The sequence below is a fragment of the Streptomyces mayonensis genome (assembly GCF_018982965.1).
Classification (GTDB): Bacteria; Actinomycetota; Actinomycetes; order Streptomycetales; family Streptomycetaceae; genus Streptomyces; species Streptomyces mayonensis.
In genome coordinates this window covers 1-53,651 of record NZ_JACBYP010000052.1, presented here as the reverse complement: position 1 = coordinate 53,651, position 53,651 = coordinate 1, and the positions used below count along the sequence as shown (strand labels likewise).

At 72.9% G+C, this 53,651-nt stretch carries 22 protein-coding genes; 11 read left to right on the top strand and 11 right to left on the bottom strand.

The window, feature by feature from the left end:
* The first annotated feature begins 627 nt into the window (after positions 1 to 627).
* Positions 628 to 5,268 carry an FtsK/SpoIIIE domain-containing protein gene (locus HZS56_RS20405; protein WP_216722176.1) on the top strand — a complete coding sequence of 1,547 codons (4,641 nt, stop codon included), beginning with the start codon at positions 628 to 630 and terminating at the stop codon, positions 5,266 to 5,268.
* Between the two features lie 26 nt (positions 5,269 to 5,294).
* On the opposite strand, the gene HZS56_RS20400 is transcribed toward HZS56_RS20405, so the two are convergent.
* The 3 genes from HZS56_RS20400 to HZS56_RS20390 are packed head-to-tail and all read right to left on the bottom strand — an operon-like array spanning position 5,295 to position 7,333.
* The gene (locus HZS56_RS20400) at positions 5,295 to 5,747 is read right to left on the bottom strand and encodes a hypothetical protein (RefSeq protein ID WP_216722175.1); all 453 of its coding nucleotides are present in this window, start codon (positions 5,745 to 5,747) and stop codon (positions 5,295 to 5,297) included.
* 42 nt (positions 5,748 to 5,789) lie between these two features.
* Entirely contained in the window at positions 5,790 to 6,113 is a 324-nt protein-coding gene (locus HZS56_RS20395; RefSeq protein ID WP_216722174.1) for a hypothetical protein, read from the bottom strand.
* 59 nt (positions 6,114 to 6,172) lie between these two features.
* Positions 6,173 to 7,333, bottom strand: coding sequence for a hypothetical protein (locus tag HZS56_RS20390; RefSeq protein WP_216722173.1), 1,161 nt, complete (start codon positions 7,331 to 7,333; stop codon positions 6,173 to 6,175).
* 157 nt (positions 7,334 to 7,490) lie between these two features.
* On the opposite strand from HZS56_RS20390, the gene HZS56_RS20385 reads away from it, so the two are divergent.
* From HZS56_RS20385 to HZS56_RS20375, 3 genes are all read left to right on the top strand, one after another.
* Entirely contained in the window at positions 7,491 to 33,032 is a 25,542-nt protein-coding gene (locus tag HZS56_RS20385) for a toxin glutamine deamidase domain-containing protein (protein WP_216722172.1), read from the top strand.
* Positions 33,033 to 33,171: 139 nt separating this feature from the next.
* Complete coding sequence (locus HZS56_RS20380; protein ID WP_216722171.1) at positions 33,172 to 35,475, top strand: right-handed parallel beta-helix repeat-containing protein; 2,304 nt, start codon at positions 33,172 to 33,174, stop codon at positions 35,473 to 35,475.
* Positions 35,476 to 35,547: 72 nt separating this feature from the next.
* Complete coding sequence (locus tag HZS56_RS20375) at positions 35,548 to 36,426, top strand: RICIN domain-containing protein (RefSeq protein ID WP_216722170.1); 879 nt, start codon at positions 35,548 to 35,550, stop codon at positions 36,424 to 36,426.
* Between the two features lie 66 nt (positions 36,427 to 36,492).
* Here HZS56_RS20375 and HZS56_RS20370 read toward each other — a convergent pair whose 3' ends face one another.
* Positions 36,493 to 37,527: a LacI family DNA-binding transcriptional regulator gene (locus HZS56_RS20370; RefSeq protein WP_216722169.1), complete on the bottom strand. Its 1,035-nt coding sequence runs from the start codon at positions 37,525 to 37,527 to the stop codon at positions 36,493 to 36,495.
* 443 nt (positions 37,528 to 37,970) lie between these two features.
* On the opposite strand from HZS56_RS20370, the gene HZS56_RS20365 reads away from it, so the two are divergent.
* From HZS56_RS20365 to HZS56_RS20340, 6 genes are all read left to right on the top strand, one after another.
* Positions 37,971 to 39,242: an extracellular solute-binding protein gene (locus HZS56_RS20365; protein WP_216722168.1), complete on the top strand. Its 1,272-nt coding sequence runs from the start codon at positions 37,971 to 37,973 to the stop codon at positions 39,240 to 39,242.
* A 128-nt stretch (positions 39,243 to 39,370) separates the two neighbouring features.
* The gene (locus HZS56_RS20360) at positions 39,371 to 40,375 is read left to right on the top strand and encodes a carbohydrate ABC transporter permease (protein WP_216722167.1); all 1,005 of its coding nucleotides are present in this window, start codon (positions 39,371 to 39,373) and stop codon (positions 40,373 to 40,375) included.
* 13 nt (positions 40,376 to 40,388) lie between these two features.
* A complete protein-coding gene (locus HZS56_RS20355) occupies positions 40,389 to 41,306 on the top strand; it encodes a sugar ABC transporter permease (RefSeq protein ID WP_216722166.1) in 918 nt (305 codons plus the stop codon).
* A gap of 168 nt (positions 41,307 to 41,474) precedes the next feature.
* Entirely contained in the window at positions 41,475 to 43,166 is a 1,692-nt protein-coding gene (locus HZS56_RS20350; RefSeq protein ID WP_216722165.1) for a glycoside hydrolase family 13 protein, read from the top strand.
* A 175-nt stretch (positions 43,167 to 43,341) separates the two neighbouring features.
* The gene (locus tag HZS56_RS20345) at positions 43,342 to 44,724 is read left to right on the top strand and encodes an alpha-amylase (RefSeq protein ID WP_216722164.1); all 1,383 of its coding nucleotides are present in this window, start codon (positions 43,342 to 43,344) and stop codon (positions 44,722 to 44,724) included.
* A 99-nt stretch (positions 44,725 to 44,823) separates the two neighbouring features.
* Positions 44,824 to 45,180 (top strand): 5-carboxymethyl-2-hydroxymuconate Delta-isomerase, encoded by a 357-nt coding sequence (locus HZS56_RS20340; RefSeq protein ID WP_216722163.1) that lies wholly within the window; start codon positions 44,824 to 44,826, stop codon positions 45,178 to 45,180.
* On the opposite strand, the gene HZS56_RS20335 is transcribed toward HZS56_RS20340, so the two are convergent.
* From HZS56_RS20335 to HZS56_RS20325, 3 genes are all read right to left on the bottom strand, one after another.
* Entirely contained in the window at positions 45,159 to 45,866 is a 708-nt protein-coding gene (locus HZS56_RS20335; RefSeq protein WP_216722162.1) for a TetR/AcrR family transcriptional regulator, read from the bottom strand. The genes HZS56_RS20340 and HZS56_RS20335 overlap by 22 nt on opposite strands.
* A 76-nt stretch (positions 45,867 to 45,942) precedes the next feature.
* The gene (locus HZS56_RS20330) at positions 45,943 to 47,874 is read right to left on the bottom strand and encodes a hypothetical protein (protein WP_216722161.1); all 1,932 of its coding nucleotides are present in this window, start codon (positions 47,872 to 47,874) and stop codon (positions 45,943 to 45,945) included.
* 92 nt (positions 47,875 to 47,966) lie between these two features.
* Positions 47,967 to 48,476: a tetratricopeptide repeat protein gene (locus HZS56_RS20325; RefSeq protein WP_216722160.1), complete on the bottom strand. Its 510-nt coding sequence runs from the start codon at positions 48,474 to 48,476 to the stop codon at positions 47,967 to 47,969.
* Positions 48,477 to 48,604: 128 nt separating this feature from the next.
* Between HZS56_RS20325 and HZS56_RS20320 the strand changes: the two genes are divergently transcribed.
* Entirely contained in the window at positions 48,605 to 49,045 is a 441-nt protein-coding gene (locus HZS56_RS20320; RefSeq protein ID WP_216722159.1) for a hypothetical protein, read from the top strand.
* A 117-nt stretch (positions 49,046 to 49,162) separates the two neighbouring features.
* On the opposite strand, the gene HZS56_RS20315 is transcribed toward HZS56_RS20320, so the two are convergent.
* The 4 genes from HZS56_RS20315 to HZS56_RS20300 all read right to left on the bottom strand — a co-directional run.
* The gene (locus tag HZS56_RS20315) at positions 49,163 to 50,698 is read right to left on the bottom strand and encodes a DUF1996 domain-containing protein (protein WP_216722158.1); all 1,536 of its coding nucleotides are present in this window, start codon (positions 50,696 to 50,698) and stop codon (positions 49,163 to 49,165) included.
* A 296-nt stretch (positions 50,699 to 50,994) separates the two neighbouring features.
* Positions 50,995 to 51,648 (bottom strand): LuxR C-terminal-related transcriptional regulator, encoded by a 654-nt coding sequence (locus HZS56_RS20310; RefSeq protein WP_216722157.1) that lies wholly within the window; start codon positions 51,646 to 51,648, stop codon positions 50,995 to 50,997.
* Complete coding sequence (locus tag HZS56_RS20305) at positions 51,633 to 52,904, bottom strand: sensor histidine kinase (RefSeq protein ID WP_216722156.1); 1,272 nt, start codon at positions 52,902 to 52,904, stop codon at positions 51,633 to 51,635. The genes HZS56_RS20310 and HZS56_RS20305 overlap by 16 nt, the downstream gene beginning before the upstream one ends.
* A 113-nt stretch (positions 52,905 to 53,017) precedes the next feature.
* A partial coding sequence (locus tag HZS56_RS20300; RefSeq protein WP_216722155.1) for a winged helix-turn-helix domain-containing protein occupies positions 53,018 to 53,651 on the bottom strand: 634 nt, incomplete at its 5' end.

Here is a 53,651-nt window from a genome sequence, read left to right as displayed (position 1 = left end):
GGGTGGGCCGGCCCGCCCACCGCACCGGCCGGCCCACCCTGCCCCCGCGCGTACGGCAGCACCGGCCCACCGCCCGCGCAGACCACCGATGCCGGGTGCAGGCCGGGAGCGCGGGGCCGCACCGCCGTACGCACGAACCGGCGCCCGCATGCCTCAGCGCCCTGCCCGACCGATCCCAAGGGCCGGCGCCCCGTTCCGAACGGCAGCTCGGTCCCGTCGGCCGTGCGGGCCGCTCGGGGGCGGGGTCCGTGCGGGCCGGTCGTCCGTTCCCGCTGTGCGGGTGGCGTCGGCTCGGCTGTTCTGGCCGGGACGGCGTCCGCTTCGGTGCCGGCGACCGGGGCTCCGCGCCGAACGGCGGTGCCGGCCCGTCGGCCGTGCGGGCCGCTGGGCGGGGTCCGTGCGGGCCGGTTGTCCGTTCCCGCCGTGCGGGCGGTGTCGGCTCGGCCGTCCCGGCCGGGACGGCGCCGGTTCCGTACCGCCGGTTCCGTACCGCGCCGTCTCCGTACCGCCGTCCCCGTCCCCGCTCCCGTCCCCGCGCCGCCGTTCCCGCCGCCTCCGGGCGGGTCCGGGAGGCGGCCGCCATGTCCGTATCCGACCGATGCCACCGACCCCCGGCTTGGACCCCCAGTGAAACTCACGATCACCACCGCGGACGCGCAAGGCAGCCGCACCGACCACATACTCGACCTGCCCCCCGAAACCACCACGGACGAACTCGCGGTGGCGCTCTCCACGCCCCGGCTCTACCTCGACGGAGAGCCGCTGGAACCCGGTACGCCGCTCGGCAGGGCCGGGGTGCGCGACGGCGCGCTGCTCGGGCTCGGCGCGCCCGTCCCGCCGGCCGCCGAGGACCGGGAGGCCCGGCGCCCGTCCGCCACCGAACCGGCCCTGCTGGAGCTGCGGCACGTGGCCGGTCCCGGCGCCGGGCAGGTGTGGCGGCTCGGCCCCGGCCTCTACGAGGTGGGCACCGACCGCGGCTGCCTCGTACGGCTGCCGGACATCGCACCCGAGGACGCCGCCGAGGGGCACGACGACGGGACGCCGGCGGCCGGCACCTGGATCACCGTGCACGCCGACGGCACCGCGAGCTACCTGCTGCCCGAGGACGCCGACCCGGAGCGGTGCGGGCTGCGCAGTCTCACCCCGCCGCCGCCCGTCGACCCGGAGACCGGCACCCCGCTGACCGACGAGGAGCCGGCCGGCCGCGAGGACGGCGGCCCCGGCGGCCACAGCGCCGAACCGGCGCCGCCCGGCCCGGACGGACTCCCGGCGGAGCCCGAGCCGCTCCCGCCCGGCCAGGTGCCCCCGCCTCAGGACGGCAGCGAGGAGTGGCCGCTCTGGGCCGACCTGGCCCTCGGCGACCACCTGCTGCGCCTCGCCCCGCCCTACGCGCCCGACGCCGCCGTCAAGCTGTCCGCCGACGGACTCACCGTCGAGTACAACCGGCCGCCCCGCATCACCCCCCACCTGGACGCCGAGAACCTCAGCCTGCCGGGGCCTCCCACGCCCGCCGGACCCCGCCCGTTCCCGTTCATGATGATGATGTCGCCGCTGCTCATGGGCCTCGTCATGATGTTCCTGATCCGGTCGTTCTACTTCATCGCGCTGATCGTCTTCACCCCGATCATGGCGATGGGCAACTGGCTGACCGGCCGCCGCGCCAACCGCAAGCGCCACGAGGAGGAACTCCGCCGGTACCGGCTGCGCCGGGCGGCCCTGGAGCGGGAGATGCGCCGGGCCACCGTCGACGAACGCGAGCAGCGGAGTATCGCCTCCCCCGACCCGGCGACGGTCCGCCTCACCGCGCGCGGCCCCGGGCACCAGCTGTGGGAACGCCGCAGGCACCACGGCGACTACCTCACCCTGCGGCTGGGCACCGTCGCCCGCGCCTCACTGAAACGCATCACCGACTCGGTGCGGGAGAGCAACCACCGGCAGGTCAACTGGCGGCTCGCCGACGTGCCGATCGGCGTGGACCTGCCGCAGCTCGGCGCCATCGGCATCACCGGCGCCCCGCGCGCCGCCCTCGCCCTGGCCCGCTGGCACGTGGCCCAGGCGGCGGTCCTGCACAGCCCCCGCGACCTCAGGATCGTCGTACTGACCGAAGAGGACCGCGCCGCCGACTGGGCCTGGGTACGCTGGCTGCCGCACCTGCGGCCGGGCCGCCTCGGCCCGGACAAGGCCCCCGTCATCGCCATCGGCAACGACCCGGAGTCCACCGCGCAGCGGATCAGTGAGCTGTACGCGGAGATCCAGATCCGGACGGAGGCCGGAGCCGCGGGAAACGGTGAGCCGGACATCCTGGTGGTCATGGACGGCGCCTGGAGACTGCGGGACGTGCCCGGTACGGTGCCGATCCTCACCGAGGGCCCGGCGGTCCGCGTCTACAGCATCTGCCTGGACGAACGCGAGCGCGTGCTGCCCGAGGAGTGCGCCGCGGTGATCACCGCGACCGGCAACCGGCTGACCCTGCGCAGCTCCAACGTCCGTGCCGTCTCCGAGATCCGTGCCGACCTGGTCACACCCGAGTGGTGCGAGGAGGTCGCCCGCGCCCTGGCACCGGTCCGCGACGTCACCGTGGAGGGCGACGCGGGCATGCCCGCCGAGGTGGAACTGCTGCCGCTGATCGGGCAGGACCCGCCGGACCCGGCCGCCCTGCTGGTCCGCTGGCTCAAGCGCCCCGCCTCCACGGTGTTCGCCATCGGTGTGGGCCACGAGGGCACCGTCGCCCTCGACCTCGCGCAGGACGGCCCGCACGGCCTGATCGGCGGCACCACGGGATCGGGCAAGTCCGAGCTGCTCCAGACCCTGATCGCCTCCCTGGCCGTGGAGAACCGGCCGGACGAACTCGTCTTCGTCCTCGTCGACTACAAGGGCGGCAGCGCCTTCCGGGAGTGCGCGGAACTGCCGCACACCCTCGGCATGATCACCGACCTCGACGGCCACCTGGTGCAGCGCGCCCTCGCCTCGCTCGACGCCGAACTGCGCCGCCGCGAGGAGGTCCTCGCCGAGGTCGGCGTCAAGGACCACCGCGAGTACCGTGCCAAGCGCGCCCGCGACCCGGAACTGGCCGCGCTGCCCCGGCTGTTGCTCGTCATCGACGAGTTCGCCACCCTCGTGCGCGAACTGCCCGAGTTCGTCCCCGGCCTGATCAGCCTGGCCCAGCGGGGCCGTTCCCTGGGCCTGCACCTGCTGCTGGCCACCCAGCGTCCGGCCGGCTCGGTCAGCAACGAGATCCGCGCCAACACCAACCTGCGCATCGCGCTGCGCGTCACCGATCGCCACGAGAGCCAGGACATCATCAACGCCGGCGGCGCCGCGGGCATCTCGCCGGCCACGCCCGGCCGGGCCCTGATCCGGCGCGGCGACGGGCCGCCCGTGCCGTTCCAGACCGCCTACGTCGGCACCGAGCGCCCGCTGCCCCAGGACGACGAGGAGCACGGGGCCGAGGCCGTACGTCCGGCCGCACCGCACGTCGTGCGCCGGGCGGAGATGGACTGGCGGACGCTGGGCCGCCCCGCGGCGCTGCCCGCCGCCGGCCCCGAGGCGGAGGAGGAGGCGCCGTCCGGGGCGGGGACCGAGGACCCGCCCACCGACCTCAGCCTCCTGGTGGAGGCCCTGCGCGCGGCCACCGACTCGCTGGACGACTTCTCGCCGCAGCCCCGTCCCTGGCTGCCGCCGCTCGACGAGCGGCTCGTCATGCCCGAGCCGTCCAGGGACCCCGAGCCGGGCGGTGCCCTGCTGCCCGAGATCCCGCTCGCCCGCTACGACCTGCCGAGCCGTCAGGCCCAGGTGCCGGGCACCGTGGACCTGGCCCGCTTCGGGCACCTCTACGTCATCGGAGCGCCCCGTTCCGGCCGTACGCAGGTACTGCGCACCCTGGCCGGCGGCGCGGCCCTGTACCTGGCCAGCGACCAGGTGCACCTCTACGGTCTCGACGCCGCCGGCGGCGGCCTGGCGGTGCTGGAGGAACTGCCGCACTGCGGTGCCGTCGTCCCGCGCCAGGACCCGGAGCGGATGGACCGGCTCATCCGCCGCCTGGTGACAGAGCTGACGGAGCGTCAGGCGCTGATCGCGGAGCACGACGTCGCCTCCGTCGCCGAACTGCGCACCCGGCTGCCCCGGGACCAGCGGCCGCCGCACCTCGTGCTGCTGATCGACGGCTGGGACGCGCTGACCGACCTGCTGGAGAAGTACGACGGCGGGCGGCTCAACGAGGAGCTGTTCCGGCTGCTGCGCGAGGGCGTCACCGCGGGCATCCACGTCGTCGCCACCTCCGAACGGCAGCTCCTGGGCAGCCGGGCCGGGCAGCACAACGACAAGCGGCTGCTGCTGCGGCAGACCGACCGTACGGACTTCGCGGCGGCCGGTATCGACCGCAAGCACGTGCCCGAGAACGTCCCGCCGGGCCGCGGCTGGTTCGCTCCCGGCGCCGTCGAGGGGCAGATCCTGCTGCTGCCCGCACCGGGATCCGCCGAGACGGGGGACCAGGCGGACGCGCTGCGGTCCATCGGCCGCCGGGCCACCGTCCGCGACAGCGGGGTCGACGGGGCGCGGCGTCCGTTCCGGGTCAACGCCCTGCCGGGGCAGGTCGCCTTCCAGGAGATCGTGGACGGCATGCCGCAGGAGGAGTGGCGGCCCATGCGGGCGCTGGTCGGGGTGGGCGGCGACGACACCACCGCGATGTGCCACGACTTCGTACGCGACTCGCCCACCTACCTGGTGGTCGGACCGCCGCGCAGCGGACGGTCCACGGCACTGGCCGGGATGTGCGTCTCGCTGCTGATGAGCGGCACGGCGCTGCTCGTCGTCACCCCGCGCGACTCGCCCCTGCGGCAGCTCGCCGCGCACGGCCTGGCCGTGGTCGTCAGCGGCCCCGACCCGTCCGGTGAGGAGATCGAGTCGGCCCTGGAGAAACTGGCCGGACAGCAGGTCGTCGTGGTCGTGGACGACGCCGACCTGCTGGCGACGGGCCAGGCCGACCGGGCGCTGCGGCGGCTGGCCACGTCCGGGCAGGAACGCGGACAGGCCCTGCTCGCGGCCGTTCCCGCCGAGGGACTGACCTCGATGGGATGGCTGGGCGTCGCCCGCAGGGGCCGCGCCGGACTGCTGCTGGGGCCGCGCAGCCTCACCGAGGGCGAGATCGTCGGGGCCCGGCTGGGCGCCCAGCACATGCGGCCGACCATCGTCGCCGGGCGCGGCTGGACCGGTGACGGGACGGGCCGCGCCCTGGCGGTGCAGGTGCCGCTGACGGTGCTCCAGCAGTAACGGCCGCCCGGCACGGCCGATGCGCGCTACTTGTCCACGCTGGTGACCTGGGTGTGGTCTGCGTTCCAGTTCACGTTGGCGCCGATGTTGCCGCCGGTCGGGGCCCACGCGCGCGGGTCCTTCTCGCTCATCGGGTTCTCGGTCGCCTCGGGCGCGTAGCCGCCGTCGCCGTCCAGGCCGCCGAGCGCGCCGACCATCGCGGCGTTGTCGTTGTTCTCGAAGGCGGTCTTGATGTTGCTGAACATCTGCGCGTACATCTCCAGGCTGGCGCCGGCGCTCTGCAGGGTGCGGCTGAACTGCTCGTAGGCCGTCTTGAGCGCCGGGGAGGCCTGTTCGAGGTAGAGGCCGTGGTCGAGCAGGGTGTCGACCTTCTGCATCAGCGAGTACACCTCGGGGATGATGATGTCGGTCTGCGCGACCAGCACGCTGCAGCAGTCCGCTATGTCGTCGTAGACAAGAGCGATGTCGTCGTTCGCCATGGGGTCTCCGTGTGGGTGTGGGGTGAGCCGGGGCGGCTGCCGCTACTGCTGCGGCGGATTGAGGATGGCCTGGGCGTACTTGTGGTCCATCTCCAGCAACCCCTCCTTGATCTGGTCGAACTGGTGCGCGTACTTGGACACCGTGTTGACCAGATCGTTGAGCTGCCCGATGAACGCGGTGAACTTGTCGTCCAGTACCACCCCCGTCTCCGGCAGGACGAGAGAGGTGCCCAGGGTCTCGGCCACCTTCGTCTTGGCCTTGACGACGGCGGGCGTCAGCACCTCCTCATTACTGAGCCGCATTGCGGCGGTGGCCTCGTCGACCTCACTGCTGATCATCTGGATGTTCGCGCCGGGCGTGCTCATGGGAAACGTTCCTCCTGGTGTGGGGGAGTGGGTGTGGTCAAAAAGGGGTGTGATGGTGATCAGACCTTGTAATGGCTGTTGCCGGGGATCGAGTTCTGGCCCGTCGGGTCGAGGTCGGTGACGGGCTCGTCGTCCCCGCCGCCGCTGTCGCCTCCGCTGTCGTTCTCGTCCTCGACCTTCACCCACTCGCCGTAGGGGCCGTCGCGGGTGTACTCGGTGACGGTCACGGTCTCCTCGCCGTCCTCCTCGCTGGTCGTGGTGACCGTCCTCTGGCCCGAGCCCGGCCGCTCGGAGCCGGAGTCGTCGATCCTGACCTCCTCCACCGTGACGCTCCCGTCGGGGGACGTGCTCGTGCTGGTGTAGTCCTGGGTGCTGTAGGCGGGCTTCGTGTCCCAGGTCCACCGGTCGTTCTCGTCGTCGTACACGGGCTCGGGGTTGTCCGGCTGGATGAGCGTGGGCTTGCCGTGGTACTCCGTGCGCGTGGTGTACTCCTCGCCGTTCTCCAGGCGGACGACGGACTCCTCGGTGGTCACGTTGTAGTCGTCGTCGTAGGTGACGTCCGAGGAGATCACGTTGCCCCGGCCGTCCTTGATGGTGGCGCTGCTGGGCGGCTCGTCGGCCGGCTTGTCGGGTTCCTCGCCCGGCTGGGGCGGCACCCGGTCGCTGATCCCGTCGACCTCGTAGATGTCGTCCGACATGTTCTGGCGGTAGGTGTCGCACCACGCGGGCCGGCCGGGTCCCTCGGCCTGGCAGGCGGTGTCGATGTCGGTGTCGGGGTGCTCACGGAGGTAGTCGGCGGCGCCGATCTTCTCCACGTAGGCGTTCCAGGCGTCGGTCTTCTGCTCCCACTCGTCGTGGGCCGCCTTCTCGCTCTTCCACCGGTTCAGCTGCATCGACGTCGCGGACGTGGTGGCACTGGACGCGATCACCCCGTCCTGCTCGAACGCCACGTGCGCGAAGCCCTCGAAGGTGTTGCCGAACCTGCGCAGTCCGTCGGCGCCGTCCTTCACCCGCTTCGCGGAGAGCCGGTAGAAAAGGCCGAACTTCGAGGCGACGTACTGGCTGCCGAACACGTCCTTGTTGTCGGAGGACGACTGCTTGCCCAGCTCCTCGAACACGCCGCCACCGCCGCCGCTCTCGGCGTCGTCGGCCAACCGGTGCATCTGACGCTTGAGTTCGTACAGCGTCTCGTAGCTGACCGCGAATCTGTCGGGTGCCATCCGCGCCCTCCCATTCCTCCCGCTGCGGCCGTCGCACAGGCCCCTTCAGTTCTTCTACGCTCGACCCGCCGCAGGGGTTCAGCTGAACCATTCGTCCCCGGCCGGCGTGAAAGGAACGAGTGATCACGCCGGAGCGACGAGGAGAGGTGCGTCAGTCATGGCCCGCCCCACGGACTGGAGTCCCCTGGGACTGGACGGCGACCCCACGCCCGGCGACCCCGACCGGTTGCAACAGCTCATCGAATCGCACCAGGTGCTCGTCGATCTGGCCCAGACCGTCGACGACGATCTCAGCGACCTGATGGCCAAGGACAGCGAGAACTTCGTCGGGGAGACGGCCGACGCGCTCCGCAAGGAGATGGACCAGCGGCTGCGCGGATTCGTGCAGACCTTCCGTGACGCCCACGCGGACGTGAAGGCGGCGCTGGCGACCTACCACACCGCCATGGTGAGCGAGCAGGCGAACGTCGCCGCCGCGCTCGCCGCCGTGGAGGGCCTGGAGGAGGACGACGAGGAGGTCAAGAACCAGAAGGCCAAGGCGGAGGCGGCGCAGGGCGCGCTGCAGGACGCGGCACAGGCCGCCGGGGACGCCCTGGAGGCCGCCGCCTACGCGATCCAGTCGCCCGTCGACGAGTGCGCCGAGTTCTGGAAGATCTTCACCTACTTCGCCATCGCGCTGTTCGCCGTCGGCATGCTCGTCGGCGGCCCGGTCGCCATCGCGGCGCTCATGGCCAACGCGGCGCTGCTCATCCACACGGCGATCGAGTTCGCCGGCGGGAAGGCGGGAGCCGCCGACCTGGCCCTGGCCATCCTCGGTGTCCTGGTCCCGACCACGCGCGGCGTCCCGTTCAGCAAGATCGGCTCCTCGATGAAGGGCTGGGTCTCCCAGGGCAGCGGAGCCGTCACGAAGCTGACCGCCGCCGACCTCACCAGCCTCAGCAAGGTCGCCTCCGCCGTCGGCACCGACAGTGCCGCCCTGGCGACCAGCGCGGGCAAAGGCCTCGGCAACTTCCTGACGACCACCGTCAAGGCCATGCCCGCCTACATCGCCAAGCACTTCAGGGGCTACGGTCCCGCCGCGCTCTTCCTCCCGGTCAACGTGGACGAGATCCTCGTCCTGACGTCGTTCCGCAGCACCATGAGCGCCCTCAAGATCGGGGTCTGGAACCGCGGTGTGCTGGGCCAGTTCCGGGCCGGCGCCGCCAACGTCAACGGCACCCTGGTCGACGTCCGCGCCTTCACCTCGCTCACCGGCGGCGCCATCAACGCGTCCGACTTCGCGAAGTACCAGCCCGCCGCCTGGGCGACCCCCGCCCACCGGGAGCTGCTCGGCCTGCCCACGACCGCGCCCCGGCTGGTCGTGACGGGCAACCCGTCCCGCGGACTGACCGGCACCGTCCCGACGGCGCCGGGCGCGGCCCACACCGCCGCGGGCCCCGTCTCCGGTACGTCGTTCGCCGGCGGCGCCGGGACACACATCGCCGCGCTGGACCCGGTCGTCCTCCCCTCGTCCCCCTCGCTCAGCCTCTCCTTCGCCGACAGAGGGCTCAGCCTCGGCATCACCGACACCTCGGCCAGCGCCGCCGGAGCGCTCACCAACCTGGTGGACATGGGGAACATCGGCACGCACGGGCTCGTCGGGGCCGCCGCGCCGCCCCTGGCCGTCGTCCACATGCCGGGAGCGGGCGGAAACCCGGTCGCCGTCGCCGTACCGGTGCTCCCGGCCGCGGGGGACGCGCGCGCGGCCGTCACCGGCCAGCAGATCACCGTGAACGTCGACTTCGACTCGATGACGCCGATCTCGGTCTCCTACGGCGCGAACGGCGTGCACATCGCCCCGTCCGGGGGCGGCAGCCTGCCCGAGATCATGGTGGCGAACATGCCGCAGCTCGGCGCGGTCACCGCCGTACCGCCCACCGGCATGACCGTCCCGGCCTCCGAACTGGCCGCCCTCTCCTCTCCGTCGGGTGCCGTGGCGGCCGTCCACGCCCCGGGCCTCGCCGCCGACGCCCCGGCCCTCACCGGGCAGGCCGGCGAAGGGCTGCTGCGGATGGACCTCTCCCTGCCCGACGCGCCCCCGCTCCAGCTCTCCTTCTCCGACCGCGGCATGACCCTGGGCGTGCCCGACGTGTCCGAGGCGAGCCGCGCCCTGGTGACCGGCGTGGACCTGTCGGTGCCGGGGACGGCCATGCCGGGCTCCGCGTTCACCTCGCAGGGCACGGCCGTGACGCACGGCGTGACCAACCAGGCACCGGCGCTCTCCCACGGCACCCCCACGGACACCGTCGCCGTCAACGGCGCCGACCCCGGCCGGCTGGAGATCAGCACCGGCCCCTCCTCCCTCACCGTCCACCTCGGCGAGGGCTACACGCACAGCACGGACCTGGCGGCGGCGGCGCACACGCCGGGCGTCTGGGTGCAGTCCGTCCCGCCGGCCGCCGTGTCCTCTCTGGCCACACCGCCGTCCCCGGGCGCCGGCGTCCGGCCGGGCACCACCGGCGCCGACATCACCGTGCAGGTGCCGTCCCTGCCGCCGGTGAGGATCAGTTCGATCGAGAGCAAGCTCGTCGCGCCCTCGACCGGTCACGACGCCTTCGCCACCGCCGCCCGGTCCAACGAACTGAACGCCGTCTCGGCGCCGTCGGTCCAGACGCCCCCGGCGGTACGGCCCACCACGGGCACCCACCTGGCCGAGGTCAACGCGGCGGAGGTGCCGCTGCCGCGGACCTTCGGGAGCGAGGCCGGCCAGAGCGCCGTACCGGTTCCGGTCAAGGCGGCAGCCGTGCAGGCGTCGCCGTCGCCGTCCCCGTCCCTGTCCCCGTCCGGCGTGGAGGGCCTGCGGGCGTCCACGGCTCCGGCTCCGGGTGCGGGCGTGGGTGCGGCTTCGTCCGGGGTTCCGGCTCCGGGTGCTTCGACCGGGATCCCGGCTCCGGGTGCGGCTTCGACGGGGGACGTCCTGCGTGGCCCCGCGCCGGCCGGGCCGGGACGGGAAGGGATCGCCGAGTCCGCCGAGTCCGTGTCCGCCGTCCCGCACACGACCGGCTCCCGTCCCCCGGCCCAGGAGACCGTCCCTTCCCTCACGGCGCCGGGCGGGGAAGGGCTCGCCGGCCCGACGCCCTCCGTGCCGCACACCCCGGAGCAGGGCCCGCGGGAGCAGGGTCCGCCGGAGCCGGCCGCCACCACCGCGCCGCAGTCGCACGCGTCCCTCCCGTCCGGTGCCCGGTCCCACGACGTACCGGGTCTCGACGGCGTCCAGTTGCACGTCGTGCGCGGCGCCGACGGCACGCCGGACACCGTCCAGGCCGTCTCCGCGACCGGCCGCCCGATCACCGCGAACGTGGCCCAGGACACCGTCCGCCTCACCGAGCCGGTCGACGAGATCACCACCCGTACCTGGACGTTCGACCTGTCCGGCGACGGCCTGCGGCCGCTGGGCGCGGAGCGCGAGGTGCTCCTCGGCGGCCCCGGTTTCGAGGGGACGCGCCTGCGCTTCGACGAGACCGCCGCGGACGCCCCGCCCATCCTCCTGCGCGGCGACGACACCGTCCCCGGCGGCGTCGTCCCGCTCTTGGGGCCGGGCGGCGCCAGGACCGACGCCCATCTCGTCGCCTCGGGCGCCGACACCGCCTGGGTCCTGCGGAACGGCCTGCCCGCCTCCGACTCCGTGATCATGGGTGACGGTCTCGTCCTCGTGCACCGGGACCACACGCTCTTCACCCACGCCTCGGACGGCACGCTGCTCAGCCGGACGTTCCGCTTCGACGAGGGCCCGCTCAACGGCCGTACGCTGCTGGCCCCCGAGGGCGGCGGACGCATCAGGGTGCCCGGCCACGGCGCCCTGCCCGCGCCCGGCACCTCCGTGGCGCCGCTGGAGGGCGGCGGCCTTCTGGTCAGCGTTCCCGGCGGCCGCGGGGTGGTCGCCGGGAACGGCACAATGACGCACACCGCCGTGGACCTGCTCGACACGGCCGGTGCGCGCACCGGCCGGATCGTCACCGTCCCGGTGGGCGGCGCGGGCACGGCGGCCGTCCACGACCTGGCCACCGGCGCGCGGCTCTCCGACCCGGTGGAGGTGCTGCCCGACGGCAGGCTGCTGGTCGGCGAGGGGGACGCGGCCGTCCGGTACGCGGACGACGGCACGCGTACGGCGACGGAACCGGCCTCCGCCCTGGAGGTCACCCGCGCGGACGGCGACACGGCCGGCGATACGGCCGCCTCCTCGGCCTCCGACACCGACTCCGTGTTCAGCCACTCCAGCGGCCACTCCACCGCTCACACCTCCACCGCGTCGCCGCACTCCTCGCCCGACCTCGGCCTCGACCTCGCCCCCGGCCTCGACGCCCCGGCACCGCACCTCGCCGAGACGGCCCCGCCCGCGGTCGCGCCGTACACCAACCTCAGGGGACGCGACGCCGGACTGGACGACCTGTGGCGTGCGGCGGAGGACCGGATCTCCCAGGCGACCGCCACGGAACTGAAGGCGGCCGAGTGGGAGAAGGCGTACCTCTACCAGGTCGACCACATACTCGACGCGCTTCCCAAGCGGCACACGCCGTACGACGTGCCGTCGAGCAGCCCCGGGCAGATGGCGAGGGCGGCGGGCGTCCCGGAGCCCGAGGTCTTCGAGGTCGCGGACGTGATCCGCGCGGCGGGGGCCGAGCACGCCGCGAACCTGGCCCGCAGGGCGGACCTCGACGGCGCCACGGCCCCGGGCCGCCGGGCGGACGCCGGTCACTCCGCCGACGCCGACGCCGGCCTCTCGGCGGGCGAACTCCTCGCCAGGAAGCTGAAGGACGTCTACGGCGACCAGCCGTTCGGCATGGCGCCCGAGGTGCTGGCGCTCAAGCTGATGAGCCGGGAGGGCGGACCGGGCCCGGACGACTGGGCGCGCGCCTTCGGCGTACCGGAGGACAAGGTCGACGGGGTGCTCAACGCCTTCCGCGAGGCCCGGCTGGAGCACTCGGCCCTCGGGCCGAAACAGGGCGAGACCGTCGTCCACGAGGGCGGCCCGGAGCACGCGTTCGACTCCCGCTTCCTCAAGCACGTCCCCATGGACGAGGAGTTCCACGCCAAGCTGACCGCCGGACTGCGCGGCGTGCTGCCCGACAGCGGGCCGGTCTCGGCGACCGCGGTCGCCGACCACCTGGTCTGGCAGCAGGCACGGCTGGAATCGGTCCGCCTCGGCCCGCCGCATGAGATCGTCAGGCGGGAGGTCCTGGACGAGTTCCAGAGCGCGGTCGGACGGGTCCACGCCGGAGAGATCGACCGGCTAGACCTGGAGCACATCGCCGACGACCTGCTGGAGAGCCTGCCGGGACGGCTGGAGACGATGAGCCGGCTCCGGTTGACGAGTGACCACACACTCCCCGACTTCGCCCGCGCGGTGAACGACAAGTCGGTCCCCGGGCTCGACTGGACACCGTGGGAGGCCGCCAAGTACGAGGGCGAGTGGGCGGACGACCTGTTCACCGGGCTGCGTTCCTTCGCCGAGAAGAACGGGCTGCTCCCGGGGAAGGACCTGAAACCGGACGACGTCTGGGAGCCCTCCGACCTCCCCGCCCCGAAGGAGATGGACCGCGTCCCCGACAGCGCCGCCGACCGGATCAAGGACATCGTGCACGCGCGCGAGGCCTTCGACCGGACGCTGGCGGCCGTCGACGGGAAGTCCCTCACCGCGCTGGAACCCGCGCGGACCGAGAGGCTGTGGGACGACTTCCGCACCGCACACGTGAACGCCGCGAGGAACGGCAAGGACCCGTCCGCCCTGGTGGACGACCTGGCGGGACGCATCCGCTTCGAGGCGCACCGCAGGGACTTCCACACCGAGGCGCTGGACCGCTTCGACAACGCCCTGGACGAGCTGTTCTCCTTCGACGCCGCCGCCTCGGTGAAGTTCGCCGAGCAGTACACGTCCGACCTCGTCACCCAGGCGATGAGCAGGGCCGGCGGCAGGAAGGCCGCCGACCTGACCGCCGGCGACTGGACGGCGGTCAACGCCGAACTGAAGCTCCGGCACGCCCAGCGGGCCGAGCACATCCCGGCCACGGCCGAGCGGCAGGTGGATCTCGACATCATGCTGCGCCAGGCCGACGAGCGCTTCGACGAGGTCCTTGGCGCGCCCGACAAGGCCCTCGGCGAGAGCGCCGCGGCCCAGAGCGCGCACGGCAGGCTCCGCGAGGACATGCACCGGAACCTGACCGAGGCGTTCCGGGCGCACATGGCCACCCCCGACGGCGCGCACCTGCCTCCGCAGGACTTCCGGGAGGCCGCACGCCGCTTCGACGAGCACTACTTCGAGCCGTACCTCGCCTCTCTCTCCCAGCGGTTCGACTACGTCAGGTCCTTCGAGTCGGCGCTGTGGACGGCGGGTTCCAAGTACACGCACATGACCACCGAGGTCAGTCCGCTGCACGGCCGCGCCGTGCACACGTACGACGTCGGCGAGGTGACGCTGCACCGGATCGCCGGGGAGTACCGCGAGCGGATCGGCGACACCTTCCACGACATCTACGGGCCGCGCAACCAGCGGGCGAGCGACCTGCTGGCGACCGAGAAGAACACCTCCGACTCCTTCGCCCACGCCATGACGACGGCGCGGGACGAGCTGGACTCCGCCGTCCGGCCGTCGTCGGAGGGGTCGCGGGCGGGGTCGCGGGCGGGGTCGCGGGCGGGGGAGGTGCCGCAGCAGACCGGTACGCCCGGGACCGGTACGCCCGGAACCGGTACGCCGGGGACCAGTACGTCCGGAGCCAGTACGCCCGACGGGGTCCTGAACGCCGGGTCCGAGGGTCCCGTGGCGTCCTCGGTCGCCCAGTCCGAGGTGTCGGTTCCGCGGCGCGAGTTCGGCGGCCAGGAGACGAGCGGCCCCGCACCGCGCGAGGAGACGACCACCGTCGGCGGCGGCCGGCAGCAGGAGGCCGCGCCCCACCCGGTCACCGGCCTCACCACCACGCAGCACCTGGACGTCCCGCCCCCGCACCCGGCCGGGACCACCTCCGCGGCGGGGCAGCACCAGCAGCCCGTGCACTTCCCGGCCGACGACCACGTGCGGCAGCGGGCGGCCGTGAGCGAGCTGGCCGGCCAGCAGTGGCAGAAGCTGGAAACGGTCCAGGACGCCCGGCTGCGCCCCCTCTACCAGGAGCAGGCGCAGCAGCTGGAGCAGACCCTGAAGTCCGCGCTCAGCACGGTCCGTTTCATGGCCGGCCTCGGAGCGGCCGAACGGCAGGAGATGCTGTCCGACCCGGAGTACGCCCCGCTGGCCGGTGTCCGGCACATGGCCGCCCAGCCGCAGGTGACGTACGAGACGGTGCTCGACGCCCAGGCGGCCCAGCTCGAACAGACCGAGCGGCAGTGGTCCGCGCTCAACGAGCGGCTGCGGGCGGGCGACACCGCCTACCAGGAGTGGAAGGCGAACCCGCAGTGGTCGGTGGACCTCCAGACCTTCGAGACCACCTCGCACCTTCCCGCCCCGGACCTCTCCGTCTCGGAGGTGTCCGCGGGCACCGCCGGCCGGCACGGGTACGTGCCTCCGTCGGTGGAGGAGACGGCCGAGGACGCCCCGCTCCAGAACGCCCCGCTCCAGGACGCACTGCTCTCGGAGGCATCGCTCCCGGACGCCCCGCTGCCGAACACACTGCTCCCTGACGCGCGGTTCTCGGCCGTCCGGAACGACACCGCGGCCTTCCTGTCGGACCTGGGCGACCGCGTCGGCCGGCGCGACGCCGCGTACCGGGCGTTCGACACCGCGCTGGGCGACTACCCGGAGCTGAAGGGCGCCCTGCCCTGGAAGTTCCCCCAACGAGACTCGTTCCAGGCGCAGTTCGCCGACGCGTGGGAGCGGGCCGCGCACAGCGGGTCCGACACGGCCGTGGTCGAGACCCAACTGCACGCCGAACTCACACACGCCCGCGACACACTGGCCGAGCGGGGCGTCGCGGAGATCGATCAGGCGGCTCTGCCCGCCAAGTACCCGGGCCACTGGGGCGAAGCCGTCCACCGCAGCTCCCACGGCTCCCGTTTCGCCCCGGCCGCCCCGGTGATCCAGGGGGTCGAGCAGCCCGCCGCCTCGGACGCGTGGCACGAGGACGTACAGCTCTGGTTCGCCAGGGAGCGGCACGTCCTGGCGGCGGAGTACCAGAACGCCCTGGACCAGCAGGGCGCGGGCGCCCACGACCGGCTCGCCCGGGACCTCTCCTTCTCGCTCGGCGCCCTGCACCGGGAGGCCGCCGACCGGGACCTCGCCTACCAGGACTTCAGCAGCCTCCGGACGACGGCGCCGGAGCCCGGTCAGACGACCGTCACCCGGGTCGAGACCCTCTCCTGGCTGTCCAGGGAGCTGGAGACCGCGCGTGCCCAGTACGCGGACGCCTACCTGACGCGGCTCGCGGCCGTCCGGCTGGACGACTGGCAGGCCGGTGCCGCCCAGGAGCAGACCCTCGCCGGGCAGCCGCCCGCTCCGGTGCCGGCGCCCGCCCTCGCGCAGGAGGGCGGCTGGCGCGCCCGGGCCTGGCAGGCCGCCCAGATCCAGCTGTTCGAGGACTACCGGACCCGGTTCGACCAGGCGGCCGAGGTGGGCGAGGCGACCGAGGTGGGCGACGCGGCCGGGATGGCCGAGGCCCCGCCGCGGACCTCACCGACCGCCGGCCGCACGCTCACCGCCGGACAGCAGCAGGTCTTCGACGAGGCGTTCGACGCCTGGCACCGTGAGTCCGGGCACGGGCTGCCCGCGGCGCGCACCGAGGAGATCCGCGAACGGGTCCGCACGGACCACGTCGGGCGCCTGTCCGCCCAGGCCGAGGAGGCCGGGGAACTGCAGGCCGGGCTCGGCCACGAGTTCGCCGCCGAGGCGACGCGCCTGACCGTCCTGGACCGCGCCCGTACCGCGTTCGAACGGTTCGCCGACGCATGGCGACGAGACCTCCTCGACGGGGGAACCCCCGCCCACGGACCGGCCGCCGAGGCGGCGCTCGACTCCCTGCGCCCGGTGTTCGACGAGCGGCTGGCCCAGGCCGTCGACAACGAGCTGACCACCACGGCCCTGCGCCACGACCCCGAGGGCGCCCTGCGGCGCGGACTGGCGAAGTGGCACGAGCTGCTCGGGACGGTGCGCCACGAACTCGATCTGCGCGTCGTCCACGCACAGGCGCGGGAACGCCTGGCCCGGCACGCCGCCGAGATGGCGGCCCGGCAGCCGGTCCGCCCGGACGGCCCCGAGCAGGCCCTTCTCGACCTGTTCCGCGCCGGCCCGCTGCGGGGGAACGCCACACAGGACACCGCGCTGGCCCAGGCGCCCGGCACCCACGACCCCCTGCCGGCCGCGCTGCGGATGGTTCCCCTGCACCAGGAGGCGCAGGCACGGCTCGACGCGTACTTCGACCAGGCCTTCGCGGGCATCAGGCCGCACGACAGCGCCGCGCGGCGCGCGGAGCGGGCCGAGAACCTGGGCCGTCGCGAAGACGCCGTCCTCGCCGGTCTGACGGGGCAGTTCGGCCGGGAGAGTGTCCGGGAGACACTCGCCGAGGACGTCCGGTCGCTGGCCAGGGCCGCCCTGGACGCCTGGCAGGAACAGCCCGGCACGCTGGACCCGGCCCTCACCCGGCACTTCGGCGGCCCGTCCGCCCTGCCGCTCACGGACGGCGTCCGGACCCGCGTCGAGGCGCTCGCCGTCCATGCGTTCACCGGGCTGTTCGACCGCCACACCGCCGACCCCGCGGTCCGCTCCTCCGGTCTGCCCGACGAGCGGGGACAGCAGGCGTCGCTGACCGGTTCGCTGGACGCGATCGCCGGCCCGCGGGCGCTCACCGACTCGATCCGCCGGGAACTGGTCCGCGACGCCGCCCTGCGGCAGGGCGCCGGGCTCTACGAGGAGACGTTCGCCGCCTGGCAGTCCGCCCACCCCGACGGCACCCTCGCCGAGGGCCGGGCCGACCAGGTGCGTCAGGACCACGAGCACCGCGTCCGGGAAGTCGCTCACACGCTCTTCGCCCCCTCGGCGGCCGGCCTCACGGACGCGGTGCGGCGGTGGGACCGGGCGAGGACCGGCCTGGCCCGTGATCTCCTCGACCGCATCACCTTCGAGGCCGGGGCGGCGACCGCGCTGCGCGGCGCGGGCCGGGCCTTCGAGGCGCTGCACGCGGGGCGTGCGCTCCCGGCCCACCGGGTGGAGGCCCTGGCCGAGGAGTTCCGCGACGACTGGCTCGCGGCCTACCGCCCGCTCTTCGCCCCCGCCTCCCTGCCCGGGTCGTGGGCGCGGCAGGAGACCGCCACGTCGGGCTCCTTCGACGCGGGCCGGGACGACGCCCCGGGCGTCACCGGGGGCCTGACACGGGAGCGGCTCCAGGCGCTGCGGGCCGATGTCGTCTCGCAGTTGAGGCGCTGGGGCCTGAACCCCGTCCGTGAACCCGTGGGCGACGAGCACATCGTCGTGACGGAGACGATGGTCGCGGACCAGTACGAGCTGCTCGCCTCGTGGCGGAAGCGGGCGCCGTCCAAGGCGATCGGCGCCGCCATCGCGCAGCGGATCGTCACCGGCGAGGTCACCGGGCTGCGAGGAGGCGCGCCGGGCGGCACGACGCGGGCAGTGCCGGACGCCCTGGTCGAGGCGTTCGGCGCGGGCGTGGCCGCCCACCAGCACTACCAGGGGCTGCTGTCGGGACTCACCATCCTGGAACGGGCGAGGTACGGTCATCCCGTCTTCGGGCAGGGCGACATCGACCTGGGCGGCGTCACTCGCTGGCTGATGGGCCTGGACTCGGGGGAGGCCGTCGGCGCCCCGCACTACGGTTACGCGCTGTCGCTGGCCCAGCGGGCCGACCTGGCGGGCGACGCCCGCGCCGACAGCCTCTACGGGATCAAGGCCCACGGCCTCGAACGCAAGGGTGCTCTGCACGACGCCACCCGGATGACCGGTGCGGACGGCCGGTTCACCGGACGGGACCTCACAGGGCAGGCCGGCGTCAGGGTCGACGTACGCCAGGTCACGGAGCGGTGGAACGACGGGAGTTACAGCGATTCGCGGCCGGCTCCGTGGGGTGAGCGCGCGTATGTGCTGCGCGCGGACGAAGACGCGTACGAGCCCGCCGTGCTGGCCGAACTCGTCCGCCTCGACCCGCAGCGCGACCCGGACCTCCCCGTCCTGCTGCTGATCCCCAGGATCGGTGCCGGGACCGCCCAGGCGGCCAGGATCATGGCCGACCGAGTCGGCGCCGTGGTGTGGTCCTCCTACGGCACGTACGGGCTGCACGCCCTGAGCGGGGCCGGGCTGGTCCCCGTCCTGGAGCAGCCCGCGGACGGTGGGGCCTCCCCGGGGACGTGGATACCCAGCCCGCCCGGCCTGGTGCAGGACAACCCCGTCGTCCTGGGGGGCTCCCACGGCGCGTACTCGGAACTCCAGGTGACGTCCTTCACCCTGACCACGCGCGACGGCCGGCACCTGTACGGGCGCTCGTACTTCAACGAGCTGGACATGCTGCGGTGGCTTCCCCTCCTGATGAACACCGCCCAGACCGAGTACTACGCCAGTGTCACGGAGGCCGAGTTCAGGGCCGGGACGGTCGGCAGCACTCCGTCCCGCCTGCGTTTCAGCCTGGCGCAGGGCTACCTGTCGATCGGACACAACAACCCCGTGACCGCCGTACTGTCGCGGAACACCCCCGGGCACACCGGCTACGCCCCCGTCCACGCCGACGACATCGCCGAGCTCCACGCCCGCAGCAAGAGCCTGGAGCGCATGCCCGCGCACTGGCCGATCATCTTCCTGTGGTGCTACGCCGGTGCACTGCCGCAGGGCGTGGACCCCCTCGAACGAGTGCCCCTCGCCCAGACGACGGCGACCCGCACCGGTCGGACGGTGATCGCCGCCGACACGGCCACCGGGTTCAGTTACGGCCACGGTGCCCCCCAGGTACTCATCAAGGTGGAGGACGACCCGGCCGACCCGCGCTTCGACTTCCGGGAGTTCGAGCCGGAGCCCGACCCCGACGCGCTCGCGCGCCTGGCCGACATCGCCGCCCTGCCCGTGCAGGAGAACAGGCGGGAATGGGCGCTGCGGTGGGTGCGCGCCCTGCGGAAGGTCTACGGTCCGCCCTTCGACACCGATCACCTCAACAAGGACGCCTTCGAACAGGCCGTCGCGGGCTTCGGGGCACTGGAGCGGCAGCGGCTGCGCACCGACCCGAACGCCGGGCCGCTGACCTGGAGGGTGCTGCAACCCGCGCTCCAGTCCTTTGCCCTGCAGAAGGGCACGCCCCTGGAGCGGGCCGACTCCGAGCTGATCCATCTGCTCAGGCACGCCTGGCTCGGGGGCCCCGTACCGTTGCTCTCCGGACTCCCGCCGCTCCGGCACGGTGGCCTGGGCGGCGGTTCGCGGGACACCGGTCTGGATCCGCTCGCCGAGCGGTGGCCGCTGGGCCGTCCGGTGACCCTGGAAGGGCCGCGCCTCTCGGACGCCCCGCACGGGGCCCCGCTGACCGTGCCGGTGCGTGACGTTCTCGCGCCTGCGGGCAAGGGGAAGGCCGCGGTCACGGCGGAGTCCGCGTCGTGGTTCACTTACCGGCGCGTCCATCCCTCCGCGTCGGGGGCGCTCACCTACCGGGTCAGCGACGCGGGTGTGATCAGGGTTGCCGGTACGGAGCTGGCGGCTCACGGCTGGACCAGGTTCGGTGACGACTTCGTGCACGAGGACGGTTTCGTCCTGCGTGGGGACAGCGGTTGGATCGGCCGGGTCAAGAACATGCCCGAGCTGGTCCGGCACCCCGACTACGCCCTCCCCGGCTCCGCCCACACGGTCGTCGCCGACGCGCCACACCTGCACCTGCTGCCGGCGCACTCCGACGGAACGGTCAGGGAGACCCCCGGTGACCGGGCCGTCCGCATCCCCCTGGACGACGGGGCGCAGGTACCGCGGTCCGTCACTACGTCGGTGCCGTTGACGGCGGACGAACTGCTGCACACTGTCGGCTCCGTGGTCGATGCGGCGCGGGCCCGGGGGCCTGAGGCGCTCGACTGCGTGCCGCTGCTGCATTCCCTGCGCGATGCCCTCTTCCTCCAGGGCGTACGGCCGGCCCGCGGCCTCGACGACTCCGTGCTCACTCGGAACCCGGCGGAGACCCGCCTGGCGCCGGGGTCGGACTGGCAGCGCGCCGGGTCCTGGAGCCGGGTGCTGGAGACGGTCCGGCGGCAGGGTCCCGGCACGCTCGCCCTCGTCCTTGCCCGCCGTCCCGGCGACCAGGTGGGGCACGCCTTCGCCGCCTACCAGCCGCAGGACTCCGGGTGGCCGGTCTGGGTGGACCTCCAGGCAGCGGACGGCAGGTGGCTTACGACGCCGCCGGGGCTCTCCGCCGCCGACGCGCGGATGACGGTGATCGACGTGACCGGGCGGGTCGTCGCCGACCCGCAGCCGTCCTTCACGGAGTCCGCCTCCACCGCCCACGCCCTGGTGGACCGTGCCACCGGCCCCGACCAGGGCTACGGCGCCATCGGCCTGGAGGTGGAGGACCGCCACGTCGTCCTCGCGCACAGCGGGATGCCCGAGCTGGTGGCCAAGGTGGAACTGGCGAGCGCGCCCGGCATCAAGGTGGTCACGGACGCGGCCCACTTCCAACAGGGGCCCGACGGCCTCTGGTACCCGTACCAACAGGTCCCTCGGGGCCGCCCCGCCCCGCCCGAGGAGGTCTTCCCCGTCCTCGAGTTCGTACTCGACCCGGCGGGCGTGCTGCCCGGGGAACGGCGTCCGGCCCCGGAGGCCCTGCTGGCACAGCTCGCGCGCGGACAGGCGGCAGTCGTCGAGGCGCACGGCCAGAACGCGCACCGCACGATCGCGGACATCTTCGCCTCCATCGGCTGGGCCACGACGGAGCACGCGGCCCTCTACTGGCTTCCTCCGCACACCTCGGGAGGCGCCCACCAGACCTATTCCCAGGCCACGGTCGGCGTCCCGGCGGCCGGTCTGCGGGCCGTGCAGGACCTGATGATCAGCAAGCTCGCTCCCCAGCAGGGCGCCCTCGAGGCCGTCGGCCGGCACTTCGGCCAGGTGGTGGCCGCCGACTTCGTATGGCGGGTCACGGGCCACGACGGAGTGCGCGCCGAGCACGTCCCCTTCCTGTCGTCGCTGGTGGACGTCGACGAGGTCTGGGGGTACACCTGGCTGACGTTCCTCAGCGTCGCCGCGCGCCCCGTGGCCGCGGTCAGACGCGACATGCTGCTCAAGAACATGGCGGCGTTCGCCGTGCGGACGTTCCTGACCGGCGACCCCGACCGGCTGGACCGCCCCGGCGTACTGCAGATGCTGCAGCCGCGGACCCGTCAGTACCTCGCCGCCGCACACGACTTCATCAAGGACCACTTCGACCAGGTCATGCAGCCCCTCCTGGCCCAGATGCAGCGGGCGTTCGGCCGAGGCGCCGCGGACTGGCGCGGCTTCATGGACGTTCCCGCGCCGGTGCTCACCACGGGCGAACACCTCACGGCCGCCCTGCGCGGTCTGGACGGGCTGCGTCGGCGGGTCCCCGCGGACCAGGACCTGGCGACCGTGGTCCACCAGACGACCACCGGCATGGAGGGCCTCCACGATCCGGACACCGGCGGGAACCGGCTCCTGCTCCCGCTGGTCCTGCTGGAACTGCGGCGGAACCTGACCGGCCAGGCGATGGCGACCGACGACGGGCTCCGTCGTACGGTCGACCAGCTGTCGGACCTGACGTACCGGGCCTACCAACGGGCAACGCACTCGCAGCCCCTGAGCGACAGGCGCCTGCGGGACTCCGTCCGCCACATCGTCGACCATCCCGTGGTCCAGGGGTTCGCCCCGTTCCTGCTGGAGGCGACCCGGAGGGGTGTTCCGACCACGGACGGAGGCAGCAGGAATCTGCTGCGACCGCACCAGGCGCAGGAGATCGCCGAGGCGTTGGTCCGCTTCACGCAGGGCGTCGAACTGACGCCGCAGAGCCTCGAACGCATCGAGCGGCTGCTGGCGGTCGCCTCGGCTGCCGTGCGCGTCCGCCCGCCGCACCCGCAGGCGATGCCGGCGGAGGCCCGCGACGCCATGCGCGACGCCGTCTCGGCGGCCGAGTACGCGCTTCCCCTCCTCGTCCCGCCGGACGACGTCCCGCGCCGCGGGGCGGGACGCCGCGGCCGGGGCCGGGGCGGTTCGCCGGACACCGGTCTGGACCCGCTCACGGAACTGTGGCCGCTGGGCCGTCCGGTGACCCTGGAAGGGCCGCGCCTCTCGGACGCCCCGCACGGCCACCCGCTGACCGTGCCGGTGCGCGACGTCCTCGCGACCGCGGGCAAGGGGAAGGCCGCGGCCACGGCGGAGTCCGCGTCGTGGTTCACTTACCGGCGCGTCCATCCCTCCGCGTCGGGGGCGCTCACCTACCGGGTCAGCGACGCGGGTGTGATCAGGGTGTCCGGTGCGGAGCTGGCGGCTCACGGCTGGACCAGGTTCGGTGACGACTTCGTGCACGAGGACGGTTTCGTCCTGCGTGGGGACAGCGGTTGGATCGGCCGGGTCAAGAACATGCCCGAGCTGGTCCGGCACCCCGACTACGCCCTCCCCGGCTCCGCCCACACGGTCGTCGCCGACGCGTCACACCTGCACCTGCTGCCGGCGCACTCCGACGGAACGGTCAGGGAGGCCCCCGACGACCGGGCCGTCCGCATCCCCCTGGACGGCACCGTCATCCCGCTGGACGACGCCGTCATTCCGCTGGACGACACCGTCACCGCACCGCCCCCGGCCCGCACCGCTTCCGCCCACTCCGCGGTGGACGACCCGGACGCCATCACCGTCGTCGACGGGTCCACGGCGGTGGAGCGGTACGCGGACCGGAGCGGCCCCTGGCAGCACCCCAACCTGCGCGCGTCGCTGGAGTCGACGCTCCGCGGCGACCAGGTGCGGCGGCCCGACCTGGCGGACCTCGTCCGGGCGGACGGCGACGAGGCGGTGGTCCGGGTGGCGGAGGCGTACGGCCGGCTCAGCGCGGCCCAGCGCGCCCTGTCGCCGACCCAGCAGGGACAGGCCCTGGCATTCGTCCTCGTCGGGCGCAGGGCCCCGGGCCTGCTCGGCGGCGGATCCAGCCTGGAGGTGGAGTACCTCCACCCCATGGAGCACGCCGACGCCGACATCGACCTCGACGCGTTCAACGGCGTGGCGATCGCGACCGGGCCCGACGGCGCGCTGCTGATCATCGAGATCAAGACGTTCTACGAGGGTCCCGGCGGCCTGCTCCACACGGGGCGGGACGCGGCCGTGCAGGCGGGCGGTACGGGCGCCGAGGTACGCAGGGCCATCCCCGAACTCATTCCGGCGATCATGGCCAACGACCCGGTCGAGGCGGCGCAACGCCCGCACCCGGACGACGCGTTCGCCATCTACCGGGCCACCGAACAGGCCCTGGAGAGCATTCCGGGCGAGCCGGGCACGGGGGCGTCCGTGCCGATCGAGCAGGTCCTGACCGAGAGCGCCGGGTGGACCCTCGACGAGGAGGAGGCGCTCGGCTGGAGCATCGGCCCCCGGGCGGTGGGAGCCGCACCCGGCGGGCAGGGGCAGCACAACATCGGCGTACCGCCCGCCGTGGTGCACCAGTTCCTGCGCCACGTGGGATCTGGCACCTGGCGCGGCCTGGAGCAGGGCTACCTCAACCGGGAGCACCTGGCCGACGCGCTGAACTTCGGGGACCTCGTCGCGAGCCTGTACATCGCCCACCGCTACCTGGGGCGCATCCCCAGCGACCTGAACGCCGTACGACCGCTGCTCGACATGCCCGACCTGGGCGTACAGCAGCTTCGGGGCCATGCCGCCCTCCTGTACGTCACCGCAGCGATGTCGGTGAGCGGCCGGCTGGCCCGCCCCGGCGAGGACGAGGAGCCGCGCACCACTCTGGACAAGGCGTACGCGGCGGTCCTGCCGCGGCACGAGCCGGACGCGATGCTGGCTGCCCTCCCCGCTCCCGTCCGGGAGTTCCTGGCGGACAGGGCCCACACGCGCGTCGTCTTCGGCCTCATGGACCGCCAACTCCGGGCCAGGATCCCGGGTCTCGGGACGGTCAAGCCGCTGGACCTGATGCCGCAGGAGCACCGGATCGGGGACTTCGTCCTCACCGGGCTCATACCGGGGCACTCCGGCCGGACCGCGCTGGGCGACCTCACCGAGATGAACGTGCTCGACGAGTTCGACACGACGGGCCGTTTCCCGAAGCTCGTCCTCGAAGTGCGCTACTTCGGCCGGCGGGCCGCCACCGTGTCGGACATGCGGGAGATCCACCAGTCGCTCGTCGACGAGGTCGGCCGGCTGACTCCACTGGTGGAGCGGCTGTACCAGCCGGGGCCGGCGGAAGCCGCGTGGACACAGCAGGCGATGTCGTACCTGCAGGACCAGTACGCGGGCCTGCCGGGCGGTGCGCCGGGGTCGGCGGAGGACCCGCTGACGGCCGGGTGGGAGCTGGGCCGGCGGGTGCCGCTCCGGGGAACCCGGGACGGCGCGGCCGTGGTGGAGGTGGCGGCGACGGACGTGCCCGCCAGCCTGCGGAACGCGCTGCCGTCGGACGAGTACGGCTACCGGCTGCCCTCGCGCAGCGCCACGGAGACCGGCTACCTGGTCAGCGGCGCGGGTGAGGTCATGCTGCCGGCCGGTGTGCTCTCGCCCCGGGGCTGGGGGCGGCTGGCCGACGCCGCCGGGCGCGGCGCCGACTTCGTGCACCTGCCGACGGGCAGCGTGCTGCACGGGGACAGCGGGTGGATCGGACGGGTGGACGACCCGAAGGCCCTGGACGAGGCGATCGACGCCGGCCGGGTGACGTTCGAACCGCACCGGATCGTGCCGCACGCGTCCGGCCTGTACCTGGTGCCGGACGACACGGAGCGGTCCGGCACGGAGCGGTCCGGTGCGAAGGCGACGGCCGTCCACATCCCGCTGGAGACCGTGTCCCAACCGGAGCCGGAACCGGTCGTACAGCCCGAGCCCGAGCCCGAGCCGGTCGTACAGCCGGAGCCGGAGCCGGTGCAACAGCCCGTGCCGGAGCCGGAGCCGGTGGTACAGCCGGAGCCGGGGCCGGTCCAGCAGCCCGAGCCCGAGCCGCAGCCGGTTCAACAACCTGAGCCGCAGCCGCAGCCGCAGTCCGCGGACCGTACGCCCTGGTACATGGCGTACGGCGCGACGGGACAGGTCGTCGTCCGCGACTCGGTGAAGGACATCCCGTTCTCCGCCGCGCAGGCCACGAGGGCGGCGCGGGCGACCGAGGCGCGGCTGACGTCGCTGCCGGACGCTCTGCGCCCCGGTGTCCGCGACGCCGTCCGCGACCTGCTGCTGGAGCGGGAGGCGCACACCTGGGACGACCTGCTGACCGCGGGGCGCACCCTGGTCGTCGGCGGCCGGCTGGTCTGGCTGCTGCCGGTGCTGCGCGACCTGTCCCACGTGCCGCCCAAGGGCGGCGTCGCCAACGAGTACCAGGTCGGCTTCGGTTCGACCCAGACCGGTGGCGGGACGGACCACGAGAAGAGCCACGGCCTGGACTCGATGCTGTTCACCGTGGTGGGCCTGGGTGCCGCCGCAGCCGCCACCGCGACCATCCTTCCCCTGCCGCAGTTGCACATCGGTTCCTCGCGCACGAAGGACACCAGCTTCGGCCGTACGCTCCTGTCGGGCCGGAAGCCGTTCGTCAACAGCTTCAGCAACTTCACCGCGGGTCTGTCGGTACGTGTCTTCCTGGACGGCGCCGAGGTCGTCCCGCCGGCCGCCGGCCCGCCCGTCGTGCCCGGCCGACTGTCCGTGGACCTCCCCGAGCCCTACGCCGGCGAGAACGGACTGGCGCCCGGGAAGGACGTCCCCGACGCCGTGCGTCCGCGGGAGCCGCGCACCGGCGAGCCGTCCCAGGCGCGGGAGCTGCTGAACGCGGTGAACATGGTGCCGGTGATCACCGGGCTGCAGCGCAACCTGCTGGCGGCGGGGCTGCCCGCGCCGGTGGTGAAGGACGTGCTGGCCGCGCTCGACATGGACTCCGGCAAGGGCATCCTGAGCGAGCGCACCGCCCGCAGCCGCTACCTGTGGTGGTCGAGCGGTGACGTGTCCGCCCCCGTCAAGGTGAGCGGATCGCTGCTGGCGCGGACCTTCCGCGGGCACGTCCGGCTCACGGCCGAGGTGGACAGCCTGGAGTACCTGGGCGACACGAACGTCGGCACCCGGGACGACATCGGCGCGGGCACCACCCACACCATGGCGAGCCAGGGCGCGTCGGCCGTCTCCGGCGGCGGCGGCCTCAACATCGCCGGTATCGGCACCGAGACCGGCGCCGGTTCCGCGACCGGCGAGCACGGGCCGGAGCTGAAGGGCACCCTCCCGGCGTTCAGCGCCTCCCTCGCCGGCAACCGCGACGCGGGGTACTCGCTGCAAGCCGGACACCTCAGCCACACGGTGCTGAACCTCTACGGCGACCAGTCGCGCTACCGCGCCGGGCTGCGTCTGACGGTGACGGTGGAGTCCCCCACGCACCGGGTGGCGACGGTGGTGGAGACCACGGACGCGGAGCTGAGCGTGGCGCGGCGCGAGGCGGCGGCCTTCGTGGCCCAGACGGTCGGCGAGGGCTGGACGTCCGACCTGCGGCCGGTGGCCGGCGGCCCGGACGCCCAACGGCACCGGGTGTTCACCGCGCCCGCGCCCCGCGCGGTGCACAGGCTGCCCACCGCGCGGTCGCCGTACCGCTTCGACCTCGCCAACCCCGGTATGGGGGTGGCACTCACCGTGCACCCGCGGGAACCGGCCGTCATGGCCGCCCGGCGGGGCCTCGGTTTCGGCGTCGCGGTGCGGCTGGCCGGCTCGGACGTGCTCGCGTCGGAGCTGCGGAAGGCCATCGGTCAGCACGAGGTGCGGGCCGTCGGCGCGCGGAGGGCGTCGCTCGCCGACTGGTCGCAGGCCGACCGTGACCTGGCCACGTTCTACGGGCAGCCCGCCCTGGAGGGCGACCCGCACCAGGCCCTGCTCGGTATCCACCGGACCATCACCGTGGGCGGCCGCCGCTACACGGTCTCGGCGAAACTGGTCTGGGGCGGACGGATCGGCGGCCGCAATCCGCTCACCGGCCCGGTCTCCGGCCAGAACGCGCCGGACGAGAGCTACACGATGCAGGTCAACACCCGTGCCGCGTACGGCGCGACGGCCGCGGGGAACCGGGGTACGAGGATCACGGGCACCCTGACCGGTGGTGGCGGCGCCCGGCTGTCCGTCCCCGGGTCGGACCACCAGCTCGGCCCGCTGCGCTTCACCACCCCGCCCGTCCGGCTCGATCTGGGCGCGTTCCAGGGGGTGTTCCGACGCTCGTGGGACAAGGGGCAGAAGTTCGGCGGCGCCGCCGAGCACTACCGGCGCAGCGAGACCACCGGCAAGGTCGACGAACACCGCTACCGGATGCGGATCAGGTACACCGTCACGCCCGAGGGCGACAAGCCGTCGTACCTCAGCGGCGGTGTCCCGGTGGTCGGCCGGCTCGTCGTGGCGCACGAGCACGTGCCGCAGCAGCCCATGACCGCCCGGCAGGCGCAGCAGACGGGCCTGGCGCGGACCACGCTGAAGGCACCGCCCCTGCACGGGGGGCTGGACTTCAGCACGGGCACCACCGGGCTGTACCCGGTGTTCCACCTGATGCCGGAGCTGGCGCAGCTCGCCGCGCGGCTGTACTCGGAGGCGCACGACCTGCCGGACGACTGGCTGCGCAACCCGGCGGGCTGGCCGGAGGAACTGCGCGACCTGGCCCATCCGGGCATCCTCAGTTCCCACTTCGAGGAACTGACCGGCTCGCAGGGCTTCGAGACCGAGCTGCCCCGCGGTGGCCACCGGTACAAGCACGCGGTCCGCGTCAAGCTGCACACCCACGCCCCGGTGCGTCTCGCGTCGAGCGAGACGACGGAGTCGGAGTACTACCACAAGGCCGCCTCCGAGTACGAGCGGAAGAGTGCCAAGGAGACCGCCGCGGGGTTCACGGGCACGGTCGGCCCGCAGTTCCGCTTCGGCGCCGCCGCGCACCGGGCCGACCCCACGAGCGGGGCGGAGCAGTCCGGCGGGAGCGGACAGCACGAGTCGGGCACCGGCGGGCGGCTGACGATCCTGGCCAAGGCCGAGGCCGCCGCGAAGCGGGGGCACGGCGAGGCCACCACCGCCGGACACATCGACATCAGCCGGGTGACGTACAACGGCACGGTCCACAAGCTGCGCATGTCGACGGTCTTCGAGGTCACCTACCTGCGGTGGCGGGGCAAGAAGGTCACCGCGACGACACAGTTCCTGACCGTCGACGGCGCGCTGGACCTGCTCGTCCCGGACCGGCGGCTGAGGGACGTCCAGCCGCCCCCCGGCCGGCAGACGCAGCCGATGGGACCGCGCACCTATCTGGCCCCGGACCTGCTGCCCGGGATCGGCCACGCGGAGGTACTGCGGGCCGACGACGTACTGGAGACGATCGTCCGGCGGCTGACGCGGCAGGGCGTGCTGGTCCCCGAGCGCGACGAGAGCACCGGGCAGCGGCCGAACCTGTCGAAGCGGTCGCTGTACGCCTCGTTCTCCTCGAACGCGCTCAAGACCGCCGCGCCCGCGCTGATCTCCGGCGACGGCGTCAGCCGCTGGTACCCGTTCTCCCGGGGGGCGGGCACCACCCGCTACCTCTGGGTCAGGGTCACCGCCACCCGGATGGAGGCCCCGCACGCCCAGCTTCCCCGGGACGACGCCAAGTCGACCCTGCGCGGCGAGGCGTTGACGGCCGACGCCGTCAGCGACACCGCCGGGGTCGAAGGGAAAGCCGGTGTCGAGGGCCGGGGCCGGATCGACGGGCCGAGCGTCCACGGCGGCGTCGAGGCCGGTGCCGTGCACAACACCTCGCACAGCACCACGGACGAGGAGACGCGGAAGACGGTCAGCATCTACCGGGCCACCCCGAAGGAGAAGTCGGAGGAGTTCGAGCACCGCATCACCTTCAAGGTGGAGCTGGGTACGACGGTCGAACTGCCGGAGTTCCTGAACGCGCCCGCCCGGATCGGCGCGGAGATCCTCAAGCTCTACCGCGGGCTGCCGACCCGGCCCACGTCCCTGTTCACGTGGTACGACTCCGGCGACGGCGTCACCGGCGGCCCGCTGGTCACGGGGGGCGTCGTCCGGTGGCTGGTGCCGCGGTCCATGACCGTGGAGAGCGGCGGACCGCCGCGCGCCCTCGACCTCACCGTACGGCGCGAGACCGAAGTGACCTGGCGCACGGAGACGTTCCGCGACGGCAAGGGCAGGGTGCCCGCCGAGGTGTCCTCCCCCGAGTGGAGGGCGCTGCTGACCCATCTCCACCCGTGGGTGCTCCCCGCCGCCGCCCCGATCGCACGCTGGGCCGCGCTGACCGCCGTCCGCCACAGCACCCCGCCCGCGGTGGACCTGGACCGGCCGCCGCGGGTGCCGGGACTGGACTTCACCTCCACGGCCGGTCTGGCCTTCCGGCAGCACACCGCCGAGCAGATGATGCGGCCGCGCATCAAGGAGCTGCTCGGCTGGTCGTACACCGTCGCGGTCGGCGACCAGGTGGTGCGGGTCGGCCTGGAGATCGACGGCTTCGAGCCCCTGAAGGGGGCCGACATGCCGACGAAACAGCGCAACTACCAGCAGAACGACGCCGACAAGAAGCACGAGTCGGGACAGGACCGCGGCTGGGACATCGAGTTCGGCCCGGAGCTGGGCGGGCACGCCGGCGACGAGAACATGTTCGCGCGGCTGCCCATCACCCTCAAGAGCTGGAGCAAGGGCCAGGACCGCTCGGCCGCGCTGGGCGACACCGACGAACGCAACGTCGAAGGCACGCGCGGCTACCGGACCTACCGGTTCGACGTCACCGCCGTCGTCCAGGGCCCGCACGGCACGGTCCGGGTGAAGGTCCCGGACGGCCTGTACGGCATGCTGCCGGTCGACAAGAACACCCACCAGCTCGACGAGGGCCTGGATACGGCCCTGCAGACCCTGCTCGACCGGCGCCGCCCCCGCACGACGACCACCGTCACGGGCACCGACACGACCACCGCCACGACGACCACCACCAACCCCGTCACCACGACCGTCACAGGTACCGAGGACACCACCGCCACCGGCATCACCACCGGCACCGTAACCAGCACGGGCACCACGGGCACCACGGGCACCACCACCGCCCCCCAGCCGGTCGACGACCCCGACGCCATCACCGTCGTGGACGAGACCTCGCGGCCGGCGCCGTACGCGGACCGCGACGGCCCCTGGTGGGACAGCGACGTGCTCGACGCGCTGAAGTCGGCGCTGCGCGGCGCCGAGCTGGGGCGGCCGGACCTGGCCGACCTGGTGAGGGCCGGCGACGACGCCACGGTGGTCCGCGTCCAGGAGGCGTACGGCCGGCTGAACCCGGCCCAGCGCACCTTCAAGCCGCTCCAGCGGGGCCAGGCACTGGCGTACGTCCTCGCCGGTGTGGAGGCCCCCGCGCTGCTGGGCGCGGGATCGAGCATGGAGGTCGAGTACCTCCATCCCATATGGCCCCGGGTGGAGAGGGACCCCGACGACTGGCACCGCGTGGTGCTCGCCGAGGGACCCGACGGTGCCAGGGTGCTCGTCGAGACGAAGACGTTCTACAAGGGCGTCAGGGGCGCCCTGTACAAGGAGCGCGAGACGGCCGTCGCGTCGGGAGGCACCGGCGCCGAGGTGAAGCATGCGATCCCGGAGTTCGTCCCCGGGGTCATGGGCAACGAGCCGTCCGAGGAACGGCCCCACATCGCCGGCATGTTCGACCTGCACGCGGCGACCGAGCGGGCCCTGCGCATGGTCCCCGGCACCCAGGGCGGCGGTCCCTCCGCCCGGCTCGCGGACGTCCTCACCGAGGACATCGGCTGGACGCTCACCGCGGCGGGCGCGGGCTGGCGGATCGGTCCGGCGGTCCGCGGTGCCTCGTCCGGCGGACAGGCGCAGCACAACATCGGCGTACCGCCCGCCGCCCTGCACGCCTTCCTGCAGCACGTGGCCAGGCACACCTGGCGCGACCGGAGCCACGGCTTCGCCGCACGCGAGCACCTGTCCCACGCCCTGGTCTTCGCCGACGAGATCGCGGCCCGCTACCTCGCGGCCCGGTACCTGGACAGCGCGAACCGCGACGACGTGCGGGCGGCCCACGACCTGCTCGACATGCCGGACCTGGCGCTGCAGCAGCTGCGCGGCCACGCCGCCTGGCTCTACGCCCACGCCGCCATGCTGGCCGACGGCGAGCTCAGCGTGCGGGAGGTCGACGGCGAACTCGTGGGCCAGGTGAACAAGAGCTTCGCCGCGGTCCTGGTGCGCCAGGAACCGCACGTGATGCTGGCCGCGCTCCCCGCCGAGGTCCAGCGGTTCCTCAACGCCTTCCAGCGGACGTTCATGAGGCGCCTCAAGGAGACGCTCCGCGCACACGACCCGGCCCTGCACGACACCAACCCGCTGGATCTGGTGCCCAGGAGCCAGGGGCGGATCAAGGACTTCGTCCTCACCGGGCTGGTGCCCGACTACGACCGGCGCACCCTGCACAACGACGTCACCGAGATCACCACGTTGCCGGGACTCGACACGACGGGCCGGTTCCCGAAGGCCGTGCTCGAAGTGCGCTACTACGGCCGGCGGGCGGCGATGGCCCCGCTGGCGCGTGAGTTCCACGAAGCCCTCGTCGGCGAGGTCGCCCGCCTGACTCCGTGGGTGGAGCGGCTGCACGAGGCGAGCCCCGAGGACCACGCGCGGCTGCAGCGGGCGGTGCGGATCCTGAGGGAGCGGACCGGTCCCGGCACCCTCACGCCGCGCGCGACGGGCGGCGAGGGACAGCCGGAGGCGCGGGTGACGCCGCTGCAGGGCCTCGGCTCCCTGGTGCAGGTGCCCGGCCGGTCCCCCGCAGCTGTGGTGGACGGCTCCGGTGCCCACACCCATGACGCCATCGCCCTCGACGGGCCGGACGGCCTGGTGGTCACCGTGCCGGTGGGCGGTTCGGGCCCCGCCACCCTGTACCGGGACGGCACACCGGTGCCGGGTGCCCATGTGGCGGTCACGACGGACGGCGACCGGATCGCGTCCCTGATGGTGCGGTGGGAGCGCGGCACGTTCTTCCACGGCCCGGACGGCGCCTCACGCCTCGCCTTCCCGAGTCCTGGGACGTCATCCGGTACGACGGCCACCACGACGCGCACCGGCTCCGCCACCACGACGCGGACCGGCTCCGCCACCACGGCGGGTGCGGAGCACGCCACGGGTTCCGCGGATCTCACTGACCGTGCTGGTCCCGCAGGGCTCACCAACGAGTCCGCCGGGTCCGTTCTCGACGGCGGCCCGGTCCGGCGGCTGCCGATCGAGCCGGTCCTCGAAGACCTGTGGGTCACCGTGGAGGAGGTCGTGCCGGGTGCCGAACTCGACCGGCTGCACACCGCGTTGGCCACGTCCGACACCGCGGCCGCGGCGGCGGCCGAGCGTGCTGCGCTCGCCGGACTGCGGGCGCACATCGAGGGGGAACTGGCCCGGCGGGACCTGCCGTTGGGACGTACCCGGCTGCGCCTGCACATGGCCTCGGGCGACCGTCCGCTCGCGGGCATGGCGCTGGCCCGCGGTATCGCCGACGGCCTCAGCCGCCGGGCCCTGCTCACCGTGGGCGACGAGACCCGTCCCTTCGAGATCTGCCCGCCCCACAACATGTCAGGAGGCAGCCGGGCATGAGACGGAATCATGACGTCCAGTTGTTGCCCGCCGGTCAGATGATCATCGTAGGATGCACCCCGTCGGTCCGTGAGCGGCCGGGCACTCAGGTCCAGGCACCCGGAACCACGACGGCCGACCCGAACAGAGAGTCCCGAGCATGACCGAAGAGCTGATACGCGTGGCCCCCCGCACCCGGGGGGCCCGTCGGACCATCGCCGACGCGCTGGCCGACGCTCCGGCCGACGCGGTGATCAGCATCGCGCCAGGTGAGTACCCGGAGACCGTACGGCTCGTCCGCCGTGTCACCCTGCGCCCCGAACACGGCGACGGCTCCGTCATGATCAAGGTCCGCGCCGGCGCCCCGCTCACCGTCGCCGCGCCCGGCTGCCGGATCGAGGGCCTGGTCCTGCGCGGTGAGGAACCGTCCGAGACGCTGGTGGAGATCGAGGACGCCGCCTCCCTCCGGCTGGAGGACTGCGTCGTCGCCCGGGGGCGCGTCGAGGTGCTCGGTTCCCGCTCCACCGTGGTGCGCCCGGACCCGCCCGTCGCGGAGATCTCCCTGGACCACGACCTCGTCGAGGAGTTCGAGGACCCCACCGAGGGCGGCGTGCTGCTCGCCCTGCGGACCAGGTTCCGCGGCTCCCGGCACACCGCGCTGCACCTGACCGGCGACGCCAGGGCCCGGCTGGACGACACCTCGGTCGAAGGGGTGGACGGCATCGGGGTCGCCGTGTCCAACACCGCCGTCCTGCGGGCCGACCGGCTCCGGGTGCACGGCGGTTCGGGTTCGGCGGTACGGGCCCGGGACGCCTCCCGGGTGCTGCTGCGGGGCAGCGGGATCTTCGGCGCGGGACGGCACGGGATACTGGTGCAGGACCGGGCGGAAGTACTGCTCACCGACTGCCGGGTGGAGAAGCCGGCCCGTTCGGGTGTGCGGCTGGAGCACACGGCCCGCGCCGAGATCGACGAGACGACGATCGCCGACGCCACGCTGTGCGGGGTGGAGGTGCGCGACGAGGCCCGGGTGCTGCTGCGCGACGCCCGCGTGACGGGAGGCGACACCGGGGTCCGGCTGCGGTCCGGCGAGGAGTCGGTGCTGCTGCACAGCTCGTTGGCCCGGCAGCGGGGCAACGGCGTGGAGCTGGGCGCCGGTGCCGATCCGCGGCTGCGCGCGGTGCGCATCGTACGCAGTGGCAAGCACGGCATCATGGCCGGTGAGGGCGCCCGCGGCGCGTTCGACCACTGCGACGTGCTGGCCGCCGAGCTGCCGGCGCTGTACGTCGCACGCGACGCCGCCCCCCGCTTCTTCGGCTGCCGTGTCTTCGACTCCGCACATGACCTGGGGCTGGCGCAGGACGCCCGGCCGGTGATCGAGAACTGCGTGTCGGTCAACGTCGGCACGCCGAGTCTGCCGGTCCTCACCTCGCGCCGGCCCGACGTCCCGCCCCAGGACCCGGAGACCCCCCGGCCACCGAAGACCACTGCCGGACCCGGCGGACCTGCCGGACCCGTCGGTCCCGCCGCGCCCACGGGAGGCGTTGCGGGGCCCGCCGGAGGCGGTACGGGGCCCGGGGGCGGTGCCGCCGCCCACCCGGGGGAGCGGCCCGTGGACCCGGTCCTGGAGGAGCTGGTGCAGGAGCCCCCGGAGGAGTCGCTCGAGGACCTGCTCGCCGAACTGGACGAGCTGGTCGGCCTCGACGGCGTCAAACGCGACGTCGGCGGCATGGTCAAGCTGATGCAGACGGTGCGGCTGCGCGAGGAGGCCGGGCTGCCGGCGCCGCCGCTCAGCCGTCACCTCGTCTTCGCCGGCAACCCCGGTACCGGCAAGACCACGGTGGCCCGGCTCTACGGACGGCTGCTCAGCGCCCTCGGTCTGCTGTCCCACGGCCACCTGGTCGAGGTGGACCGCAGCGCCCTCGTCGGCGAGTACATCGGGCACACCGGTCCCAAGACCACGGAGGCGTTCCTGCGCGCCCGCGGTGGTGTGCTGTTCATCGACGAGGCGTACGCGCTGACGCCGCCCGGCGTGGCCCAGGACTTCGGCAGCGAGGCCATCGCCACGCTGGTCAAACTGATGGAGGACCACCGCGACGAGGTGGTCGTCATCGCGGCCGGCTACCCGGACGACATGGACCGCTTCATCGGCTCCAACCCCGGCCTCGCCTCCCGCTTCACCCGCACCCTGCTCTTCACGGACTACTCCGACGACGAGCTGGTCAGCATCGTCGAGCACCACGCCCGCAGGCACCGCTACCAGCTCAGCGGCCCGGGACGCACGGCGCTGCGGACGTTCCTCGGCTCCGTGCCGCGCGACGAGCGGTTCGGCAACGGCCGTACGGCGCGTCAGCTCTTCCAGCAGATGACGGAGCGGCAGGCGATGCGCATGGCCGAACTGACCGCCCCGGCCGCCGACCAGCTCATGACCCTGGAGGAACTGGACCTTCCGCTGCCCGTCAGGTGAGTCGTGCGCAGCCGGTGCGTTGGCGCACGTGAACAGCCCGACCGACCCCCACAGGATGGATGAGAGAGACCGATGGTGAACCAACCGGAGGACGAGTTCGTCACGGCGTTCAGGAAGAAGCCGGCGAAGGCCCCGCGCGGCCTGCTGCCGGGCCGTCGCGTCGCGACGACGCTCGTCTGGGCCACGGCCACGGTCGCCGCCGTGACCCTCGGCGTCACCGCGGCGGGCGCGGTCGTGGGGAACGACCGCACGGACCTGGCAGCCGATCAGCAGCCGGGCCCCTCCGTCTCGGCGGAGCCGACGGAGAAGTCGAAGCCCGCCGCGGAGGACGAGAAGAAGGACGCACCCTCCGAGGAGCCCACGAAGGAGCAGACGCAGGCGGCACCGCCGGCCGCCGCGCCGCCCGCCGCGGCGCAGCCCGAACCGGAGAAGAGCGCCCCGGCGTCCGAGGCGGCCGACGAGAAGGACGAGGACGACAAGGCCAAGGACAGCGCTCCCAGGAAGCTCACCGCCCAGGACAAGAACGCCCTGGTCGACGGCAAGCAGTACAAGTTGCTCTCCGCGCTGGGCACCTGCCTGGACCGCGGCTCGGACAACGGCGCGGTGGGCACCAACGTGGTGTCGTGGGTCTGCACGACCGGCGGGAACCAGACGTTCACGCTGCGCGAGGCCGGGCGGGACCTGTACCGGCTCGAAGAAGGCGGCCGGTGCGTGGGCGTGACCAACGCGTCGACCGAGGCGGGCGGGAACATCGCCATGCTCGCGTGCAACGAGTCGATGTCCCAGCGGTGGTCGCTGACGGAAGTCGGTGACGGCTACCGCACCCTGGCGGCCGGGCACAGCCGGTACTGCATGGATGTCGAGGCCGGCAAGAGCGAGACGGGCACCAACGTGCGCCAGTGGCACTGCAACAGCATGCGGGCCCAGCAGTGGCTCCTCAAGGCCGCCTGAGCGGCACGGGGCCCGACGGGCCGGGTACGCCGTACCCGGCCCCGGTGAGAAGTACTGCCAGGGGGATCAGGGACGGGGGCGTTCGCCCGGTGCCGACGCGGTCGAGCCGCGTACCACCAGCTCCGGCATGAAAACGAACTCGCTGTGCGGCGCGGGCGTCCCCGCGATCTCCTCGAGCAGCGTGCGCACCGCCGCCTGCCCCATCGCCGGGACCGGCTTGCGGACCGTCGTCAGCGGCGGGTCGGTGAAGGCGATCAGCGGCGAGTCGTCGAAGCCGACGACCGAGACGCCCTTGGGCACGTCCAGGCCCAGCTGCCGCGCCGCCCGTATCGCGCCCAGCGCCATCATGTCGCTGGCGCAGACCACCGCCGTGCAGTCCCGCTCGATCAGCGCGGCGGCCGCCGCCTGCCCGCCCTCCAGGGTGTACAGCGAGTGCTGGACGAGTTCGTTCTCCACGGTCCGGGCATCCAGCCCCAGCTGGTCCCGGACCGTGCGGACGAACCCCTCGATCTTGCGCTGCACCGGCACGAACCGCTTCGGGCCGAGGGCCAGTCCGATCCGGGTGTGGCCGAGCGAGACCAGGTGCGTGACCGCCAGGCTCATCGCGGCGCGGTCGTCCGGGGAGATGAACGGCGCCTGCACCTGCGAGGAGAAGCCGTCGACGAGGACGAAGGGCACGCCCTGCGCCCGCAGCCGCTCGTAGCGCTGCATGTCGGCAGTGGTGTCGGCGTGCAGGCCCGAGACGTAGATGATCCCGGCGACCCCGCGGTCCACCAGCATCTCGGTCAGCTCGTCCTCGGTGGAGCCGCCCGGGGTCTGCGTGGCGAGGACCGGCGTGTAGCCCTGGCGGGTCAGCGCCTGGCCGATGACCTGGGCAAGAGCCGGGAATATCGGGTTCTCCAGCTCCGGGGTGATCAGGCCCACCAGACCTTCGCTGCGCTGTCGCAGCCGTACCGGGCGCTCGTAACCCAGCACGTCGAGGGCGGCGAGCACGGACTGGCGGGTGGTGGCGGCGACGCCCGGCTTCCCGTTGAGGACCCGGCTGACCGTCGCTTCGCTCACCCCCGCCTGGGCAGCGATGTCGGCAAGCCGTGTGGTCACAGGGGTGGACTGTACCGGTCGGCCGCCGCCTTGCACACCGATCGGGCGCCGTGGGCGGCCTGTTGCACGGCCCGTCGGACGACCCGGCGCCGGCTGCTGCGTCATCGCGCTCCCTCATGAATGTGACGGCAAGAGCTTGCAGATTCTTGCACAAGCGCTGGGATCCCGCTCCGTCGCGCCCGATCCCGCTAGATCCCCGTAAACAGACCGCTCGTCCCTTGTCCGCAAGGTGTCTGCCAGGGTCTCACGGCGATCGCCCCCGGGTCACGCCCGGATAACTTCGGAGATCTCTTGCATTTTTTTGCTGCAAGACCTTTCGCGCAGCTTTCCACGCTGTTACGTTCACGTCGCCCGACGACGGCGATGGCGCGGTCGGTGTCGGCAGGAGCGGCGGACGGGCCCGCACCCTGCACCACACGGGCTTTCACCCTCAAGGAGAACTCATGCGGCGTGGCATAGCGGCCACCGCGCTGGTGGCGTCCCTCGCCCTGGCGGCGACGGCGTGCGGCGGGGACGGCGGCAGCGACAGCGAGTCGGGCGGACCGGTCACCATCACTTACTGGGACACCTCCAACGCGACCAACGAGGCGCCGGCCTACAAGGCCCTGGTCAAGGAGTTCGAGGCCGCCCACAAGGGCATCAAGGTCAACTTCGTCAACGTCCCCTTCGACCAGGCGCAGAACAAGTTCGACACCGCGGCCGGCTCCAAGGGCGCCCCCGACGTGCTGCGCGCCGAGGTCGGCTGGACCCCCGCCTTCGCCAAGAAGGGCTTCTTCCTGCCGCTGGACGGCACCGAGGCCCTCGCCGAGCAGGACGCCTTCCAGCCCAACCTGATCGAGCAGGCGAAGTACGAGGGCAAGACCTACGGCGTCCCGCTGGTCACCGACACCCTCGCCTTCGTCTACAACAAGGAACTGTTCCAGAAGGCCGGCGTCGAGGCGCCGAAGAGCTGGGACGACCTGAAGAAGGCCGCCGCCACCATCAAGGACAAGACCGGCGTCGACGGCTACTGGGCCTCCACCGCCGGCTACTACGCGCAGCCGTTCCTCTACGGCGAGGGCACCGACACCGTCGACGCCGACGCCCGGAAGGTCACCGTCAACGCGCCCGCCGCCCAGCAGGCCTACGGCACCTGGCTGAGCCTGTTCGACGGCAAGGGCCTGCACAAGGCCGACACCACCGCCGACGCCTACGCCCACATCCAGGAGGCGTTCATCAGCGGCAAGGTCGCCTCCACGATCCAGGGCCCCTGGGAGATCACCAACTTCTACAAGGGCTCCGCCTTCAAGGACAAGGACAACCTCGGCATCGCCACCGTCCCGGCCGGCTCCACCGGCAAGGCGGGCTCCCCGACCGGCGGCCACAACCTCTCGGTCTACGCGGGCTCGGACCAGGCGCACCAGGAGGCCGCGCTGAAGTTCGTCAAGTTCATGGCCTCGGCGAAGTCCCAGGAGACCGTCGCCCTGAAGAACTCCACGCTGCCGACCCGCGACGACGCCTACACCGACGAGGTCAAGGCCGACCCGGGCATCGCCGGCTTCCAGACGGTCCTGCCCGCCGCCCGGCCGCGCCCGGCGCTGCCCGAGTACAGCTCCCTGTGGACGCCGCTCGACGACGAACTGCCGCAGATCGCCGGCGGCAAGAAGTCCCTGGACGAGGGCCTGGGCGACGCCGAGACCGCGATCGCCAAGCTGGTGCCGGACTTCGGCAAGTGACGCCGCGCCGTACCTGACCCGCCCGACCGCCGGGTCCCCACGGAGGGGAGGGACCCGGCGGGCCGGCGCACCGAGCGCCGCACCCCCCGACCTTCCGCTCGTCCCGATGCTCCTGAAGGTGTCGAACCATGACAGTCGCCATCGACCGCGCGACCGGCAGGCGCCGCGGTGACCGCACCCCGCGGCCCGGCCTCGGCCGGCGTCTCAAAGACGGCTACCAGAAGCACTGGTACGCCTACGCCATGATCGCGCCGGTGGCCGTCGTGATCGGCGTCCTCGTGCTGTATCCGCTGGGCTACGGCCTCTACCTCACCCTCACCGACGCCAACAGCCTCAACTCGGCGCGCACCATCGGCGTCAACGAGATCGAGGCCACCTACAAGTTCGTCGGCCTGGACAACTACGCCGACATCCTCTGGGGCCCGACCGCGTACGACCGCTTCTGGTCGCACTTCATCTGGACCATCGTGTGGACGGCCGTCTGCGTCGGCCTGCACTTCCTCATCGGGCTCGGCCTCGCCCTGCTGCTCAACCAGAAGCTGCGCGGGCGCACCTTCTACCGGCTGATCCTGGTCCTGCCGTGGGCCGTTCCCACCTTCGTGACGGTCTTCGGCTGGCGCTTCATGCTCGCCGACTCCGGCATCATCAACTCCGCCCTGGACTGGCTGCACCTGCCGACCCCGGCCTGGCTGGAGGACACCTTCTGGCAGCGCTTCTCCGCGATCATGGTGAACACCTGGTGCGGGGTGCCGTTCATGATGGTCTCGCTCCTCGGCGGCCTGCAGTCCATCGACCACAGCCTCTACGAGGCCGCCGAGATGGACGGCGCGAACGCCTGGCAGCGCTTCTGGTACGTCACCCTGCCGGGGCTCAGGTCGGTCAGCTCCACCGTCGTCCTGCTCGGCGTCATCTGGACCTTCAACCAGTTCGCCGTGATCTTCCTGCTGTTCGGCAACACCGCGCCCGACGCGCAGATCCTCGTCACCTGGGCGTACCAGCTCGGCTTCGGGCAGCAGCCGCGCGACTTCGCGCAGTCCGCCGCCTACGGCATCCTGCTGCTGGCCATCCTGATCGTCTTCACCTCCTTCTACCGCCGCTGGCTGAACCGGGGCGAGCAGCAGCTCGCGAACTGAGGCAGGAGCCGCCATGAGTACAAGCACCGCGTCGGCCGCCGCCCCGGCGGAGCAGGCCACCGACACCCGGTCCACCGTGCCGCAGCGCAAGGTCCGCGGCCGCGGCGAACGCGGCCGCGCCGCGTCCCTCGCCTCCCACGGCGTCCTGAGCGTCGCGAGCCTCGTCGCGCTCTTCCCGGTCGCCTGGCTGGTCTACCTGTCGCTCGGCCCGGACAAGGACGACTACCTGCACCCCGGGGGCATCTGGTCGAAGATGACCCTCGACAACTACACCTTCGTGCTCCAGCACACGAACTTCTTCGACTGGCTGAAGAGCTCGCTGATCGTCTCACTGGGCACCACGGTCATCGGCGTCCTGGTCGCCGCGACGACCGGCTACGCGGTCTCCCGCATGCGCTTCCCCGGCTACCGGAAGCTCATGTGGATCCTGCTGGTCACCCAGATGTTCCCCATCGCCGTACTGATCGTGCCGATGTACCAGATCCTGTCCTCGCTCCAGCTCGTCGACAGCTACCTCGGCCTCGTCCTCGTCTACTGCTCGACCGCGGTGCCGTACTGCGCGTGGCTGCTCAAGGGGTACTTCGACACCATTCCCTTCGAGATCGACGAGGCCGGGCGGGTGGACGGGCTGTCGCCGTTCGGCACCTTCTTCCGGCTGATCCTGCCGCTGGCCCGGCCGGGCCTCGCGGTCGCCGGTTTCTACAGCTTCATCACGGCCTTCGGCGAGGTCGCCTTCGCCTCGACGTTCATGCTGAGCGACACGAAGTACACCTTCGCGGTCGGCCTGCAGAGCTTCGTCAGCGAGCACGACGCGCAGCGCCACCTGATGGCCGCCACCGCCGTCCTCGTCGCGATACCCGTCTCCGCGTTCTTCTACCTCGTGCAGAAGAACCTGGTCACCGGCCTCACCGCCGGCGGCACCAAGGGCTGACGCCCGGCTGCCCGTATCAACGAATGAGAAGACCTTCGTACCCGCAAGCCCGTACCCGGGAAGCCAGTACCCGCCGAACTTGGGAAGCCCGGACCCGCCAAGCCCGGACCCGCCAAGCCCGTACCCGCCAAGCCCGTACCCGCCAAGTCCGTATACAGCAAGGACGACATGAGCCAGCAGCACTCCGCCGCACCGGCCCCCACCTCCGCCGTCGCCGCCGTCCCGGCCGTCGAAGGACGCCCCGACTGGTGGCGGGACGCGGTCATCTACCAGGTGTACCCGCGCAGTTTCGCCGACAGCAACGGCGACGGCATGGGCGACCTGGAAGGCGTCCGCACCCGCCTGCCCTACCTGCGCGACCTGGGCGTGGACGCCGTGTGGCTCAGCCCCTTCTACGCCTCCCCGCAGGCCGACGCCGGCTACGACGTCGCCGACTACCGGGCCGTCGACCCCGTGTTCGGCACCCTCCTGGACGCCGACGCGCTGATCCGCGACGCCCACACACTGGGCCTGCGCATCATCGTCGACCTGGTCCCCAACCACTCCTCCGACCAGCACGAGTGGTTCAAACGCGCCCTCGCCGAGGGCCCCGGCTCCCCCTCCCGGGACCGTTACCACTTCCGTCCCGGCAAGGGGAAGCACGGCGAACTGCCGCCCAACGACTGGGAGTCCATCTTCGGCGGTCCCGCCTGGACCCGGGTCACCGAGCCCGACGGCACAGCGGGGGAGTGGTACCTGCACCTGTTCGCCCCCGAGCAGCCCGACTTCAACTGGGAACACCCGGCCGTCGGCGACGAGTTCCGCTCCGTCCTGCGGTTCTGGCTGGACATGGGCGTGGACGGCTTCCGCATCGACGTCGCCCACGGCATGGTGAAGGCCGAAGGCCTGCCCGACCTGGGAAACCACGAGCAGCTCACGCTGCTGGGCAACGATGTCATGCCGTTCTTCGACCAGGACGGCGTCCACGACATCTACCGCGAGTGGCGGCTGGTGCTCGACGAGTACACCGGCGAACGCATCTTCGTCGCCGAGGCCTGGACCCCGACCGTCGAGCGCACCGCCAACTACGTACGCCCCGACGAACTGCACCAGGCCTTCAACTTCCAGTACCTGGCCACCCACTGGGACGCCGCCGAACTGCGCACCGTCATCGACCGCACCCTGGACGCCATGCGCCCCGTCGGCGCCCCCGCCACCTGGGTGCTGTCCAACCACGACGTCACCCGGCACGCCACCCGCTTCGCCAACCCGGCGGGCCTCGGCACCCAGATCCGGCTGGCCGGAGACCGCGGGCTCGGGCTCCGAAGGGCCCGCGCCGCCACCCTCCTGATGCTGGCCCTCCCCGGTTCCGCCTACGTCTACCAGGGCGAGGAGCTGGGCCTGCCGGACGTCGTCGACCTGCCCGACGAGGTCCGCCAGGACCCCGCCTACTTCCGCGGCGCCGGCCAGGACGGCTTCCGCGACGGCTGCCGGGTGCCGATCCCCTGGACGCGCACGGGACCGTCGTACGGCTTCGGCGACGGCGGCAGCTGGCTGCCGCAGCCGGCCGACTGGGGCGGGCTGAGCGTCGAGGCGCAGACCGGAGACCCCGGCTCGACCCTGGAGCTGTACCGTGCCGCGCTGGCCGTCCGCCGCGAGCAGGCCGGCCTGGGTGCGGGCGACGCGGTGGAGTGGCTGCGCGCCCCCGAGGGCGTCCTCGCCTTCCGGCGTGGGGAGTTCGTGTGCGTGGCCAACACCACCGGCGAGTCCGTGCCGATGCCGGCGTACGGCCGGCTGCTGCTCGCGACCGGCGAGGTCACCGAGGCGTCGGGCGAGGCGAAGGTTCCGGCGGACACGACGGTGTGGTGGTCGGCCTCCTGACCGGCCGGCAGGTTCCCCGGGCACCCTGCCTGGAAGTTTTTTCATTCAATTCCGTACGGCCCGCTGCCCTTTCGGGCGGCGGGCCTCTAGTATCTGCGTCACCCGAAAACTTGCTGAAGCTTTCAGCAAGAACCTTCAGTGTCCCCAGAGCCTTCGACGAAGAAGGAACCCCCACATGGCACGCACGGCACACAGAACCCTCACGGCGGCGGTCGCCCTCGCGGCCGCTTCGGTTGTCATGACCCCGACTGGCGCGCAGGCCTCCCCGCCCGGAGCCAAGGACGTCACCGCCGTCCTCTTCGAGTGGAACTTCGCCTCCGTCGCCAAGGAGTGCACCAGCACCCTCGGCCCCGCGGGCTACGGCTACGTGCAGGTCTCCCCGCCCGCCGAGCACATACAGGGCGGGCAGTGGTGGACCTCGTACCAGCCCGTCAGCTACAAGATCGCCGGACGGCTCGGCGACCGCGACGCCTTCAAGGACATGGTGGACACCTGCCACGCGGCCGGTGTGAAGGTCGTCGCCGACGCCGTGGTCAACCACATGTCCGCGGGCAGCGGCACCGGCACCGGCGGCTCGTCGTACTCCAAGTACGACTACCCCGGGCTGTACTCGGCGCCCGACTTCGACGACTGCACCGCCGAGATCAGCGACTACCAGGACCGCTACAACGTCCAGCACTGCGAACTGGTGGGCCTCGCCGACCTCGACACCGGAGAGGAGTACGTCCGCGGCAGGCTCGCCGGGTACCTGAACGACCTGCTCTCGCTGGGCGTCGACGGCTTCCGGATCGACGCGGCCAAGCACATCCCGGCCGACGACCTGGCGGACATCAGGTCCCGGCTGTCCGACCCGTCCGTGTACTGGAAGCAGGAGGTCATCCACGGCGCCGGCGAGGCCGTCCAGCCGGCCGAGTACACCGGCACCGGAGACGTGCAGGAGTTCCGCTACGCCTACGACCTCAAGCGCGTCTTCAACGACGAGAACCTCGCGTACCTGAAGAACTACGGCGAGGACTGGGGCTACCTCGGCAGTGCGGACGCCGGTGTCTTCGTCGACAACCACGACACCGAGCGCAACGGCAGCACGCTCAGCTACAAGAACGACGCCGCCTACACCCTGGCCAACGTCTTCATGCTGGCCTGGCCCTACGGCGCGCCCGACGTCAACTCCGGCTACGAGTGGTCGGACGCGGACGCCGGACCCCCGAACGGCGGCCGGGTGGACGCCTGCGGGCAGGACGGCTGGAAGTGCCAGCACGCCTGGCCCGAGATCGCGTCCATGGTCGCCTTCCGCAACGCCACCCGCGGCCAGGCGGTCACGGACTGGTGGGACAACGGCAACGACGCCATCGCCTTCGGCCGCGGCGACCAGGGCTTCGTCGTCCTCAACCACGAGCCGGGCCCGCTGGAGGGCACCTACCGGACGTCCCTGCCGGCCGGAACGTACTGCGACGTCCAGAGCGGCGGCACGGTCGACGTGAACGGCTCCGGACAGTTCACCGCGACCCTGGGCGCCCACACGGCGCTCGCCCTGTACGCGGGCAGGTCCGGCTGCTGAGGCGGTGCACGGGGGCCGGCTGAAGGGCGTGGTCCTGCGGTTAGGGTGAGCCCTGCTGTTCAGGCGCCGGGCACGCACGGGAACGCAACAGGAGGGCTCATGCCGCAGATCACCGTCGACTACTCCGCCGAGCTGGCGGACGACTTCGACCGGCCCGCCTTCGCGCGGGCCCTGCACGAGGGCGTCGTCGAGATCGCGGCCGCCCGGCCGCCGGCGTGCAAGACGCAGTTCCGCCGGACCGAGGACACCACCGTCGGCCCCGGCACCGACGGGCACGCCGTCGTGCACGTCACCGTCGGGCTGCTCGCCGGCCGCACCGAGGAGACCAAGGCCCGGCTCACCGAGGCGGTCCTGGAACTGCTGCGGCAGCACGTGAAGCCGTCCGGCGGCCTCGCCCTGCACGCCTCCGCCGAGGTACGCGAACTCGACCCCTCCTACCGGAAGTACGAGGACTGACCGGCGAGTCCCACCAGCCGGCCGACCAGGTCCGCGAAGGGGCCCTCGGCCGGCTCGGAGTCGACGATGCGGCGCACGAGGGCGCCCATCTCCTCGTCGTAGGCGGCGCTTACCGCCACCAGCGCGGCGAAGTCGTGCACGAGCTGGACCTCCAGTTCCGCCCGCGGGATCCGGCGCCCGTCCAGCCAGATCAGCGCGGTCGACTCGGCGAGCGAGATCCACGACCGGACGATCAGTTCCAGGCGCGCGGGCGGATCGGCGACGTCCAGGTGCGACAGGATCTGGACATACGCGGCCTGCCGTACGGAGTCCACGAGCGCGTTGGTCGTGGACGAGCCCACCGCCGGACCGCCGCGCATCAGCGCCGAGAAACCGGGGCCGTGCTCGTCGACGAAGTCGAAGTAGCGGCCCATGACACGCAGCAGCCGTGCGCCCAGCGGACCCTCGCGCGGCTCCTCGAAGCGCGCCGCCAGATCGTCCGAGGCGCGCCGCAACGCGGCCTCGTACAGGCTGAGTTTGCCCGGAAAGTAGTGGTAGACCAACGGCCGCGAGATCCCCGCGGCCGACGCTATCTCGTCGATGGAGACCTCGTCGGGCGAGCGGCGGCTGAACAGATCGAGCGCGACGCCGATCAGCTGCTGCCGCCGCTCCTCGACGCCCATTCTGCGGCGTACCCCGGTAGTCATACGAACACCTTACCGATCGAATCCGGCCCTTGAATGGACCAGACCGGGCAACGATGTTCACTCCGGGCGATACCCCCTAGCGCAGTCCGCTGATCGTCCGGCCGTTCTTCAGGGTGCCCTTCAGCTGGGCCCGCGCGCCCTGTTCGGCCTTGGCCGTCAGCAGGTTCCCGTCGGCGGAGCCGGTGATGCCGCCCGTGGCCTCGATCGACTCGGTGTCCCCGCCGCCGGCCGCGAGCAGGTACCAGTGCCCGCCCTCCGACTTCCACAGCACACCGGCCAGCACCTGCGGATCGCGCTCGCCGCACGCCGGCACGTCCTGCGCCTTGGCCGCCACCGCACCCTGCACCCCGCCCGGCGTCCGGAACTGCGCCAGTACCCGGGCCCCGTCGCCCCGCCAGGTGTCGGCGCGGGTGCACACCCAGGCGCCCGACCCGGTCGAGTCGGGCAGCGGCTGGGAGGCGAACTCCCAGGCGTTCACCGACCGCACCCCCTGCCCGCGCACCGCGCCCAGCGAGCAGGCGTACGGCTCCCAGGCGTCCCGGGCCTTCTCGCCCGAGACGTCCTTCGCCGCGCCGGGCCGCCCGGTGGTGAGCCGGGCCGGGACCAGTTCGCCCAGGTCGGACAGCACGCGGGTGTCCGATCCGTCGGTCAGCTCGAGGGCGTTCCAGGACGTGCACGCCCCGGACTGCTCCTGCACGGGACTGGCCAGCGGAGCGGTCACCCCGTCGGTGAGCGTCAGCTCCTTCGCGCCGGAGTCCGGCCCGACCAGGTCCCGGCCGGCCGCCTTCGTCACCCAGGGCGCCGTCAGATACCGGACGTTGCCGTCGGACCGGCCGAGGACCACCGCACCCGACTCCGCACGGGCCGCTCCGTCGGTCCGCGCGAAGTCCAGCGCGGCACCGGCGGAACCGTCCTTCGGCTCGGCGTACCGGACGAGGCGCAGCCCGTCGTGCAGGATCACCACCCGTGTGTTGTCCACCTCCCCGGCGTACAGCAGGTGCGGCGGACCGGCCGGGCCGCCGGTCTGGGTACCCGGCGTCGCGGAGACCCCCACGCTCTCGCCGGGCCGTGCCCAGACGGCCAGGGCGCGGCGCAGCAACTCCTCGTCGCCGGTGAGGCCGCCGCGCGCCGGCCACACCGAGAAGTCCGTGCGCGCGGACGTCTTCCAGGCGGCCGGGGCGACCTTGGTGAGTTCGGCCGGGTCGAGGGCGGCCTCGGCCGCCGGGTTCTTCGCGTAGGGCGGGGCCGCCGCGCCGTCCGGCCCCCAGCCGTCACCGGGCAGGCCGAGCAGCACCCCGCACACCACCAGCGCCGCCCCGGCCACCAGCGCCGCCTTCGTGTGCTGGCGGCGGCGCATCAGGTCGGTCGGCCGGGCCTGCAGCGAACAGGGGTCGAACTCGGAGGAGCCGAGCAGCGGGCCCGGCCCCGGCATCCCGTCGGCCTCCCGCAGCGCTGCGTCCGGGTCGGCGACCCCGGCGGCGCGCAGCACCTGCCGCACACCGTCGTCGGGGAGCCGCTCCAGGCCGCGCAGCACGTACGCCGCCCGGCCCGGCGCGGAGAGCGCGGACAGCCGCTGGTCCAGGGCGAGTTCGTCGGCGCCGCCCGAGCGCGGGAACAGCTTCAGCCCCCGTACGTGCGGCAGCAGCGGCGGCAGCTGGGACCGCTTGGGCCAGGCCCGCCGCCGCAGCGGGAGGCCCGCCTCCAGCGCCGTACGGATCACCCGCAGCCGGATCAGGGCGTACCCCGGGTCGACCGGGCGGCCGGACTGCTGGGCCGGGACGAGCGGCGCCGTCGTCCGGTTGCGGGGCAGCGCGCGCTGGGTGAGGGCGTGCGCGGTCAGGACCCGGCGGCTGCGGCCGAGGCCCGGCGGCAGCACCAGGTAGGCCAGCCGGGCCAGCCGCGGATAGTGCTCGACGAGCGCGGCCTCGGCCTGCTCGACGTCGACGACCGGGTCGGCCGCGGAGGCGGAGGACGGTGCGGGGCGCGGGGCGACATCCTGTGGCTGCACGTACAGCAGAACGAGTGAACGGGGCGATGGTCACCGTACGCCCGTCGCCGCCCTCGGGGAGTTCGCCTCCGGGGACCCCGCTCGTGGAGGCGCTACTCCTCCGGCTCCACCAGCAGGCGCGCGTAGTTGGCCATCGAGCGCTGGTAGCGCGGCAGATGGGGCGCGAGCGCGCCGAGCACCAGGGACAGGCCCTCGCGGTCGCGGCCCATGCTCGACAGGCACAGCGCCAGCGTCGCGCGCACGGCGTCGTCCAACTCGTCGGACGGCGCGACCAGTTCGGGCGACAGCAGCAGCACGCCTTCCTCCGGGTTTCCGGTGTTCCGCAGGGAACTGGCGAGCTGGATCTTCGCCCGGCGCCCCTTGTAGGCGCTCGCCTCGGAGAGGCCGCGCTCCAGCGCCTCGCGGTACAGCGGCACGGCCCGGTCGGAGTGGCCGGTGGAGTCCCAGGCGCAGGCCCGCTCGAACAGGCCGAGGGGGCTGTCCGGGGGCAACTCGTCCGCGAGGGCGTCGATCACCGCTCTGAAGCCGGCGGCGTCGTCCTCGGCGTAGTCGTCGATCGCCGCCCATGCGGCCGTCACGCGCTTTTCCCAGTCCTGGTCCACCAGGCCACAGTAGGCGACTTCGACCCCCGGGGGCCGCTGAGTAAAACGGGGCCCGCCCCCGTACCGGTGCACAGAGCCCCGCGCCGGGGCTCCGCGCGGCATGTCGCCGGAACGGACCGGAGGAAAAGATGAAGCTGACCCGACCGATGCTCACGGCCGCCGCCCTGGTGGCGGCGGTGGCGCTGACGGGCTGCGGCGGCGGGGACGGCGGGGACGCCGTCCCCGAGACCGTGACCGGCAGCCTGGAACACCTGGCGGCCGAGGCGAAGTGCACCGCCCCGAACATGCAGACCGACGCCGACACCATCCGCCAGGCGATCTGCGAGAAGGGCGGGGAGAAGTACATCCTCGCCACCTTCTCGACCGACCGGGGCCAGCGCGAGTGGATCAACACCGCGAAGGACTACGGGGGTTACTACCTCGTCGGCCGCAAGTGGGTCGCCGTCGGCCACGAGGACGTGGTGGCGGACCTCCGCGGCCGGCTCGGCGGGACCCTGGAGCAGGGCGTGCAGCACGGTGGCGGCGGGCACTCGGCCGGGCACGGCGAACACGCCGGACACGACGGCTGACGGCCGCTGACGGCGTTGACGGTGTTGACGGGGGCCTGACGGCTCAGACGCGAAGGAGGGCCGGTGGCGGATGATCCGCCACCGGCCCTCCCGGTCACCACCGTCCCGCCGGTGCGGCTACTGGCAGTCCTCCCCGCGGTTGATGCAGTCGACCACCTCGTTCATCAGGTTCTCGTCCATGACGTTGATGAAGTCGTTGTGGTCCGTGATCGGCTTGTGCAACTGCTCCGGGAAGCTGTCCACCGCGTACGGGTTCTGCACCTGGCCGTTCTCCACGGTCGGCGCCGGGATGTCGTACGCGAGCTTGATCTGGAGCTGGGGGATGGCCTGGAAGTTGTCCGGGCAGCTGCCGTCCTGCTGGACGAACGCCATGTGGTCGCGGTGGTTGGCGCTGTCGGTGTTCTGGCCGTCCCAGCAGCTCTGGAAGTTGACCGTCCGCAGCACCTGGCTGCCCTCCGGGCACAGCGGGTACTTGTCCGTGACCTGCCGGTCCTCGAAGCCGGAGCAGCTCCACGCGGTGTTGGCGTTGGCGTCGCCGTTGGTGAAGGACTTGGCGTCACCGGTGATGATGCGCAGGAACTGCGGCATCGCCACCACGTCGCCCTGCTGGTTGCCGACGAACCTGAGTTCGGCCTGGGCCGGCTTGAGGATCTTGCCGATGTTGCCCTCGGCGCCGCCGCCCTGGTCGTTCGCGTCGAACTCCTCGGTGCCGTCCTGGAGCCGCAGCACCGGCCAGTAGTACGTCGACTTGTCGCCCTGGTTCTGGCACGAGGTCTCGGCGTTGGCCAGGTCCTCGTCGCTGGAGAAGGCGTCGTTGTCCTGGTTGCCGACGTAGTCGTGGGTGTGGTGGGCGCCGTTGTCGACACCCGGGGCGGCGATCAGGTTGTCGCTGTTGAACAGGTTGTTCTCGTTGACGCCGCAGTCCGTGGTGAAGGTGCCGGTGGAGCCGCCGTCGCCGTTGGCGGCCAGACCGTTCTGGCTGCCCCGGCTGTTGGGCTGCACGTCGTTGATGTCGATGAAGTCGTCGGCCACCGGACCGGCGACACCGTTGCCGTTGTCGTCCTGGCCCTGACCACCGTCCTGGCCGCCGTTCTGGCCGCCGTCCTGGCCCTGGCCGTTGTCCTGACCGCCGTCCTGACCGTTGTCACCGTCGCCGTTGTCGCCGTTGCCGCCGCCCGGCTGGTCGGCGCCCATGCCACGGCACTCGGCGAAGCGGCCGAGTCCGTCGGGGGCGTTGCCGCCCACCCGCCGGATGTTGGTCCCGATCCGGTCCAGGGCGGCGGTCCGCTTGGACTTGAGCGGTCCGAGAATCGCGTTCTGGACGTAGCCCGAGTCGCCCGACTGCGCCTGGCGGGTCGAGGCGAGGCGCGCGTACGCCTCGGTGATCTGCTCGTCGAGCCTCGCCAGCTCCTTGTCCACCCCGGACCGTGCTCCCCGCGGCACGTTCCGCAGTTTCTGGCCGACGTCCGGGCACTGGATCGTGGCGACCTGCGCACCCGCGGACCTGGTCCGGTGGTGCGACGAGCCCGACTCGTGCGCCGAGGCGTAGAAGTTGGCCCAGACCAGCCCGCCCCCGCCGACCGCCAGGGCCGCCGCCCCGGCTACGACCTTGGTGGCCAGCGGTGAACGGCGTTTTCTTGTATTGCGTCCCATCAGTCTCCTAGCGAGGGCGCTCGGCCGGGGCCGAGAGGGCTTCCCTGTGCTCTGGCAATGTGTCCGTTGTCCCGTGAGGGGCCGGTTCGGGCTGGACCGCGGCCTTGGGGGGCCGGAAGCCACCGCGTCGGCGGAGGCGGAGTCACGGAACTCCTCTGACTTCGTTGAGGAGCACCGGGCGCCGAGGCGCCCAACCTGAGTGGAGCGGCTCCCTTGATTACGGGAGCCGCTCCAAGGATGTTCAGCCGTTCAGGAAATTGCCGGGGACCGTGGGACGCGTGGGACGCGCGACGGGCTCAGCGGCCGCGGTCCAGATAGGCGAGAACCGCCAGTACACGGCGGTTGTCGTCGTCCGAGACCTCCAGGGTCAGCTTGGCGAAGATGTTCGCCGTGTGTTTCGCGATCGCCCGCTCCGTGACGACGAGCTTCGCGGCGATCGCCGCGTTGGTCCGGCCCTGCGCCATCAGCTCCAGCACCTCGAGCTCCCGGGGCGTCAGCCGCTCCAGCGGCCGGTCCTCCGCCGCACGCCGGCTGAGCAGCTGCTGGATGACCTGCGGGTCCATCGCGGTGCCGCCCCCGGCCACCCGCCGTACGGCGTCCACGAACTGCTCCGCGTCGAACACCCGGTCCTTGAGCAGGTACCCCACCCCGCCGGCGCCGTCGGCCAGCAACTCGCGCGCGTACAGCTGCTCCACGTGCTGGGAGAGGACCAGCACCGGCAGCCCCGGCCGGTTGCGGCGGGCCTCCAGCGCGCACTGCAGCCCCTCGTCGGTGAGCGTGGGCGGCAGCCGGACGTCGACCACGGCGACGTCCGGCTCCAGTTCGGCCAGCGCCCGGGACAGCTCGGGGCCGGTCTCGACCGCCGCCGCGATCTCGAAGTCGTGGGCCTCGAGGAGCCGCACCAGCCCGTCGCGCAGCAGGAAAAGGTCTTCGGCTAGGACAACGCGCAAGGGATCTCCATGGTGACCATGGTGGGACCGCCCGCGGGTGAGCTGACGGCCAGGACGCCGTCGAATGTACCCAGTCGCCGTTCCACCCCGGCCAGGCCGGACCCGGCACCGATCGCCGCGCCGCCCCTGCCGTCGTCGGTGACGGTGATGCGCAGCCGGCCGTCCTGGTGGTGCATGTCGATCCAGACGCGGTCGGCACCGGAGTGCTTCGCGGCGTTGGTGAGGACCTCGCTGACCGCGAAGTACCCGGCCGACTCCACGGGCGCGTCGGCCCGGCCCGGCAGGTTCACGTCCACCTCGACCGCGAGCGGCACCCGCAGCGCCAGGGCGCGGACGGCGTCGCCGAGACCGCGTTCGGCGAGCACCGGCGGGTGGATGCCGCGGACCAGGTCGCGCAGCTCGGTCAGGGCCTCGGCCGAGGACTGGCGGGCCTGCGCGAGCAGCTCCTTGGCCTTCGCCGGGTTCTTCTCCAGCAGTGCCTCGATGGTGCCCAGGTCCATGCCCATGGCGACCAGCCGGGCCTGCGCGCCGTCGTGCAGGTCGCGCTCGATGCGGCGCAGTTCCGCCGCCGAGGTGTCGACGGCGTCGCGGCGGGTCTCGGTCAGCACCCGCACCCGCTCGGCCAGCTCCTCCTGACCCGCGCCGAGCACCGCGCCGGTCAGGGTGAAGTGGGCGCGCAGCAGCAGCGGGGTGAGGATCGGGGAGGCTACGAGGAGCACGGCGCCCAGGACGGCGGCGAAGAGGGCGGAGAGCTGCCCGGTGACATGGACGAAGAGGTACCAGTACCCGTCGGGCGTGGCCCGCCACAGGCCGGCGGCGATGGCGAAGCCCTCCAGGGCGTAGACCGGCACCGCGAAGGCCAGCAGCGCGGTGACGAAGCCCGCCGTCATGTCGACCGGCAGCCAGCGGAAGTCCCGCCAGGTCGCCGGGTCGCCGAGCATGCCGAAGGTGCGGGCCCACGGGTTGGCGTCCGCGGGCAGCGGCCGGTACGTCCGCGGTATCCGCACCCCGCCCCACTGGGCGGCGAGCAGCCGCCGCCGGTCGGCGAAGGCGCGTACGCCCGTGAGCACCCACGGCGTGGTGACGATGCCGATACCGATCGGGACGAGGGCGACGGACACCAGGGTCAGGGAGAAGCACAGCACCGCGCCGGGCAGGGAGACGAACATCAGCGCCAGTCCCCGCACGGCCGCCACTGCCACGTCCCGCGCCCGTGTCCCGGGTGTTCCGGCTTCGCTCTTCGTCTCGATGCTCATGGGGCCAGTCTCGCGCACGTGAGGAGGCGGGACACGGGGCCGGGCACCCCGGTCGCGGGGTGGTGTCAGGTACACCCCGGCCCGGGTCGCCCCTACCGTGCCCCGCGGCGGGCTCAGCGTCCGGTGGGCGGTGTGTACTTGTAGCCCACGCGGCGGACGGTCTGGATCGTCCGCCGGTGCTCCGTGCCGAGCTTGCGGCGCAGCCGGGCCACGTGCACGTCGACGGTCCGCCCGTCGCCCACGTGTCCGTAGCCCCACACCGTGGTGACCAGCTGGTCGCGGGTGTGCACCCGGTGCGGATGCGTGACCAGATGGGCGAGGAGCTCGAACTCCAGGTACGTCAGGTCGAGTTCACGGCCGTCGATGGCGGCGGTGCGCCGTGCGGCGTCGATCCGCACGAGTGGGTCGCCCGCGCCGGCGGGGGCGGCGCCGGGCGGATCCTGCGCGGCTGCGGGGGCAGGGGCGTTCCGGAGGTCCGGGGTGCCCTGCCGGACCGTGTCGCCGCCGGGGTGTCCGCCACTGCCGCTGCCGGCCGGAGCGGCGGGCGCACCGAGCACCGGGAACGGCGGCTGCTGGTCGGCCGGGACGAGCACCAGGTAGCCGACCATCGGCGGGCGGCCCGGCAGCGAGGGCAGGGCGTGCGGGGGAGCGGGCAGCCAGGTCGCGCCCGGCGGCAGCAGGTCCGTGACGTCCACCACCTCGTCCCGGTCCACGGCGCGCAGCCGGTGCCGGGGGCCGGGACGAGGT

Coding starts and splice junctions, on each gene's coding strand:
- HZS56_RS20400 (WP_216722175.1), bottom strand. CDS start 5,747: ATGGCGAACGACGACATCGCTCTTGTCTACGACGACATAGCGGACTGC.
- HZS56_RS20395 (WP_216722174.1), bottom strand. CDS start 6,113: ATGAGCACGCCCGGCGCGAACATCCAGATGATCAGCAGTGAGGTCGAC.
- HZS56_RS20390 (WP_216722173.1), bottom strand. CDS start 7,333: ATGGCACCCGACAGATTCGCGGTCAGCTACGAGACGCTGTACGAACTC.
- HZS56_RS20385 (WP_216722172.1), top strand. CDS start 7,491: ATGGCCCGCCCCACGGACTGGAGTCCCCTGGGACTGGACGGCGACCCC.
- HZS56_RS20380 (WP_216722171.1), top strand. CDS start 33,172: ATGACCGAAGAGCTGATACGCGTGGCCCCCCGCACCCGGGGGGCCCGT.
- HZS56_RS20375 (WP_216722170.1), top strand. CDS start 35,548: ATGGTGAACCAACCGGAGGACGAGTTCGTCACGGCGTTCAGGAAGAAG.
- HZS56_RS20365 (WP_216722168.1), top strand. CDS start 37,971: ATGCGGCGTGGCATAGCGGCCACCGCGCTGGTGGCGTCCCTCGCCCTG.
- HZS56_RS20360 (WP_216722167.1), top strand. CDS start 39,371: ATGACAGTCGCCATCGACCGCGCGACCGGCAGGCGCCGCGGTGACCGC.
- HZS56_RS20355 (WP_216722166.1), top strand. CDS start 40,389: ATGAGTACAAGCACCGCGTCGGCCGCCGCCCCGGCGGAGCAGGCCACC.
- HZS56_RS20350 (WP_216722165.1), top strand. CDS start 41,475: ATGAGCCAGCAGCACTCCGCCGCACCGGCCCCCACCTCCGCCGTCGCC.
- HZS56_RS20345 (WP_216722164.1), top strand. CDS start 43,342: ATGGCACGCACGGCACACAGAACCCTCACGGCGGCGGTCGCCCTCGCG.
- HZS56_RS20340 (WP_216722163.1), top strand. CDS start 44,824: ATGCCGCAGATCACCGTCGACTACTCCGCCGAGCTGGCGGACGACTTC.
- HZS56_RS20335 (WP_216722162.1), bottom strand. CDS start 45,866: ATGACTACCGGGGTACGCCGCAGAATGGGCGTCGAGGAGCGGCGGCAG.
- HZS56_RS20320 (WP_216722159.1), top strand. CDS start 48,605: ATGAAGCTGACCCGACCGATGCTCACGGCCGCCGCCCTGGTGGCGGCG.
- HZS56_RS20315 (WP_216722158.1), bottom strand. CDS start 50,698: ATGGGACGCAATACAAGAAAACGCCGTTCACCGCTGGCCACCAAGGTC.
- HZS56_RS20305 (WP_216722156.1), bottom strand. CDS start 52,904: ATGAGCATCGAGACGAAGAGCGAAGCCGGAACACCCGGGACACGGGCG.